This window comes from Actinoplanes italicus (assembly GCF_003001815.1).
GTDB classification, from domain to species: Bacteria; Actinomycetota; Actinomycetes; order Mycobacteriales; family Micromonosporaceae; genus Actinoplanes; species Actinoplanes italicus.
The window spans coordinates 1-54,563 of sequence record NZ_PVMZ01000035.1 but is presented as its reverse complement, the minus strand read 5'-3'; the positions used below and the strand labels follow the sequence as shown (position 1 = coordinate 54,563).

Below are 54,563 nucleotides of genomic sequence, written 5' to 3'. Positions count from 1 at the left end.
CGGAATGCCGTTGGTGAGCGCGTCGCGGGCCGTGTCGACGGTGAGACCGGTCGCGCCCGCCGCCAGGTGCATGGCGAGCGCCAGGTAGCCGCCGAGCAGCACGGCGGAGATCGGCGCCACCGACCACGACGGCAGCCGCCGCATCGCGACACCGGCACCCACCGACCCGATGGCGGCGCCCGCGACCAGCCGGAACAGCAGATCGTCGGCATAGATCCGGCCCAGCACGGCCCCGGCCAGCATCAGCATCCCGGCCAGCGCCACCGGCACCACGGCCCGCCGCAGCACGCTGGTCACCATCCGCGGACTCCGTCCCAGGCGGCGGCGAACTCGGCGCCGTCGACGGCCTCGATGATCAACAGGCGGTCGGTGGGCACGGCGGGTGACGAGTCGCGGTCGCCGAGGATCACGGCAAGGGCTATCGGGTACGCCACGCGCAGCCCACTGACGGCGCCCAGATCGTCACGCCCGCCGGGCCCGGTCAGGAAGATCAGTGTGTCGCCCAGCTTCTGCGCCCGCAGCTGCCGCAGCGTGGCCGCCAGGTCGCCGTCGCCGAGCGTAGCCTCGGTGAGCACGTCGAGGTGCGGCCCGCTGGTGCTGGCCGTGACCAGGTGCAGGCTGACCGGCAGGTCCTCGCGGACGGCCGCGACGGCGATCGAGGCCGCCGCTTCGCAGGCGTCCTCGAAACTGTCGCCGCGGTGGGCGGAGGCCCGGTCGTCGAGGAGCACCACGATCGTCGGCTCGGCGGTGTCGAGCTGCTCGCGGACCATCAACTCGCCGACCTTGGCGCTGCTGCGCCAGTGCACCCGCCGCAGTTCGTCGCCGGGCACGTACTCGCGCAGCGTGTCGAACGTGATGGTGCCCTGCGGAACCTTGTCGGCGTTGCCGTCGAGGCTGCGGGTCAGTCCGGCCGGTACCGCACGCAGCGGATGCACCTTGGGATAGACGCGGACGACGATCGACTCGCCGTAGGCCCGGGCCAGGGTGAGCAGGCCGAGCGGATCACGGCGGGTGACGTGCAGCGGCCCCACCGGCACGAGCCCGCGCCGGTGGGTCGGCACCGGGTAGCTCTCCACCGTGTCGTGGCCGGCTCGCAGGCGCAGCAGCGGCACCTGGACGGTCGCGGAGCCGCAGCGGTCGGTCGCGACGAGGGTGGCGGCGCGCAGTCTGCTGGTGTTGCTGATGGTGAGGGTGACGTTCGCGGGTTCGCCGCGGGCCACGCGGTCGGGGTCGGCGACGCGGGTGACGCCGAGGGTCGGCCGCCAGAAGGCGAACGCCACCGCCGCGAGCAGGGCAGTCATGGCGGCTCCGCCGAGCAGCGCCAGGTCGGGGTAGCCGTATCGGAACCCGACGCCGAGCAGCACCACGGCGGCGACGATCACCCCGATGCCCCGCCCGGTCATGCCACTGCGGGTGCCGCCACGCCTGGGGCGAGGAACCAGCGCCCCGGCCGCCGGGCTCGCGGACGATGACGCGGAGGGCGGGCCGCCGGATGCGGGACCGGGGCCGGTGTCCTGCGGACCGGTCACGCCGGGACGTGCTGGTCGGGCAGCGGGACGGGCACCGAACGCAACGCGTCGGCGAGCACCTCGGCAGCCGTCACACCGCGCAGCTGGGCGTCGGCGGAGAGCAGGACGCGGTGTGCGAACACCGGGCCGATCAGCTCCTTGAAGTCCTCGGGCAGCACGTACCCGCGGCCCAGGATGAGCGCGTACGCGGAGGCGGCGCGGGTCAGGGCGATGACGCCTCGGGGGCTGACGCCGACGCGGACCTGTGGGTGGTTGCGGGTGGCGGCGGCGAGGCGCACGGCGTACGCATAAAGGGGGTCGGCGATGTGGACCGCCGCGACCATTCTCGTCATCTCGCCGATCATGGCGGTGTCGGTGACTGGTTCCAGAGTGTCCGGTGACCGGACCGCGGCACCGCGCAGCACCTCGATCTCGACCTCTTCGGAGGGGTACCCGACGGAGAGTTTGACCAGGAAGCGGTCGAGCTGGGCCTCGGGCAGGCGGTAGGTGCCGTCCATCTCGACGGGGTTCTGGGTGGCGACCACGAGGAACGGTTGCGGGACCGGGTGCGGTACGCCGTCGACGGTGACCCGGCGTTCCTCCATGACTTCGAGCAGCGCCGACTGGGTCTTGGGCGAGGCGCGGTTGATCTCGTCGGCGATGACCAGGTTGGCGAAGACGGGGCCGGGGTGGAACTCGAAGCCGCGGTTGGCCTGGTTGAAGACGGTCACGCCGGACACGTCGGAGGGCAGCAGGTCGGGGGTGAACTGGATGCGCCGCCACTGGCCGCGGATCGACGCGGCCAGGGCCCGGGCCAGGGTGGTCTTGCCGACGCCAGGCACGTCCTCGAGCAGGACGTGGCCTTGCGCGAACATCGCGGTGAGGGTGAGCCGGACGACCTCGGGTTTGCCGAGCACGACGGTGCCGATCCGGTTGGCCAGTTCGGCGGCGACGTCGGCGAATCCCTGGATGTGGGCGGGTGTCAGCACGTCGGGAGGTCCGCCAGGTCGTCGCCGCCCTCGAGGTTCAGCCACGCCCACGGGATGTAGGTCTTGCCCTCGTAGTTCACCTGGATCCACCACGTGCTTCTCTTGTTCTTGTTGTAGACGTAGGCGTACACCTCTTCGCCGGATTTCTTGCAGTAGGTCTGCAGCCGGACACCGTTCTTGACCCAGCCGGCCTGCTGGTCGTCGTCCTGGCGGGTGACCTTGAAGATCTCGTTGCCGTTGCGGCCGCTGACGTCTCTGTCGCAGTAGGTGCGCTGGTCGCCGCTGTCGCCGTTGATGCAGGTGGCGATGCCGTAGAGGGCGTCGGTGGTCTTCGCCATCGTCCCGGCCTTGCTTCCGGCGGCGTTCTTGGCGGTGACCGTGAACGTGTAGGCGGTGCTCGGTTTGAGCCCGGTGGCGTTGAGTGAGCTGCAGCTGCCGGTGGAGCCCTTGCCGCCGGTGACGGTGAGCGTGCAGGTGGTGGTGCCGCCGCCGTTGTTGACGGAGAACGCCACCTTGGCCGTGTTGAACGTCGGGTCCACTCCGGTGACGGTCACGGTCGGCGCCGACACGGTCCGCGCGGTGGCGGTCGCGGCGGGCCCGGCGCCGGCCTCGTTGACGGCGGTGACCTCGGCCTGGACCGTGGCGCCGTTGCCGAGCCCGGTCAGCGTGACCGACGTCCCGGTCGCTTCGGTCTCCTTGCCACCGGCCTTGACGACGTACTTGGTGATCGCTCGCCCGTTGTCGGCCGGTGCCGTCCACGTGACGGTGACCGCGCCCGCTGTCCCGGCGACGGTGGCGGCCGCGGCGTTCTCCGGTTTGCCCGGCACCGTGAACGGCACCACGCTGTTGCTGACCGCCGATGCCTTGGACCCGGCGCCCAGCTCGTTGATGGCCACGACGGTGAACGCGTACTGCTTGCCGAACTCGACCTGGTTCGCCGGCACGGTCAGTGACGCGCTCGCCGACTCCCCGATCGGCGAGGTGACACCTTCGGTCACGGCGGTTACGGCGTACCGCACGATCTTGCGTCCCTGGCCGTTGGCCTCGGGCCAGGTGACCGCGATGGTTCCGTCGGGTTTGGCCTCGGCGACCGGCGGCGCGGCCGGCGGGTCCGGCACATCGGAGGTGGGGACCACGGCGTTGCTCGAGCGGGCGGGTCCGTCGCCCTTGCGGTTGACCGCGTGGACCTGGAACTTGTACGTCTCGCCGTTGGTCAGCCCGTCGACCAGCAGCGACCGCTGGTCGGCGCCGACCTGGAAGGTGCGGCCCGCGCCGGCCACCACGTACCGGGTGATGGCGGCGTTGTTGTCGGGCGCGGCCTGCCAGGAGACCCGGACCTCGGCGTTGCCGGCGGCGGCCCGCACACTGCGCGGCGCGCCCGGTTTCGCGGCGACCGGCTTCTTGGGCTTCTGCTGCTTCGGCGGCGCGGGCGGCGTCTTCACGGGCGGCGGGTCACCGCCGACGACCTGGTCGGTGTCCTTGTCGACGGACCGGACGGTGTGCTGGTCGTCGACCACGCGTGCGGTGGTCGAGCCCGGCGCGTTGATGAACAGGTGGTCCTCGCGGACGTCGAGCTCGAGGTCGCCGCCGGGTTGCGGGATGTCGATCGGGTCCTGGGGCTGCCCGTTCTGGTCGAAGACGTGCACGGTGCCGTCGTCCTCGGGCACGTACAGATAGCCCTCGTAGGGGATGGCGGGCTGGATCTCGCCGCCCGAAGCGGGCACCGCGACGTCATGCACGCCGGTCGCGTCGACGGTGTAGACCCGCCGGTCGTCCGGAACGGTCACCGCGATGACGTCGCCCTCGGTGCGCTCCGGCAGCTCGCCCGGCCCGCCCAGCGGCAGCGTCGTCGGCTGCCCGGCGCCCTTGTCGTCGACGCGGACCAGGGCGTTCGTCGTGCGGTCGAGCACCGCGATGCCCTCGGACATGGCCGTCACCGCGAGGTCGTGGCTGGGTGCGGCCACGGGGTCGGTGCGCAGTCGTGCAGGCCCGGACTCGCCCGGCTCGATCGCCGTGACGGTCCCCTCGCTCGGTGCCGCGACCCACAGCCGGCCGGCGCCGTCGAAGACACCGCCGTTGATACCCGGCGGGAACTGCAGCGCCTCACCGATCGGCTGGAGGGTGGCGGCGTCGACCTGCTGGACCTTGCCCTGCACCGCGTCGGTGATGAACGCCGAGTCGCGGTGCAGCGCCACGCTGACGCCGATGCCCGGCTGGGTCTGCTGGTTCCAGTAGAGCTGCAGGTCGGTGAGATCCATCGAGGCGACCGCGCCGGACTGGACGTCGCGCAGCAGCACGAACCGGTCGCTCTGGCTGACCTGCATCTGGTGGCCGCGGGACCGGGCGACGTCGGCGCGGGTGTCCACACGCGCGCTGGTGCCGTTGATGCGGGCGAGCTCGCCCTTGCCCTTGCTCCACACCCAGGACGCGGCGTCGAAGCTGGCCAGCGCCTCGTCGGCGGAGCCGAGCCCGCGCACGGTCAGGCCGAGGCCGGCAGCGAGCACGACGACGGTGGCCATGGTGACCAGTTGGCCCCGGCTGGGCATCCGGCGCCTACGCGTCGCCACCGTGGTGGCGTCATTGCTGGTCACTGCGGTCGTCCTCCCCGTCGAGCTGGTCTAACCGCCTCAAGGACGCAGGCCATCATAGGGAAAGCGAGGTGCTCGTCGATACCCGGCTCATCAGCCTGTGGATAACTTATGAACGCTCCGTGCACACCTGACTCGAGCTGGCGAACCGGTCCGTGCCATAGACGGCCACCACTGCGAAGCAGTATTCGAGCTTCGCATTCAGGCCCTCGACCAGGGCTTTCGTCTTTCCGAGGCCGACGTTCGACACCGGTTTGAGCTGCTGCCCCTCACGGGCCATGGACACCACGAACGGCACTTTGCCCTTGGTGGGATCACGCCACGTGAGCTCCACAACGGCACCTCGGTCGTCGAGGCGTACCGCTGACGGTGGATCCCCGGCCAGGACCGGCCCCGTCGAGGCGGTCGCCTGTGGACCGCTCGGTGACTGTTCCCGATCAACCAGCACAACCACGAGCGCACCCACGGCGGTGAGCGCCACGAGGGTCGCCGCGACGGTCAGACCAACGGCGAGACCACGACCTTTTTGCTGGTACGGGTGAGCAGGCGCGCCATTGTCGGCCTGATAGGGGTAGGTCTGCACCGCCGGGCCCGGAGCCCCGCCCTGCCACCCCGGTGCGGGTGACGCCTGCTGCGCCGGGATCGGTGCGCCCTGCCATGTTCCCTGCTGTGCCGGAGCGCCCTGCCAGCTCCCGTGCGGGGTCCCCTGCTGTGCCGGGTTCGCAGCGCCCTGCCAGCCCGTTCCTTGCTGCGCCGGGTTTACAGCGCCGTGCCAGCCCGTTCCTTGCTGCGCCGGGTTTACAGCCCCCTGCCAGCCCGTTCCCTGCTGCGCCGGGCTCGGTGAGCCCTGCCAGCTGGGCGGCGTGGTCGTGCCGTGTCCGTCGGGTTGCGAATAGCCGGGGTGGCCCGGTTGCCCGATCGGGTACGCGGGCGGCGCTGCCGCGTGCCCGGCCTGCCCGGTCGCGTATCCGGGTGTCTCCGTATAGCTGACGGGATAGCCGGGCTGCCCGCCGTAGCCTGCCTGGCCGGCCGGGTATCCGGTCTGTCCTGACGGGTGCTCGGGTTGTCCCGGCGGGTACCCGGCCTGCGCGGACGTGTGGTTCGGCTGTATCGGCGGGTGGCCGGTGTAGCCGGGCGGCATGTTGCTGTGGCCGGCCTGCGCAGCGCCGTAGCCCGGCGGCGGGGTGGCCTGGCCTTGCTGGCCGGTTACGTCTCCCGCCTGCGAGCGGCCGGCCTGGTGGTGATCGGCGGGAGGTGCTGGTTGCGGTTGCACGGGCGGCTGGGCCGTACCGGATGACTGAATCTGATCTGCAAGCCCCGCAGATTGCGCAGCGCCCGTCGCCGAGTGGGTGATTGGCAACACATCGGTCGGGCGGTTGATCGCCGCCCTCGGGTCCGCGTCCCCTTGAGCATGCTGCGACGCGTGCGTAACCGGCGGAACCCGGTCGACGGGTGCGGGCGAGACCGCCTGCGCCGACTCGATCGGCGCAGGCTGGACGCGCTGGACCGGCACGGGCTGGACGGGCTCAACGGGCGCAGGTGGGGCGGGCGTGACAGCCTGGACCGGTGCGGGCGGGGCGGGTTTGGCCGCTTGAACGGGCGTAGGCGGGGCGGCTCCGACCGGCTCGGCGGGTGCGGCGTCCGGCCGTACCGCCGATGGATCCTCGCCCAGGTAGGCGCGGGCCCGGGCGATGAACTGATGCCCTTCGCCGAGGACCGAAGGTCCGTTGGCGGCCACCCGGCCGAACGCCTTACGGGCCTCGTGCTTGTTGCCCAGTTCCTCGGCGACCACACCGAGGTCATGCGAAATGTGCAGCATGATCGGATCGCTGTCACCGAGCTTCCACTGCCCCGCCGCGTACGCGTCCTCGAGCATCCGCCGAGCCGCCATCGGATCGTCCGACAGGAGGAAGACGCCCGCGAGCTCACGCTGCGCGGTCAGGACGTCCGGCTCGTCCTCCCCCAGGTTCTCCCGCCCCAGCTCCACGGCACGTTCCAGCAGCACCTGGGCAGGTCCGAGGTCACCGGACGCGATCAGGGCACGGGCACGCTCGAGTGCGGGGGTGAGGGGGGACTTCGACACGCCCGCCATGCTGCCCGTTTCCCCCGCCCGGCGCCACACCCGGCCCCGACCCCCGGCCCCCGCTCCGGGCCGGGCAGGGGGCCGTATATAGTTCTGTCCGTGCGGCCGGCAGGGCAGCGAAACCCAGGTGAAAGCCAGGGTGGCGGTCCCGCTAAGGTTGTACACAGCAGGTCCGGGTGGCGGAATGGCAGACGCGCTAGCTTGAGGTGCTAGTGCCCTTTATCGGGCGTGGGGGTTCAAGTCCCCCCTCGGACACGTTAACCCACACCAAGGTCATTCACGTTTTTGATGATTCTGGTGTGGGTTGAATGCTTTCCGCCGCTGATGCGGAATGACCGACAGACCTGGAAGCGGCAACTGCCCAGACTGCGGTGACGTCTCCGGCTCGTCATCTGCTCTGGTGCGTGCTTCGCTTGGCTGGGGTGCCGGGACATCGGTACTCGCGCAAGCCGTGTCCTCGCCGATGTCGAGGGTGATACTGACCGGCGTGCACAGGAGCGTGTACCCCCGCCACCGCAACTGCCGACCCAACTCCCCACCGTCCAGGTCCCGCTGGTCAACGCCGGTGTGATGGGCCAGCTGACGGCAAGCCTCCGCCACCACCTGGTCCTCCCGCAGATAGAGGATCTTCGCGCGGTCTGGCCGCACATCGCGGCCGCTGGTGTAGCCGTGCCGGCACCGGTACCCGGCCCTGCCGTGCACCCACTGCGCTTCGAGGCGCCGCCCGCATACCCCGCAGATCAGCAGACCGGTCAGCTGGTAACGGTGTGGGTTCGCGTCGTCCGGGACGGCGAGTGCGCTGATCTGCTGGGCCCGCAGGAAGTCCTGCTCGCTGACCAGCGGCGGATGCACCACCGCAGTGGAGATCACCCACTGATCCCGGTCGTTCCAGTGATGCGACGGCTTCCGGCCTCCTGGGCGGCTGGTCTTGTCCCCCGGCCGCACCTCGTGATGATCGATGCCCTGCCGGTTCCACACCTGCCGGCCGGTGTACCGCGGGTTCTCCAGAATCGCCGCCACCGTCCGCACCGTCCACGACGTACCAGCACGGTGCGGGTTCCGGGCCCGGTCGTACGCCGACGGCGACAGGGTGCCGTTCGCATTCAACGTCCGCGCGATCCCCGCCACACTCCACCCCGCGAGGCGCTGGGCAAACATCCACCGCACCGTCGGCGCCGTCACCGGATCCGGATCCAACCGGTGCAGCCGCCTGCCCCACCGCGCGTGTGCCGCGTTCGGATGCGGGCCCGCGTCCACCAGCCGATACCCGTACGGCGGCCGGCCACCCAGATGCCGGCCCTGATCCCGCGCCTGCACTCGCATCGCCGCAGTGGTGCGGAACCGCGCCCGCAGGATCTCCCGCTGTGACTGCTGCCCCAGCATCAACATCATCGCCTGATGAACCGAATCCCCCGAATCGACCGGCCCACCCATCTCAGGCAACCACAACCCGACACCATGCTCGTCGAAGAACGGCAACAGACCCTCGAACTGCCGGGTGGAGAAGGCCCGCTCGAACTCCCCCACCACGATCGCATCAAACGGCCGCCCCGGATCAGCGACCGCGGCCAACAGCGCCGCCGCCTGCGGCCGCCGCGACCACGGCAGACTGCGCGAACAGCCAGCGTCGAAGTAGCTGGCGACGATCACCCCGTACCCGGCGATCAGGTGCAGGGCACTGTCGCGCTGCCAACCCCTCGACGACAGATCATCCTGATACTCCACGGTCGACATCCGCCCGTAGAACGCGAACCGCAACGCCCCCGCCGGCGCCTTCTGCGACTGGCCCCGCACTCGTGCAGAGGCGGGACGACTGGTCAACCAAGCGTCCATCAGATCAGCGGCAGGCGGCGTCATGACGTTCACCCCATCCGGTTCGGATGCAGGTGGGAGCAAGCCGGCCAGCGCCGATGACGCCGCATCGACAGCGATCACCTGATGGAGTGACCGCGGCAGTCATCGATCAACTGTCGATACGCCTGCTCATCGTTGATCCTGCGGGTCGGCAGTCGAGCTCGGTCGTTCAGGCCACAATCGCTTCAGGTCTTGGCCCGCCGGGCCCGGGGCAGCAGGTCTCCGAGCAGCGCCTTGCCTACTGGTGCGAAGGTGCTGCTGCTCAGCGACAGCGTCGCGTTGAAGGCGAACACCGCCACGACACCGTCGCTGAAGTACAAGCCGGTGAACGAGCCGATCACCCCGACCAGCGAGAACACCAGCAACCGACTACGTCCGAGGGTGTCCGACAATGAGCCGCCGACGAACCCGGCGAAGATCGAGAAGAACACCGACGATCCGATGACGAACCCGATCAGCCCTGGGGCCAAACCAAGATCGCGGTGCAGGAAGACGGCTAGGAACGGGATGGTGACGGAGTTCGCCAGACTCATGATCCCGGCGCCCGCGATCAGCACTCGGGCCAGCAACGGTATCGACGTGGTCGACGTTGAGGTCATCGCGTGTGAGGCCTCTCCCGGCTCGGTCCTGAAGGCGTTTGCTCTGCGGCACTGGGTCTGGGCTCGAGCTGACGCCAGCGCAGCAGCCCGGCGGCGGGTCAGTGGTCGGCCGTCGGGCGGCTGGGTGTCAGCAGGGCAGCGATGACGGCGCCCACGGCGGAGGCGATAGCGGCGACGAGGAATCCGTTGCGGAAGCCGGCGAGGCTGTCGCTGGCGAAGCTCGCAGCGGCGACGCTGGAGACGACGGCTGCGCCGACGGAGGCACCGAACTCGTGGAAGGTGCTCACGATGCCGGAGGCGACGCCGGCCTCCTGGGGTGCCACGTAGCCGAGTGCTGTGGCCGAGGCGACGACGAACAGGGCACCGGTTCCGGCGGCGGCGAGGGCGACACCGGCGGTGACCGCGAGCGGTTGGAGGGTGATGGCGGGGACTGTCATGCCGGCTGCGGCGGTCAGCAGGGCGGTGATGGCGAGGGGCCGCGCGCCGAGGCGGCCGATGAGGGTGCCGGTGAGGTGGGCGCCGAGCATGGTGATGATGGCGACGGGCAGGAACAGCAGGCCGGTGTGCAGAGCGCCGTAGCCGCGGGCGTGCTGGAAGTAGAAGGTGCCGAGGAAGAAGGCGGCGACCATGAGTGCGGTGGCCATGAGGATGAGGAACGCTCCGCCGGCGACGGGGCGGCGAGCGAGCATCGTGACGTCCATCAGCGGTGAGCGGGCCTTCTTCTGCCACGTGGTGAAGGCGGTGTAGCCGATCGCGGCAGCCAGCACGAGCCCGCCGGTGGCGAGGGTGAGCCAGCCGTGGTCACCGGCTCGGATGAGGGCGTAGATGAGGGTCGCGGTGGCGCCGGTGACGAGTAGCGCGCCGAGGATGTCGAGTCGCGGGCGCGGGTTCTGGCCGGTGGTGGCGGGCAGCACGACGGCGAGTGCGGCGATCACGGCCAGGCCGATCGGGACGTTGATGAAGAAGACCCAGGGCCAGCCGGGCCCGCTGGTGATGAGACCGCCGAGCAGAACACCGAGGGCCGCGCCGCCACCGCCGAGAGCGGACCAGACGCCAAGGGCCTTGTTGCGTTCGTCGCCGGCGAACAGGGTGACGACCAGTGAGAGCGCTGCGGGCGACAGCAAGGCGGCGCCGACGCCTTGGGCGATGCGCCCGCCGATCAGTACCTCGGCGGATCCGGCGAGTCCGGTGGCCAGGGATGCGGCGGTGAAGACGAGCAGGCCAGTAAGCACGACCCGCTTGGCACCGATGAGGTCGGCGATGCGGCCGCCGAGCAGCATGAGGCCGCCGAAAGTGAGGGTGTAGGCGCTGACAGTCCAGGTGATCGCGGCGCGGCTGAGCCCGAGGTCGGTCTCCATCTGCGGGAGGGCGATAGCGACCACGGTGACGTCGAGGATCAGCATCAGTTGGGCGACGCCCAGAAGAGCGAGGAGGCGCCATCGCAGCGGATGCCGGGTAGTGGTCTCTTGGATTTCGTGTGTGGTCATGACACCCTCCGCGATAACTCGTATGCCCGTGTACGACTTACAAGCGGAAGGTTAACTCGTACATTCCCGTACGGGATAGAGTGGTGGCATGGTTTCCGCCGACACCCGCCCGCGGCGGCGCGCCGACGCCGAGCGCAGCATTACGCGCATCGTGTCCGCTGCCCGGGAGTGCCTCAGCCGCGATCCGGACGCGACCATGGAGGACATCGCCAAGGCGGCCGGAGTCGGGCGGATGACGGTGTACGGACATTTCCGGACCCGCCCCGGGCTGGTCGAGGCCGCCCTCGCCGAGGCGCTGCGAGCCGGTGAGCTGACGCTCGGCAGCGTGGATCTGACCGGCGACGCGCGGCAGGCGATGAATCGGCTGCTGGCCTCCAGTTGGTCTCTGGTCGCGGAGTCGGCGGCGCTGCTGTCGGCGGCGCAGCGGGTGCTGCCCGAGGGGCGCCTGCGGGAACTGCACACCGGTGCCGCGGACCGGGTGGAGCAGTTGATCGGCCGCGGGCAGGGCGACGGCGTTTTCCGGACCGATATGCCGGTGACGTGGCTGGTCAACGCGGTGCAGTACATCCTGCACGGCGCCGCGGAGGAAATCCGTCTGGGCCGTCTCGATCCGGCAGAGGCGTCCGATGTCGTGACCGCCACCGTGCAGTCAATCCTGGCCGCTCCGGCACACACCGGCTCCTGAGATTTGTCTGCCGACGCAGCGGAAGGGACCGAGCCCGCCTCGCGGTGCGGCGAAGGCGGGCTCATGGCGCCGGGAATGGGCTATCGGTTCAGCCGTGGCAGTCGTACGGCGAGGGCCGTGGTGGCGGCGGCGAGGGCGAAGCCGGTCCACGGCTGGGCGGCCTGCAGGGCGAACCCGGTGACGGCGAAGGCCGGGAGCAGGACGGCGTAGGCGATGCCGTGCCAGCGCAGCCGACGGTCGGAGCGAGCGATCGCGGTGCCGAGGACGATCGCGGACACGATCAGGAAGGACGTGGCGGTCAAGGCGACGATGAAGAAGGCTGGACCGTAGGCGGTGTCGGCGTTGAGGGCGGGCATACCCGGCGTCCCGGCGAGGTGGGCGCGGCCGATGCCGGGCTGGACGAAGGTGGCGCTGCCGAAGGTCGAGGCTAGAAACACGTTGGTGATCGTGGTCAGGACCAGTCCGGTGATGGCGGTGCGGGCGGCGCGCCCGTTCGCCAGGAACACGGTGACCGCGAAGGCGCCGAGGACGGCCAGGGCTGCGCCGAAGATGCTGGCGCCGAGGTGGCTGATCAGGAAGACGTCGGTGGTGATGTAGCGGGCGTAGGCGTCGAAGTCGTCGATGCCGGGCTGGTGGGTCCAGGTGCTCAACCCGAGCAGGAGGCCGTAGGCAGGTAGTGCCCATAGTCCGGCGCGGGCGGCGCGTCGCGCTCTGCTGCTGGAAGCGGTGGCGTAGGCAGGGTGAGCGTTGGTGTCATTCAGGAGCGTGGGCATCTCGATCGTCTCTTTTCGTTGCGGGTGATGGGTGGGCCGGGGTGGGCCCAGCGCTCCGCCGGAGCCGGTCCGGTTCCGGCGGAGCGCTGGGACAGCACCCGGTGGTCATCGGGTGGCCGGCGTGTTCTCGGGTTGCGTGGCGGCGGGCTTGCCGTTGCGGCCGGTGAGGGTGATCGCGGCGAGGATGGCGGCCGCCAGGGCGATGCCGGCGGCGCCGAGCAGGGCGGCCGAGTAGCCGTCGGTGAGGGCGGCCGGGTCGCCGAGGGCGTCTGCGCCGTGGGCTGCGGCGACGGCGGTCATGGCGGCCAGGCCGAGGGCGGAGCCGATCTGGTAGCTGGTGTTGACGATGCCGGAGGCGAGACCGCCTTCCTCCGGGCGGGCGCTGGACAGGGCGGTTCCCAGCGACGGGATGAACGCCAGGGCCATGCCGAGGGCGGCGACCAGGGAGGCGGGCAGCACGTCGGTCAGGTAGCTGCCGGTCGGGCGGATCAGAGCGAGCCAGGCCAGGCCGGCGGCCAGCACCGCGAGACCGGCGACCAGGGTGGTCTTGGTGCCGAATCGTCCGATGACCCGTGGGGCGAGGACGATCATGCCGACCATGATGAGAACGGTCATCGGCAGCAGCGCCGCGCCGCTGGGGAACGCGCTGAAGCCGAGGACCTGCTGCAGGTACAGGTTGAGGAAGAACCACATCGGGATCCACGCCGCGCCGAGCAGTAACTGGGCGAGGTTCGCCGCCGTCAGGTTCCGGCTGGTGAAGATACCCAGCCGCATCAGCGGCTGACGGCGACGCGCTTGGATGATCAGGAACGCGGCAAGCAGGACCGCCGATCCGGCCAGCGTGAGCCAGGTCGAGGCGGAGTTCCAGCCGGCCTGCGGGGCGCGGACGATCGCGTAGACGGCGGCGGCCAGGCCGCCGGTGACGGTGAGAGCGCCGGCCAGGTCGAGGGAGCCGGGGCGGTTGCCGCCGGCGGGCATGAGCGCCGGGGTGGCGATCAAAGCGAGGACGGCGATCGGGATGTTGAGGTAGAACACCCACGGCCAGCTGACGTATTCGGTGATGACGCCGCCGAGGAACACTCCGGCGGTGCCGCCGGCCGGTGCGGCCGCCCCGTACAGGGCGAGGGCCTTGGTGAGTTCGGCGGGCCGGTTACCGAACAGCATCATCAGCAGGGTCAGTGCGGACGGGGCGATCAGTGCGGATCCTGCGCCCTGTACGGCGCGGGCGGCGAGCTCGAGTTCGACGGTGCCGGCCAGGCCGGCGGCGGCGGAGCCGGCGAGCAGGATCGCCCAGCCGGTGGCGAAGATGCGACGGGCGCCGTACAGGTCGGACAGGCGTCCGCCGAGCAGCAGCAGGCCGCCGAAGGCGACGACGTAGGCGTTGAAGACCCAGGACAGATTGCTCGGGGTGAAGCCGAGGTCGTTCTGCATCTTCGGCAGGGCGACGCCGATGATCGAGGTGTCCATGATGACCATGAACTGGGCGAGGGCGATGAGCGCGAGCGCCCACCACCGGTGCGGACTGCGGGACATGACCGAACCTCCTTGGTACCCCCAGGGGGTATCTGCTTTCCGGCGTCATTGTTACCCCCGGGGGGTATATGCGGTCAAGGGTGTGCGTCGATTGACTTCCGCGTCACAGCATTGGACGTGCCGCTTTACCAAGATACCCTAGGGGGGTACGGTAGCAACTGCTGGAGGGAGCCGGGTCATGGCTCACGGCTACATCACGGACAAGGACGACTATCTGAAGCGGCTGCGCCGGATCGAGGGTCAGGTCCGTGGCCTGCAGCGCATGGTCGACGACGAGACGTACTGCATCGACATCCTCACGCAGGTGTCCGCCGCGACCAAGGCTCTGCAGACCGTGGCACTCGGGCTGCTCGACGATCACCTCGCGCACTGCGTCGTCGGCGCGGCCCGCGACGGCGGACCGGACGCCGACGCGAAGCTGAAGGAAGCCTCCGACGCCATCGCCCGCCTGGTGCGGGCGTGACCTGCTCCCCCAGCTCAGTACCAGTCACACGACAGCAAGGAGAAGCCGATGTGCGGCAGCGACACCGCTTGCGCCTGCGCCACCACGACCCCGGCCACCGAGCCGGCGACGGCGCCGGACGACACCCGGACGGTGTACCAGGTCGCCGGGATGACCTGCGGCGGCTGCGCCGGCCGGGTCAGTAAGCAACTCACCGATGTTCCCGGCGTGCGTGACGTCAGCGTCGACGTCGCCACCGGCGCGGTCACGGTGACCAGCGCCGCGGCGCTCGACGATGACAGCGTGGCTGCGGCCGTCGCCGCAGCCGGCTATCAGCTGGTGCACTGACCGAAGGGAAGGCGTCAGTGCAGCTTTGGCGGGAGGGCACGCCGTCCGCTCTCCCGCCAAGGGACGTCCTCATTTCCGCTTGTCAGCGGCGTTGTACGAAGGCGACCAGTTCGGTACGCCACCCAGTGCCGCTTCACAGCAGTGTCCGCAGGTCGGTGATGAACCTGCGGGCGGCGGCGAGGGACGCGAATCTGCCCGGGACGTCGTAGACCTCCTGTCGCCACGTGTCGGCGGCTTGCGGATCCGTCTCGGGCTCGGACGGTGGCCGGCTGTGCACGGCGAGCCGGGTAGGGGTGACGCCGATCGTGGCGGTCGCCGGGCGGCGGTACCGCAGACCGGTCGCGTAGGCGGCCAGCAGGCGCGGGTCATGCGAGGTTTGCAGCAGGCCGCGGTATTGCTCGGGGATCTCGGTGAGCTGCAGGCCGCGCAGATAGGTGTCGACGTCGGCGCACAGGCCTGTGGCGGGGATCGGGTCGACGGCTACCACGGCGTGGGTGGCGTAGCGTGCCGCGAACAGGGCCGCCAGCGTCGCTGACGGGCCGTGCCCGACGATCACCGGTGCGCGCCGCAGTTGCAGGCTGTCGACGAGCATGGCCAGATCGTCGACGAGGTCGTCGGGTTCGTAACGGTCCCGGCCAGGCGAACCGCCATGTCCGGGCAGGTCGACGGCGACGACGGTGGCGTACGGGCGCAGGTCGGCTGCGGTCGGCCACCAGCACGTCCGGTCGAACAACACCGCGGGGATGAAGACGACTGGCCGGCCGGTCCCGTCCCACAGGTCGAAGCACCACCGTCCCCCGGCAGCATCGAACGGGTGGGTGGTGCGCAGCGGCGGCAGGGTCTCGGTCACGGCAGCGCCCCCGCGTCCGGCAGGTGGCGGCCGCCGGTCGAGCGATGCGGCTGGGACTGGCGCTGGCGCTGATGGGTGAGCAGGGCAGCGGGGAGGGCGTGAAGGTTCACGAAGGTTCGGCTTTCCGCGCAGGGAACAGGTGGACACCACCGCCGGGCGGGGCGTGACGGCCGGCTTTGCCGGGCCCCGGGCAGGCACGAGCGCACATCCGGCGATGCCGGGATGCGTATGCGTGCGCGGTGTCCTATATGCGGCTTACACCGAGTTGGGTCAGGGTGACGGCGGGTGCCCGGGATGCGATCGGTGGCACCGCCGTGTGGGGTGCGCTGGTGTCGGCGCAGGCGGTCATCGCCGGAAGCGCGACGGCGCCGGCTCGCACGGCGGGTTCGGCGACGGGGGCGCTGACCTCGCAGTGCCCGGCTGTGGTGTCTGCCGTCCGGGCTGCCGTAACGTGCTGCCCACTTGCCGCAACGCCGTGATCCGAAACGCCGTGGTGATGCCCTGCGGTAGCCGAATGCCCCGCATGGTGTGCGCCGGTCGGTCCGTCGGCGCAGTGTGCGCTTTGCACGAGCCCGACACCGGCCAGGGTGATCACGACCAGCAGCCAGCGCAGCAGCCACGGGGCTGCCGGCTGGTGGGATCGGGTCACCGGGCCAGGTTACGACATCGCGGGCTCGGTGACCGCAGGCCACTGCAGCGGGCACGGCGACTGCCGGGACGCGTCCGCAGCCGCACCGGCTGATACCGGTGCCGGGTATCTTGCACGGCATGAGTGAGGCAAAACCGGCCGGTCCGCACGGGTATTCGGCGGAGAAACAGGCGCTGATGGCCCGGCTGAAGCGGGTCGAGGGGCAGATCCGCGGATTGCAGCGGATGGTCGACGAGGACACCTACTGCATCGACATCCTGACCCAGATCTCAGCCGCCAAGAGCGCCCTGCACGCGGTAGCCGTCGGCCTGCTCGAGGATCATCTGAAGCACTGCGTGGTCCACGCCGCGGCGGAGGGCGACGTGGACGCAAAGATCAAGGAGGCGAGCGCGGCGATCGCCCGCCTCGTGAAGTCCTGAGCCGGCCGCCTGTTCTTACCGGCCGGGGTCGATCCATTCTCGCAGCTGCTGCGCGGTCTGCGCCGGGTCGACCGACTCGACCGCCCGTTGCTGTCGTCTGTCCTCGTCGAGTGCAGTAGCGATTGCCGCAGCCGGGATCGGAGTGCGCTGGAAGTGCAGTTGGGCACGGAGCAGCTCTCGCCGGTCGGCTGCCGCCGAGGCCTGGCGCCGTTGCTTGCGGACGGCCAGCAGCGCGGCACAGGTCAGCAGGATCAGAACCGCGGCGATGAGTGCCGTCCGTAGCGCGGCAGGGGATTCGGTGCCGGGCTGCGCGACGGCGTTGTCGGTGGGAGTCGCTGTAGCGGTGCGCATGGGCATGGCGGTGACCGTCACCCGGTCGTCGCGGCTGGCATCAATACCGGCGGCTACGGCGATGAGTTCACGGACCTGAGCCAGGTCGAGGTTCGCCGCGGCGGCTTCGTCGACGAGGACGGCGACGCTCAGTCTGATGATGTCGCCGGGGGCTTCACGGCGGGTCTCGTGCAGTTCGTCGAGGGCGTTGACGCGCGACGCGCTGCTACTGTCGTACCGGGTGCCGCCGTTGTCGCCGATGTAGGAGCGCTCGCTGATCCGTTCGGACAGGGCGCCGGCGGACGGATCCTGCTGGTAGGTGGTGCTGGAGGTCGCGACCTGGTCGAGGTCGAGTTCGACGTTGGTGGTGACCGTTGAGCGGCCGGGGCCGAGCACGGTGTCCAGCATGTGCTGCAAAGCGTCGTCCAAGCGGTCCTGGAAGGCCGCGGTGGTGGCATCAGCGGCGAGCACCGCCCGGGTGAAGCCGCCGGTGGCCGGCGAAACGGTGTAGCCACCCGCGGTCGCCTGTCGCTGCGCCATGGTGGCCGCGTATGCGGGCGCGGCGCCGAAACTCGCGCCTCCGGCCAGGGTCAGCGCCACGAGCGCGACGATCAGCCTCCCGGCACGCCCGCCGCGGGGCGACGTGCCCGTGCCCAGGGCAGACGGGACGGAGCGATTTCTCACAGCCTGCCTCTCACAGTTTTTGAACGCCGATCGACCGCCGTGATGGGTGAGACTTCGTGGTCGGGCGATGCGGTTGATGGGGTCTGCCTCATCGCTCGACGGCACGGCTGGTTGAAAGGTCCGGTGGTTGCGGCTCGGTTGCATCGGCGCACCGACCGTCTTGGGTGCGGTCGTCGCCGCAACGGACACCATCGGGCATTCACACCGTGACCCCTGCTTCAGGGATGGCCATCGGTTCGGGCGACGAGCGTCGGACGGTCGGCCACGATGAACCGACCGGCAGTCGCGTCGGACGCGACGAACCGGGGAACACTGCCGGTGCCACCCCCAGCTACCACGTACGAGATCGAGTGTTCCCTTTCACAGATCAAAACCACTCTCGGTTCACCATGCATGAGCAGCCCGTGTCGACAAACCTCGCACCGGTCTTCCAATCGGACACGTCTCGGCACGCCAGTCACTGAGTGTGATTACCTCCGGGAGCTGGGATCGGCGCCGACTGGGCTATCAAGGAGGGGCGGCGGGCACAGGCTCGCCGGTCGTGCCGACCTGGACCACGCCGAGCCCTGCCCCGGTCCGGCGGCACAACCCGCCTGACGAGTCATGAGGCATTCGGGGGCAGGGACGGGGGAACCACGAGCGGTCTTCGACCGGCACGCCGCACCGCGGCGGCCGGGACATGAGGACCTTGGGGTGAAGCCGCCAGCGTGCGGCCGGGCAACCTTCGCGCCCGAATCCGACAGCTAACCTCGCAGGCGTGCCGGAGGGATTCCTTCACCGTGCGCGTAAGCACCCTGAGCCGGCCCGCCCGTACCCTGGAAGTCGGCGCTCTCGCCCTGTCCGTGGGTCTCGGTCTTCTGACCGGCGGGCTCGGCACACCACAGTCCGCCTCCGCCGCGACTGTCGCCACCACACAGGTGTCCTCGCAGACCAGCGTGGCGTTCAGCCAGACCGGCATCACCGTCAAGGCGGCGGCGTCCCAGGCCGCCAAGTCCAAGGTGGCCGCGAACCGGGTCATGACCGAAGCGGCGAAGCACAAGGGCAAGAAGTACAAGTTCGGCGCGTCCGGCCCAAAGCGGTTCGACTGCTCCGGCTACACGATGTACGTCTACAAGAAGGCCGCGGGCAAGAAGCTGCCGCACAAGGCCCACCTGCAGCAGCGGTACGGTAAGGCCGTCGCGAAGTCCAAGGCCCGCGCGGGTGACCTGATCGTCATCCGTACGGGGACGAAGGGCACGCACGCCGGCATCTACGCCGGTGGCGGCAAGATGTGGGCCGCGCCGCGAACCGGCAAGACGGTCACCAAGCAGAAAATCTGGAGCAAAAACTACGTGGTCCGGCGCCTGGTCTGAGTCGGCTCCCCAACCGACCGCGCACTCCTCCGGGCATAACACAGTGCCGCCTGCACCCGTCCTTGGCGGAGGTGCAGGCGGCACTGTCGTACGCCCTACTTCGTGATGCTGGTGAAGCGGCGCAGCCGCAGGCTGTTGGCGACGACGAACACCGAGCTGAACGCCATCGCCGCGCCGGCGATCATCGGGTTGAGCAGCCCGGCCGCGGCCAGGGGCAGGGCGGCGACGTTGTAGGCGAAGGCCCAGAACAGGTTGCTCTTGATGATGCGCAGGGTGCGCCGGGACAGGCGGATCGCGTCGGCGGCGGCCATCAGGTCGCCGCGGACCAGGGTCAGGTCGGAGGCCTCGATCGCGGCGTCGGTGCCGGTGCCCATGGCCAGCCCGAGGTCGGCCTGGGCCAGGGCGGCGGCGTCGTTGACGCCGTCACCGACCATCGCCACGACCTTGCCCTGTTCCTGCAGCCGCTTGACGACGTCGACCTTGCCGGCCGGCAGGACTTCGGCGATCACCTCGTCGATGCCGACCTGTCCGGCCACGGCCCGGGCGACGGTCTCGTTGTCGCCGGTGAGCAGCACCGGCGACAGACCCAGCGCCCGCAGCTGGGCGACAGCGGCCCGGCTGGTCGCCTTGACGGTGTCGGCGACGGCCAGCACACCGCGGGCCTGACCGTCCCAGCCCGCGACCACGGCGGTCTGCCCCGCCGCGTGAGCGGCATCGACGGCCTGCTCGACGTCGGCGGGCACCATCAGACCGGCCTGGCGCAGCAGTACCGGGCGGCCGACGTGCACGGTGTGGCCGTCGACGGTGCCGGTGACACCGAGGCCTTCGGTGTTGGCGAATCCGGTCACCTGCGGCAGCGGCGCGCTGTCAGCTGCTGCGGCGGCGATTGCCTGGGCGATCGGGTGCTCGGAGGCGGCCTCGACCGCCCCGGCCAGGCGCAGCAGCCGCTCGCGGTCGACGCCGTCGGCGGGAACGACGTCGACCAGGCTCATCCGGCCGGTGGTGACGGTGCCGGTCTTGTCCAGCACGACGGTGTCCACGGTCCGGGTCGACTCGAGGACTTCGGGGCCTTTGATCAGGATGCCGAGCTGCGCGCCGCGCCCGGTGCCGACCAGCAGTGCCGTTGGGGTGGCCAGGCCGAGCGCGCAGGGGCAGGCGATGATCAGTACGGCGACGGCGGCGGTGAACGCGGCTGTCCAGCCGGAGCCGGTGCCCACCCACCAGCCGAGCGTGGCGACGGCGAGGCCGATCACGATCGGCACGAACACGCCGGAGATCCGGTCGGCGAGCCGCTGGACGGCGGCCTTGCCGGTCTGGGCCTGCTCGACCAGTTTCGCCATCTGCGCGAGCTGCGTGTCGGCACCGATCCGGGTAGCACGCACGACCAGCCGGCCGCCGGCGTTGACGGTCGCGCCGACCACCGGATCGCCGGGGCCGACCTCGACCGGTACGGACTCGCCGGTCAGCATGCTCGCGTCCACGGCCGAGGTGCCGTCCTCGATGACACCGTCGGTGGCGATCTTCTCGCCCGGCCGCACCACGAACCGGTCCCCCACCGCCAGGTCGGTGACCGGAATGCGCCGTTCGATGCCGTCGCGTAGCACCGCGACGTCCTTGGCGCCGAGTTCCAGCAGGGCTCGCATGGCGGCGCCGGCACGGCGCTTGGAGCGGGCCTCGAAGTAGCGGCCGGCGAGGATGAAGGTGGTGACGCCGGCGGCGGCTTCCAGGTAGATGGCGCCCGCGCCGTCGGTGGTGCCGATGTCGAGGCTGAACGGGTGCGTCATGCCGGGGACTCCGGCGGTGCCGAAGAACAGCGCCCACAGCGACCAGCCGAACGCCGCGATCGTGCCCATGGAGATGAGCGTGTCCATGGTGGCGGCGCCGTGACGCAGGTTGGTCCAGGCCGCCCTGTGGAACGGCCACCCGCCCCAGACGACGACCGGCGCGGCCAGCGTCAGCGACAGCCACTGCCAGTAGGTGAACTGCCAGGCCGGCACCATCGCCAGCAGCAGCACCGGCACGCTGAGCGCGATCGCCGTGAACAGCCGGGTCCGCAACGCGCGCAGTTCGTCGACCGGCTGCGCATGTTCGGCCGGGTCGTCACCGGGCTGTTGCGGTGGCGACGGAAGCTTCGCGGTGTAGCCGGTCTTCTCGACGGTGGCGATCAGATCCTCGGCGGTCACGCTGTCGGGGTAGGCGACGCTGGCCTTCTCGGTGGCGTAGTTGACGGTGGCGACCACGCCGTCCATGCGGTTGAGTTTCTTCTCGATCCGCGCGGCGCAGGAGGCGCAGGTCATGCCGCCGATCGCCAGCTCGATCTGGTTCGGGGCCACGGGCAGCGGCCCGGCGACGGTTGCCATGACGCTCTCCTCCTAGTCGTGGGTGTGGCCGTCGGCGCCGTGCCCGGACGGGCTCGGCGTGGCAGACACAGCGGCCGTGGCCGGCGCGGAGCTCGGCGCGCCCGGGACAGTTCCGGCGACGGCGGTGAACTCGGCGGTGCGGACCTTCCCGTCGTGCTGGAAGTCCAGGTACAGCCGGTAGGCGCCGGGGGACGGAACCTCAGCGTGGAAGGCGACGTCGGGGCCGGCCGCGGTGCGGCCGTCGCCGGGTTCACCGTCGGGGTGCACGTGCAGGTAGGCCAGGTCACCGTCGCGCAGCGCGACCAGGTGGCCGTACGCGCCGAGGTAGGGCTGCAGGTCGGTGACCGGCGTGCCGTCCTTGCTGACCGACAGGGTCACCTTGGATGAGGCGCCGGGCGTGAGGTCGCCGGTCAGGGTGACCGTGTAGCCGTCGACCGTCGTGGTCCGAGCGGCCGCGGGAAGCGGGGTGGGTTGGTAGTCGCCGGAGGCGGGAACGTCGGCGCCGAGGGTGAGGCCGTCGTGGCCGGCGGGCTGGAAGTCGGCGAAGACCCGGTACTGCCCGGCGGCGGGTACCGCGAGCGGGATGGACCAAATGCCGTCGCTGCCGAGCTCGGGATGTACGTGCTGGAACCCGGACAGGTCACGGCGGACCACGATCAGGTGCAGGTCCTTGTCGTGGCTGGTCGTGTAGGCGGTGACCGGCCGGTTGTCCGGGCCGGTGATCTGGAACCGGAACGGCTGCGGCGTACCGACCGGCAGGTTGGCGCTGAGTGGGGTGAGCCGGTAGCCGTCCTGGCTGATCTGCAGCCCGGCCGGCAGCACTGCTGCCGGGGTGTTCTGCTCGGGTGGTGTGCCGGTGTGGCCGCCGTGCGCGGCCGGGGTGGCGGGTGCGGCTGCCGGGAAGAGGCTGCCGAGGCCGAGGGCGGCCGTGAACACGGCCGCCAGCCCGATCCCGAAGCCGCCCAGCTTGATGGCGGTGTTCATGACTACCTCGCGAGTTCGTAGCCGGCCTCGTCGACGGCCGCGGCGACCGCGGTCTCGTCGACGGGCTGGTCACTGGTGATGGTGACCGTGCCGGAGGCGAGGTCGACCTGGACGTCGGTGACTCCGGGGACCTTGCCGACTTCGGCGCTGACGGAGTTGACGCAGTGCGAGCAGGTCATGCCGGTCACGGTGTAGGTCTGGGTAGCCATCACGATCTCCTTGCCGTTGGGCGTGAGCGGCGGGACGTCGCCGCACACAAACCAACCATACCCATACCCCCCTAGGGTATCAAGGGGCCTGCCTGGTGATGCGCTGCACGCCTTCCGCGCGATTGCCGTCACGTTCACCGGTTATGGCGATTCCCGCCTGCAGGGTGGCTGACCGGTGCGGTGCGCCGATCCGCTCCATCACTGTTGGCGCGGTGTACGGCCGTGCCCGCGTTGTCAGCCTTCACGGCCGTTGAGCGACAGGTTGTTGTCGCTGAAGCCGGCGGGGTTTCTGTCATTGGTCGGACGCGCTGAGGCACTTGGCGCCGACGGCGGGCGCTAGTGGTAGCGGCTGTCCCAACCGGACGAAGTTGGCACCGTGCGGCTGTAGTTGGCACCAAGCTGGCACCGCCTGGGTGAAGCTGTCGCTTTCTGCGGGACCAGCGCTTGGGTACGTGACCCGACCCTAGGCGCAGATTTACTGAATAGTCACCACTGGAGCCGCCGCGAGTCGCTGGACACTGTCCCGATAGGCCGCTGCGGCCGCGGCCGCAGTCATCCGGCCGGCGGCGACCTCCTGGCCGGCGGCGTGGCCCAGACTGATCGTGGCCGCCAGCAGCCAGCCCTCCGGCTGCCCGGTGGTGAACTCGCCGGTCCGGCGGCCATGCGCCAGGATCTCCGCCAGCTTTTCCATGATCGGCAGGTGCCGGTCGCGCTCGTCGGCCGGATCGCCGGCCGGCAGCGAAACGGTCAGCAGCAGCGGGTATCGCTCGATCACGCCCCAGCTCACGGTCAGCCACCGGGTCAGGGCCGAGGCCGCCGTCCCGGTCGCCGGGTCGATCGTGTCCAGCGCGGCGACCGTCTCCCCGGTGATCCGGTCGACGACCCCGACGAGCAGTGCATCCCGGGACGGGTAGTGGGCGTACACCGTCTGGCGTGCGACGCCCGCGGCGGCCGCGATCTCCTCCATGCTCGCGTCGGCGCGGCGGCCCAGCAGGATGATCGCCGCGTCGATGATGGCGGTCCGGCTGCGCTCGGCGTCCGCCCGCAGCCGACGGCGCCGAGGACTCGGTAGTTCTGACACGTTGTCAAGGCTAACCTGCCCACGTATGTTGGACAGGCTGTCAGAGTTCTACCGATCGACCGGAGGAACCGATGCTCAGCTTCACCGACTACCTCGCCCGATACCCCCAGGAGGCGGCCTTCGGAGACGAGGAACCGGCTGTGGTCTTCGACCGATACCACGCCCCGGGGTTCACCCTCCACAACGACGGTCTGACGCTCGACCGGGACCGGATCGTCGCGCACATCCGGCCGGTGCGCCGCAACGCCGTCGCCGCCGACGTCGACATCCATCAGGCGCTCACGCGGGGCGACCAGGTGGCCGCCCGCTACACGCTCACCGCACGGATGCGTAGCGGCGCGGTGGTGGCCACCGACATCCACGTGATCGGCCGGGTCGCCGACGACGGCCGGATGCTGCGGCTCGACCAGCTCACCCGGACCGTTGAGGGTGACGGGTGATGCGGGCCCGGCTCGCCGGTGGGGTCGCGCTGCTCTGCTCCGGGCTCTTGGCCGGGGCGTTCGGCTACGCCCGGGTCTGCGTGGTGCCGACCTTCAACGCCGTGCCGATCGACGTGCACATGACTTACCGGGTCGCGCTGATGGACATGAACGGCATCTTCATGCAGGCAGCCATGGGCCTGACCATCGTGTCCTCGACCGTCTGTGCGGTGGCGCTGCGCGGCAGGGCCCGCTGGGGTGCCGCCGGGGCCGGACTGCTCGCGCTGACCGCACTGGTGGTCACCCGGTTCGGCAATGTGCCGATCAATGGTGAGATCCGCACCTGGGCGGCGACCGGCCTGCCGGCCGGTTACGCGGACCGGCTCGCCCGCTGGGAGGCCTTGCACGACGTTCGGACCGTCGCGGCGCTCGCCGCCTTCGTGGTGCTGCTGGTGGTTACCCAAGGGCTGACCACGGGGGCACGGCAGCGGGCCGCGATCGGGTGAGGCCGCATGTGGATCACCGTCCTGCCGGCCGTCACGATCACGACCACCTCCGGCGGCGTCAGCACGCCCGGCCGGGAATCGACACCCGCGGCCCCGTCCACCGGACCGCGGCTACCTCGTCGGGCTCGGCTCGGTCGCCGCGATCGGGCGGTACGAATTCGTGAGCCCGGCATCGATCGCGGACCTCCCGGCCTGGCTGTTCGAGCTGCGCGAGCGCCGTTAGGTTAGGTGTTCGGGTCGGCGGCGCAGTTCCGCTCCAGAAGCACGCCAGAGCACCAAGATCATAATTGTCGTAACTCTTCCGAGCATTGGTCCCGAGCGCCCAACCCGAGCCCGCACACCAGCCGCACATGCTCGGGCGTCAACGTCCCCGCGACCCGCAACGCCGTCAGCCGGGCGACAGCGGCACGCCGCGCGGACCGACCCAGATGGCGCTGATGTCCGGACGGCGGCCATCCTCGCCGGCGACGAGCACACCGGCGAGGGAGGATCAGCGGGGCGGACGCGGCCCAAGGCAGAGCGCGGGCCGCGTGGTGGTCAGACCAGTCGTAGCGTGGTCAGGCAGGTCGGGGCGTCTGCGCCGGTGCTGATCTTCGACTCGGCGGTCTTGCCGTCGGAGGTGATCCGCAGGGTGCCGGTGATGTTGCGCGGCAGCCAGAATCCGACGAAGCCGTTGGCGAAGGTGGTGCGCGACTCGTCGACCAGGACCGTGCCGTTGGCATCGTTAAGGATCTTGACCTGCACCTGTTTGCCGGCCAGTTCGCCTTTGCAGCCGGTGGGCGCGTGGAAGAAGCAGTCGTGGGTCTGCTGCAGGTACGGGCCGGCCGACAGGTAGAACCGGTCGGCGGGGATGGGCAGGCTGAACTCCTGCCCGCCGTCGGAAATCAGCAGCTCACCGGCCCGCACGGACGCCTTCAGCCCGGCTGGGCGCTGCTGAAGGTCCAACCGGTCGAGCTGGTCGATGACCTCCACCGTGCTTTTGCCCGCCAATCCATAGCGAGCCAGCAGCGGCTGCGCCTCAGCCGACGGCGACGCCGCCACAGTCGCGCTGGTCGGCCCGGCGATGGGGGCAGAACCGTCGGTGCCGGTGCACCCGGCCATCGTCAGCAACGACACCGCACCCACGAGAAAGAGCCGTTTCATGCTCACGATTCTCCATCGGTAGTCAGTCACACGGTTGACCGGGCGCGCAGGTTAGGACTGGGACAGGCCGACATGCCGCCCCATGACGGCTATCCGGCAGCAGCCCAATGGGCAACTGGCCCTTGCCGTGCCGGCGGTGCGCCGACCGCTGACGCAGGGTCACCCTGGGAGGGTCACGGAGCCGGGTTGCTGCTGCGCTTGCGCCAGAGCAGCAGGCCACCGGCACCGGCGATCACCGCTACGGCCAGGGCGATCCACCAGGCGACGCGCGAGCCGCCGGAGCCGGTGCTGCTGGCGGTCTGCTCGGCCGCCGTATTGCTGGCCCGGGTGGCCGCCGGGGCGGTGGCTGAGACGGCGGTGCTCGGGTTGCTGCTGGGCGTGGTGCCCGCAGTGACCTCGGCTTGGTTGGCGGCGGGCTTGAGCGTGATGGTGGGTGCCGGGCTCTCGGGTTCGGGCTGGCCCTCTTCGGGCAGGTCGATCCAGCGGGAAACCTTGCCGTCGCTGTAGGTCTCCACGGTCTTGAACGACAGCGTGGTCGCATCGGTGGGCAGCTGCGTCACCGTGACGGCGAACTCGGCGTCCTGGCCGACCTTCAGCGCCGGGCCGGCGATCGTGAACCCGTCGGCGCTGCTGGTGAACGTCCAGCCCCTGGGCGCCTTCACCAAGGTCACGTCCGCTGGTTTGATGCCTTGCGGCAGCACCACCCGCTCCGACACGATGCCGGCGCTCTGCGACTCAGCCTCACCGTGGAAGGTCAGTGTGACGTTGGCGGCGCCGGCCTGCGCCTTGTCGGCCTCCACCTCTACGTGGGCGAAGGCCGGAGCTGCGAGTAGCGCGGCGGCCGCCACCCCTGCCGCCAGGGCTCCGACCATACGCGTACGTAACGCCATCGCGCCCGGACCTCCATCTCAACCATCAAGGACAAGCAGACCGTACGGGCTCACCCGTCGGCATCGGTAAGTCGTCACCCGGCTCGGGAAAGTTCCACACCCATTTCCGAAAAGCCGGCCCGCACTGCTGTCATCGTCGCCCGAGACCGCGGCGATCGAAGGGTTATGTCTTCGCGGTACTGCGCCGGTCGCCGGCCGCCGCACCGGGCGTGGTCGTCAAGTGACCGGCACGTGACAGGTAGCCGACCGCCGCGGTGCCCAGTACCCCGGTGACGGTCAGCAGCAGCCACGGAAGCGCAGGCCACCCGAGCGTGACGGCGGTGTCGAGGGCGGCGCCGGTCAGCAGGTTCCCGGCGGCGATGCCGACACCGGCGAGGGTGTTGTAGAGGCCGTAGTAGGTGCCGACCAGGCGTTGGCCGGCGAACTCGACGATGGTGGCCATCTCGAACGGGTACACGATCATCGTCGCGACCGTCAGCAGCACCGTGCTCATCAACACCGGAGTCAGCGCCAGCGCGGTGCGCCACGGGCCCGCGCCGGTCGCGGGGCTGATGGCGGCGGTGGCGGCGAGCGGCAGGAACGCGACAGCCATCAACGCCAGACCGCGGACGATGGCCTGCGGTGGGCTCCACCGATGTTTGGCCCAGGCGGTGACCCGGACCTGCCCGGCCACGGTGAGCAGCCCGGAGACGGCGAACAGGATCGCCACCGGAGTCTCCGATCCGGTCACCCGGCGGACCTCGATGGGCAGGCCGAGGTAGACCTGGAAATTCAGTACGTAGGAACCGATCATCGCGGCCGAGAACAGCAGGAAGCCGCGATGGCGCAGCACCTGCCGCCAATCCGCCGTAGGACTGCGATCGTCGGGGCCGGCCGGGGCGTGCCGGGCGGGCAGGGCGCGGGCCTGAGCGATCAGCAGCAGCAGGAACAGCAGCGCGGCGACCGTGCACACCCATCGGAAGGATGCGGTCAGCAGGGCGAGGCCGATCAGCGGCCCGGCGAGGATGCCGGCCTGGTAGAAGACGTTGAACACGGCGAACGCCTCGGTCTTGCGCTCGCCTGATTCGGCGGCCAGATATGCGCGGACCGCCGGGTTGAACAACGCTCCGGCAAGCCCGGTCAGCACCGACGCGACGATCAGGGCGGGCAGGTTCGTAGCGATACCGAGCAGCCCGAACCCGGCCACGCGCAGGCCGAGCCCGGTCAGGATCAGCGGTTTGTAGCCGTACCGGTCGGCGAGGGTGCCGCCGAGCAGGAACATGCCCTGCTGGCTCAGGTTGCGCACACCCAGGATCAGGCCGACCGCCCAGGCCGCCATCGCCAGGTCGCCGGTGAGGTAGCCGGCCAGATACGGCATGAGCATGTAGAAGCCGATATTGATGGTCAGCTGGTTGACCAGCAGCAACTGCACCGGCCGGTTGAACGACCGGATCTGGGCCAGGGTTCCGGTCACGGGGCGTCCCCGGTGGTGGGGTCGATGACGTGGGTGCAGCGCGTCCAGCGCCGCACTTCCCGCTCGCGGGGGTGACGGATCTCGTCCGGGTCGGTGGCCGGCGCGGATCCGAGCAGGTCGTGGGTGCGGCAGTAGTCGTCGCTGTAGACGGTGTCGGCGTAGCGGTGCGGCCCGTCGGGGAAGATCGCAGCGATGCGGGTGTCGTCGGGCAGGGTCCGGGACAGCCAGGAGGCGACCAGGGCTACCGCGCCGACGCTCCAGCCGCCGCTGATGTAGTGGCCGGCGGCCAGGCTGCGGCAGGCCCACACCGATTCCGGGGCGGCGACCCAGTGCACCTCGTCGAAGGCCGGGTAGTCCACGTTGCGGGGGTGGATGCTGCTGCCGAGCCCGCGCATGAGCCGGGTCTGGGCCGGCTGGCCGAAGATGGTGGAGCCGCACGCGTCGACGCCGACCAGCCGCAGGTCGGGGAAGAACTCGCGCAGCACCCGGGCGGTGCCGGCGCTGTGCCCGCCGGTGCCGACGCTGCACACCAGCACGTCGACTCGGCCGAGCTGCGCGGCCAGCTCCAGGGCGAGGCTCTGGTAGGCGTCGACGTTGTCGGGGTTGTTGTACTGGTCTGGGCAGAACCCGCCCCGGTCGGCGAGGAGCTGGTTGACGCGGTCGCGGCGGGCCTGCTGCCAGCCGCCGGTCGGGTGCGGCGTGTCGACCAGGTCGATGCGGGCGCCGTAGGCGGTCAGCAGGTTCCGCAGCGGCGGTTCCATGCCGGGGTCGGTAACGAGGGTGACCGGGTGGCCATGGATCAGCCCGGCGAGGGCCAGGCCGAGGCCGAGGGTGCCGGAGGTGGACTCCACGATCGGGGCGCCGTCGGCGAGGTCACCACGTTCACGGGCGCGCTGGATCAGGTGCAGGCCGGGCCGGTCCTTGATGCCGCCGGGGTTGTGGCCTTCGAGTTTGGCCCAGAACCCGCCGTCGCTGGTGGCGGTGATGTCGCGGGTCCACAGGACGGGGGTGTTGCCGACGAGCTGGTCGAGGTGGTGGCAGGTGGAGCTGGAGACGAGCTGGGCGGGAAGGGGCCGGCGCTGGAGCCGGGGAAACGTCACGTCGATCATGTGCGTAGCCGCTTTCGCAGACGTGGTCCGCCGCCCGGCGTCCACGGCGAGCAGACGTCAGGTGCGGAGGTGAGCAGAGGTCACGGAGGCACGTCGCCGCTACCGGCCCGATCAGCCAACAGGCGCGTTTCGAGGCGGCGGCGTGCGGGACCTGTCAGCTTCGATACACGCTCGTCAGTGCCAGCACGGTGTGATGGTGTCTACCGGGCGGGTGGGCCGCGTCAGCCGCAGCGGCGGCAGCGGTGAGGGCGTCGTCGGTAGGGGGCGGGGCCGGGACCAGCGGCAGATCGACATCGTCGATCTGCGGCTGCGGCAGCAGCGCTACCGGAGTGCAGGGATGCGCGAGATGTGCTTGGTCGGCTGCTGCTGCCGTGCAGGCATCACCGGATGGCGGGGTCGCCGTCTGCGGGCCCGCTGCGACGGTGGGATGGCCATGGTGCGCGTGCTGGGGGACGTGATGGGCCAGGGCGCCGCAGATCAGTAGCAGCGCCATGGTGGTCATCCGCACGATCAGCTGGAGCATGGCCCTTCCCGCTCGGCGTTCCAACGAAGCCAAGCGGCAAAAGTACCAAAGACCCGATTAGTTCCGCCGGGTTTCGCGGAGTTGCCACACCGCCTCCCGCACACCCTGTGCGACACCTGAACGCATACGGGCAGGGCGGGCCGGGGCGGCCAGGCGCGTCACGCCTGGCCGCCCGCGGATCGACGGGATCAGAGGCGTTCGAGGATGGTCTTCATCGTGGTGATCTCGGCCTGCTGATCGGTGATGATCTTCTGCGCGAGAGTCTTGGCCTCGGGGTTGGAGCCCTGCGCCACCTCGGTCTGGGCCATCTCGATGGCGCCCTCGTGGTGAGCGATCATCATGGTCAGGAACTGCTTGTCGAACGCGGCGCCCTTGGCGTCCATGAGCTTGGCCATGTCGGCGTCGGTCATCATGCCGGGCATCGAGCCGTGGCCCGTGCCGGAGCCCATGCTCATGTGCGGCTCCGGGGCGGGCTTGCCCCAGGCGGTCAGCCAGCCGGTCATCGTGTCGATCTCCGGCTGCTGCGCGGCCTGGATCTTGCCGGCAAGTTGCTTGACCTCGGCGTCGGCGGCCCGGCCGTCGGCCATGTCGGCCATCTGCACCGCCTGCTGGTGGTGCGGAATCATCGCCTGGGCGAAGGTCACATCGGCGTCGTTGAACGTGCCGACCGCCGACGCGGCCGGCGACGCGGCCGTGGTCGCGCCGTGGTTCATGCCGGTGCCGGACGACGAGTGGTCGCTGCCACCGCAGGCCGACAGCACGAGGGTGGCGGTGACGGCGGCACCGGCGAGCAGGCCGCGGCGCAGCACGGTGGTGGGCAGCTGGGAAGTACGCATCATTGCGGGTCGTAACCTTTCGGCAGATTTTCGGGTACGCGCGAACGCCTCGACACGACCGCAGACGGGTCGACGTCGAGGTGGCGTTGCTATATGCGCAGTACCGCTGCCGATGCGAGCGTGAGTCCGGTGGCGCGATCCGGCGGCGCTCGCGGGGACAGCGCCCGCAGGACCGCGGGCACCGGAAGCAGACGGCGACCCTGGACCAGGGTCAGCAGCCAGTACAGCATCACCACGACGGCAAGGCCGGTCAGGATCGCCAGGCAGGCGCTCCAGGCGCCGGAACCGTGCCCCCCGTGGCCGTCGCAATGCCCGTCCGGGCACGGCTGCGCCGCGGTGACCACCGCCGTCAGCATCCCTGCAGGGCCCACCGCGGTCGTGTCCATGCCGGTCGCCGCCGGGTGGAGGTCGGCGCGGACGCCGGTGTGGCCGAGGGTGTGCATGAGCGCCAGCCCGAGAGCGGTCGCCAGCAGCAGCGCGAGGCGGGCCGCACGGCCCACCGTCATCGCTGCTGTCCTCGTCACGGCGTCCACGGTAGCGCGTGCCCGTGACCGCCTTCGACGACGACCGCACCAAGCCCCTTCAGCCGGTCGCGGCAGGACGACGACGGCGGTGTCCGATCGGGGTGAGCCCGCGGGGCTTGTACACCGACAGCGCCAACGCGACCAGTAGCAGGATCGCCGCCCCGGCGGCGTGCACCAGCGGCGACGCGGTGGCGGTAACCGGGGGCCCACCGTGCGCCGCAGCGGTCGCCGCAGCGGCGAGGGCGCCGAGCGTGCTGGTGTACAACAGCAACACCGCGACGGCGAGCGCGGTGAGCACGAGTTTGATGACCACCCAGTAGTGCCGGACGAGACCCCAGACGGTGATCAGCGACTGCGTCACCCCGGTGACCAGGCTCGCAATCCCGAACGGGACCAGCACGTACCAGCCGAGCGGATCCAGGAGCAGGTAGACGGCGTTGGCCATACGCGGGTCGTCGGCGGTGACGGCCAGGCCGGCCATCGCGAGCGAGGCGGCGACGGCACCGAGCCATCCGACGGACGCGGCGATGTGCAGGACCAGGCCTGCCCGGCGCAGCCCTGCGGGCAGCGTCACCCGTGGCCGCCGCTGACAGCGGCCGGGACCGCCCCGTGGCCCAGGTGACGTCCGGGCCCGTGACCGGTCAGCACCGCGACCACGATCAGCGCCAGCAGCAGTGCTCCGCCGGCGAGGAAGATCTTCACCCAGCGCGGCATGCCTTCCTCGGGTACCGGCTCTCGACGTGTCATCGCCACACCTTCCAGTTTTACGATACAGAGTGTATTGAGCATAGGCAGAGTGACGTACCGCAGGCAATGCGTACGATGCAGGGGTGCCGAAGTTGTGGAACGCGACCGTCGAACAGCACCGCCACACCGTGCACGCGGCCATCCTGGACGCCACCGCCGCGCTCATCGCCGACCACGGCCTGGCGGTCACCATGTCGCAGATCGCCGCGCACGTCGGTATCGGCCGAGCCACGCTGTACAAATACTTCCCCGACGTGCAGACCATCGTGTCCGCCTGGCACGAGCGTCAGGTCACCGACCACCTCGACCAGCTCACCGCCGTCGCCGCGGAGTGCGGCGATCCCGGCGAACGCCTGCGCATGGTGCTGGACAGCTATCTGCGGCTGTCCAGCACCGCAGCGGCTGCCGGGCACGGTGGCCACGGCGGCGCGGCGGCCGCGCAGGTCGCGATGACGCTGCACCGCGCCTCGCACATGCCGGCAGCCCATCAACGGCTGCACGAACTCGTCACCGCCGTCATCGCCGGTGCCGCCGACGCGGGTGCCGTCCGTACCGATGTGCCGCCGGCCGAACTGGCCGCCTTCTGCCTGCACGCGCTGGCCGCCGCAGCGGCGCTGCCGCAAGCTGACAGCCGCGAGCGCCTGCTCGATGTCACCTGGGCCGGGCTACTGCCGCTCCGGTGAGCATGGCCGGGCAGGCCGGTCCCAGGGTGGGCACCCTCAGGTGCCGGGCCGGCGTCCGAAGGCGTGCACGCGAGCACCCATCTGCAGTTGGTCCCACATGGTCACGGCGTCGCGGTGCAGCAGGTTGACGCAACCGTGCGAGCCGCGGGCGGCGTCGTGCAGGTACGTGGTCGTCTCGTGGAAGCCGATCCCGCCGACGAACCGCTGCCAGTACGGCAGCCACACCTCGTACGAGTCCGACCACTCCTTCTCGGCACGCTTGTTGATCCGGAAGACCCCGGCCGGGGTGGCGTGACCGGCGAAACCGGTCCGCACGACCGTCGGCCCGGCCACGACGGCGCCGTCACGCATCACCCACGCCGTCTGCAAGGTGAGATCGACACAGGCGGTCACCCCTGGCCCGGCGTCACAACGCCGCACCTTCTCCGGCGCGGAGCTCGCGGTGATCCGGCGAGCGACATCCGCGGTCGTCGCATCGGCCTGCCCAGCGGCGGGCTCGATACCGAACCGCTGCTGGAAGCCGCGGATGGCCGCGCAGTCGGCCGGCGACTGCCGGCCGTCGACGCTCACCGCGCCGAACGTTCCGAGCCGGGCGAGGTTCTCCTCGATGGCGTGCTGCCACCGCCCGCTCGTACACGGTGCCGCGGCGGTTGTGCGCAACCTGTCAGAGTTCGCGGGTGCGGCGCCGTCCTGTTCGCCGGTTGAGGCGGGCCTGGCATCGTGGCGGATCACGGTGACGAACGACTTCCCGGCCGGTGGCGTCGGCCGCGCGGCCGTCGTCGCCGAGGCGGGCGGTACCACTGACTCGAGCATGCTGGCGACATCGGCTGGGCCGGCTGCGACCGCCAGGCCGAGCACCGCAGCCGCGCTCAGCAGGTACACCGCCGCTGGAGAACCCGACACCCTGACAACCCACCTTCCGACCAAGCCGACGGTCGCCAGATCGGCATCCATGCCCGCCGGGCTTCGCGGTCGCTGGGAGCAGTCGCGGTGCGAAGTCCTCCAGGTTGCCGCGCGGGAGGGTAGGCAAAGGGTGCCCCGGCAGTATCGCTGCCGGGGCCACCCACGCCGGCACGGTGCGGCCGGGCCGGTGGTCACTGCTGTTGCGGGGCCAGGTTCACCCGGCGCAGCAGTTGGGCGTTCACCGCGACGACGATCGTCGAGGCGCTCATCAGCACCGCGCCGATCGCCGGGCTCAACGTGATCCCGGCCCAGGCCAGCACCCCGGCGGCCAGCGGGATGGCGACGATGTTGTAGCCAGCCGCCCACGCCAGGTTCTGGACCATCTTGCGGTACGAGGCCTTCGACAGCCGGATCACGCCGGTCACCGCCCGCGGGTCGGAGGAGGCCAGCACGACGCCCGCGGACTCGATCGCCACGTCCGTACCCGCTCCGATCGCCAGGCCGACGTCGGCACGTGCCAGCGCCGGGGCGTCGTTGACGCCGTCACCGACCATCGCCACCCGCAGGCCGCGGGCCTGCAGTTCGGCGACCGTGCGGTCCTTGTCGGCCGGCAGCACCTCGGCGAACACCTCGTCGACGCCGGCCCGGAAGCCGAGGTCGGCGGCGACGGCTTCGGCCACCGGCCGGGCGTCCCCGGTGATCATCACGATCTTGCCGATGCCGGCGCGGCGCAGCTGCTCGATGGCCTGCCGGGCCTCCGGGCGTACCTCGTCCTCCAACGCGAACGCGCCGATCACCTCCGGTGTGCCGCTGTCGCTCAGGCGCAGCAGGTGCAGCACCGCCGCGCCGCGCGCCGACCACTGCCCGGCCGTCTCGTGCAGGCCGGCGGGCACGGTGGCGCCGAGTTCGCGCAGCAGGGCCGGTCCGCCGACGGCGTAGGTGTGCGCGTCGACGACCGCCTGGACGCCGCGGCCGGTCAGCGACCGGAACCCGGTCGCGTCGGTGTGCAGGCCTCGTTCGTGGGCGACCGCGGTCAGTGCCCGGGCGAGCGGGTGTTCGCTGTCGGCCTCGACCGCGCCGGCGATACGCAGCACCTCGTCGTCGGTGAACCCGTCGGTGGCGGCGATGCCGGTGACGGTGTGCACGCCCTTGGTCAGGGTGCCGGTCTTGTCGAACAGCACCGTGTCGACGGTGCGCATCCGCTCCAGGGCCAGCCGGTCCTTGACCAGGATGCCGGCCTTGGCCGACAACGCCGTCGACAGTGCGATGACCAGCGGGATCGCCAGGCCGAGCGCGTGCGGGCACGCGATCACCAGCACCGTCACCGTCCGGACCACTGCCTGGTCCAGATCGCCGAGCAGCCACCACGCCAGGAAGGTCACCACCGCGGCCGCGGAGGCGATGTAGAACAGCATCGCCGCGAACCGGTCGGCCAGCACCTGCGCCCGGCCACCGGCGGCCTGGGCCTGCGCGACCAGCCGGCCGATACCCGCCAGAGCGGTGTTCTCCCCCACTGCCTCGACCTCGACGCGGATCGCCGAGTCGGTCGCGACCGTCCCGGCGACCACCCGGTCGCCTGCGCCGCGCGGCACCGGCCTCGACTCTCCGGTGATCATCGACTCGTCGAGTTCGGCCGCGCCGTCGACGATCCGGCCGTCCGCCGGCACCCGGGCGCCGGAACGCACCAGCACGGTGTCCCCGACGGTCAGGTCGGCGACCGGTACCCGCTCGACACCGCCGGTGCTTATGAGGCGTTCGGCGTCGTCGGGCAGCAACGCGGCCAGCGCCGCCAGCGCGCCTTGGGCTTGGCCGATCGCTTTCATCTCCTGCCAGTGCCCGAGCAGCATGATGGTCACCAGCGCCGCCAGTTCCCACCAGAAGTCCAGGTCGAACAGGCCGAGGCTGGTGGCCAGCGACGCCGTGTACGCGACCGTGATCGCCATCGAGATCAGCAGCATCATGCCGGGCGCCCGGTCCCGGATCTCGCTGACCGCGCCGGCCAGGAACGGCCAGCCGCCGTAGAGGAACACCGCGGTGCCGAGGACGGGGCCGATCCAGGACATGCCGGGGAAGTCGAGGGTGTAGCCGAACCAGTCCATGATCATGTGGCTGGTCACGACGATCGGGACCGTCAGTGCGAGGCTGAGCCAGAACTTGCGGCGGAAGACCTCCGGGTCGTGGCCGGCGTGCTTGTCGTGGCCTTCGTGCTCATGGCCGTCATGAGGTCCGGCGCTGGGTCCGCGGGCGTGGTGGTCGTGGCCGGCGGTGGCCTGATGGACGTTGTCGTGTGAGCCGGCGTGGTCGGGGGCGACGGCGACCGGGTGGCGCTCGTGGCCGTGAGGATGGGTGTTGTCGTACTCGTCGTGGGTCGGCATGTCGACCACCTCCAATACCCGAAAAGTATACCCCTAGGGGGTATATGGCAAGGGTGGTGATGGCCGCCGATGTCACACCGCCGGAACGTCTTCACCGACGCCCTGGCCTGTCCCCGGCCGGCCGCATCCGGTCATCGTCGCCGGCTGCCGGGGATGTCACTGGCCGGGTATGTTCGGCGGCCACCGCGCGGGGCCGTTCGCATGCGGCATCACAAGGGGCGACGGATTGGAACGTCGGAGAATCGTCACGGCCAGCCGAGGCGTTCGTTGACGGGGAGCTGCGACGGTGGGCAGGTCTGCCGTCGCCCGCGTTGAGTGTTGTGCGGCTGACGCCGTACCGAAACGCGAGCCTCCGGCCTCATTCACCCACCCGAGAGTCCCGGCGGATCACCGCGACTCCCCCGACCTTCGGCATCCGCAGCATCGCCGCGGCTCCCTCCAGACCAGCCGATACTCCCACCGCCCGGCCAAGGAATGCCGAGCCGTCGACAGGCCTGATTGAGGATGGATCTCACCATGGCGGATCAAGACCTGCTCAGGAAACTTCCCGGGGCGCATACATGATCACGGCGACGCCGATGAGGCAGATCGCGGCGCCGATGAGGTCCCACCGGTCGGGGCGGAACTTGTCGACCACCATGCCCCAAGCCAGAGATCCGGCGACGAAGATCCCACCGTAGGCGGCGAGGATCCGGCCGAAGTTCGCGTCGGGTTGCAGGGTGGCGACGAACCCGTAGGCGCCCAGGGCGATGACACCGGCGGCAATCCACCACAGGCCACGATTCTCGCGCCAGCCCTGCCAGATCAGCCACGCGCCGCCGATCTCCGCGAACGCGGCGAGCAGGAACAGCAGCAGCGAACGGACGATCATGCCCGGCAACCTACCGGCCGGTGCTCTACAGGTGTGGTTACCGAGGTCACCGGGTGCCGCAGGCGCAGTCGGCGCCGGCGCATCCGGTGCGATGCCGGCGTCGCGACATCCACCACCAGGTGCCGGCTGCGGTCGCCGCCAGCACGACGGTGATTCCGGGCATCCAGGAACCGGCGGCGACCCAGCCGACACCGGACAACACCCCGGCGCCGAGCAGCAGCGGGATGATGCAGCACGCAGCGCAGGCGATGCCGGCCAGGCTGGTCAGCCCCGACGGCAGCAGGCGGCGAACACGGTCAGCGAGGATCGGCATCGGGTGCTCCTACCGCGATGGTGGCGAACGGGATGGGACAGCATTGCTGGCCGGCGCAGGTGACCAGGTCATCGCAGCCGGCGGCCACGGCGGCGCGCAACGTCGAGGCGATCACCTGCAGGTCGGCGATCTTCGCCTCCACCTCGATGAGCTTGGTCTTCGCCCGCTCCTGCAGGCCGGCGTCGGGACGTCCGTGCCGGTGTCCGCCGGTGGCGAGCAGGTCGGCGACCTCGTCGAGGGTGAACCCGAGCCGCTGCGCCGCTTTGATCACTTTCAGCACGGTGACCGCCTCGGCCGGGTAGAGCCGGTGACCGCCGAGGCTGCGATCGGGTTCAGCCAGCAGGCCCCGGCGTTCGTAGTAGCGCAGGGTCTGCAGATTGACGCCGGCCGCGGCGGCGACCTGGCTGCTGCGCAGCCCGGTCACGACGGCATCCGTTCGGCTGCCCGCCGCTGCAACGCGTCCAAGACCTCGACATGCGCGTGCGGCACCTCGACGTCGAGGTGCAACGCGGTGTCTGTCGGCTCGAAGACGAAGGTGAAGAACGAACAGCAGGTGCTCTCCCGCGCGGTCAGGTCTCGCACTGTCGCCTCACATACCGGATCGAGATTCCAGCGCAGCTTGGTGGCCGACAGTCGCTGCTGGCGGCGCAACGCAGTGGCGAACAGTCGGTCGAACTCGGCCAGCCGCAGCGGCCGTTCGACGGTGGGCAGGGTGCACGCCTCGGGCACCCACGCTTGCTCGTGCGCGGTGGTCATGACACGACGGTAAGCCTGTACCCACGTACCGGATGCAACCCCGAGACGCTGCGCCGATCCACGAACGCCGGCGGGCCCGCAGGCCAGTCGCGGCGAGCGGTGCCTCTTCCTCTGACGGGCACCACGGGCGGCCCGAGCAGGCGCTGTCGAAGCCGCCGGTGTGGCCCGATTCCGGCCCTCGCACATATTTCCAGGGATGATCTCCGCAGGCTGAGCATGCGCCGAACGGCGCGCTGGGCGCTGGGCGCTGGGCGAGCTGTCAGCTGTGGTGCCCGGTGTGTTCCCCGGCGGGGGTCGAGTGGGAGGGGCCGGGCTGCGGCGTGTCGTTCACGGCGCCGCGCAGTGCGGGACCGATCACCAGGGCCGACCCGGCGAACATGGCGGCGAACAGCAGCACCGCGATACCGGGCGCCCACCAGGTGCCGAACCGGCGGCGCAGTCGCAGCAGCATCGGTGTCATCATGGCCAGCCCGAGGACGGCGAACAGCACGGTGCCACCGAGCCCCGCCAGCAGTGCCGTGCCGGCGAACAGTCCGATGTGGTGCAGCAGGTGCGGGGCGAGGCCCATCGCCGCACCGAGGACCGCACCGACGCTCCACCGGCCGGTGCGACGGCGCGGCGTGTTCTGCGTGGCGCCGGGCGACGAGGCGGTCACCGCGACCCCGCCTCAGGGCGGGGCCGGTAGTGCCACACCAGACGGGGCTCCGGCACACCGCGAGGGTTGCGGTACGTGTCGTAGCGCACCGGTCCGTCGCGGTACAGCCCGGCGACAGCGTCTATCCGGTCCAGGTTCGCCTGCGACCAGGCGAAGAAGGTCAGGCCGGGGCCGGTGGGCAGGCCCGGGTTGGCACGCATGACGAGGCGCCCCTGCGGTGTGAGCCAGGACGCGACGTGTCGCAACTGCTGCTCGATGACCTCCTGACCGCCGAAGTTGATACAGCCCAGAGCGAGGACCACGTCGACCGACCCGGAACGGATGGGCGCGTCGAGCAGGTCGCAGACCAGGTCGGCGGGCGGGTTGACCAGGTCGAGCCCGATCAGGTTGCCGATCTTGCCCTTGAACGGGTTGGTGCCGCATCCCACGTCGACCACGAACCGCGGCTGCCAGGATCGGACCTGTTCGACCAGGGCGTATCCGCTGTGCTCGAAGCCGGACATGGGGCTGTGCCACCGCGACGGATCGAAGAATGCAGCCACCTCGCGACGCAGCCGCGCCGCACCATCGGCAGACACTGCGTGAGCCTCAGTCACGTGCCGCTGCGCGCACCTCGGCCGTGGGCGGCTGCCCATCGGCGGCGTCGACCAGGGTTGTCAACGCCTCGATGACCGCCGGGCGTTGCTCGGCGGGAATGTTGCGCAGCAGGTCGGCGAACCTCGCCGCACGAGCAACCGCCAGCTCGCCGGCAGCGCGGCGGCCTTCCGGGGTCAGCTCCAGCCACACCAGCCGCCCGTCACCATCACGGTTGGCCCGGCAGACCCAGCCCCGGCTGGTCAGCTGGGAGACGATGCGGCTGACCGTGCTCTTCTCCAACCGCAACCGCTCACCCAGCGCGGTCTGCGTCAATGGGCCGTCCCGATCCAGTTCGCCCACCGCGTGCGCTTCGGAGCTCGGCACCGGCGTCCCGCACGGGGTGCGGTCCGGCTGATGCAACCCGAAGGCCCGCACGAACGCGGTGATCCGCCCCTGCAGGGCAACAGCCTGATCGAGCTCATCATCCAACATGGTTCGACGATACAACTAACAAGTTCGACGATACAACCATCTGTGGTGGTGCGAAGCGAGCCGGGCAGCGGTTACCCACCCGCGCTGGGATCCGCGGGCCCTGCGCTGCTCCCCCGGCGCGGCGGTGACGGCCAGGAGCGTGCAGCATCGGCCAGACCCGTGGCGTCAGCCCGAAGCCGCCGTCGAAGGCGCACGCGGCCGGGTGGCCGGTGAGCGCGATGCCGCGCGTCTCGGTGGACAGCGTCACCCGGCAACGCGGTGTACGGGCTGATCGCCGTGCCGGCCGCAGCCGGCGCGCGGGTGGAAGAAGCCGGTGGCGAGCAGAATGAACACGGCGGTGTTCGTGTCAGTCGCCGTGCCCGTATGGCGGTGCCGTCGCGCTGAGCACCTGCAGGTCCCGGGTGTACTGCTCTTCGTCGATGTCGCCGCGGGCGAACCGTGCGGCGAGCGTCTGCTGCGGTGTCGGTCCGTGCATGACGGGCTGATTGCGCTGCGCGTCGCGTCCGGTGTAGCGGACCACGGCGACGACGCCGGCGATCGCCGCCGCCCAGAACAGCACACTGCTCACGGTCATGAGGATCATGCCCCAGCCGCCCATGCCGTAGCCGTTGTACATCATCGCGATCTCCTCTGGTCCTGCACGGGCGGGCTGCCGCCGGTGACGCTGTCGGGGGCGTGAGCGTCTGCCTGGTCAAGGGCATGGGCGTTCTGGCCGGTACCGTGCCCGCCGCGCATCCCGTCCATCATGAAGATCATCATCAGCGGGCAGGTCAGCAGGAACGCTGCGAACAGCAGCGTGTTCGCCGGCACTCCGAACGCGATCAGGCCGACCAGAAGGATCGCCGTGGCGATCGCGTACAGGCCCCAGGGTTGCCGTCTCATGACATCCCCCTTCATGGTTGGAATACCCTGCACCTCTCACCGTCCTCCCGCATACGGGGCCGGGTACCTGCCGAACGGCACCTCATGTGGGCCGAAAGTCCGTACCCCGGCGGACAGAGCAGGGGTGGTGGCGGGCCGTCGGGAAGCCAGAGCCGAAGGCCTGGGCGGCGTTTGCGCTACCCAGGCCTGGGTGCAATCCGCGCTCGGAGGCCGCGAACGTATTTGTCTGGCCTGCCGGCTGTCTCCCGGTCACGGCGGACAGGACGACGACTCCGCGGATAGGGCTTGCTGCAGGATCATGGCGTTGAGGGCCATGTTCGCAGCGAACTGGCCGTTGACCACCTCGTGGCGTTCCAGCCGCTGCTGTACGGCCGGGTCGTAGCGGCCCAGTTTGACCAGGCCGTCGGAGAACCAGCCGTTGTCGCTGCCGCTGCCGTCGACGAATGCGGCATAGCGGCGTTCGCCCGGCCAGATGACCTTCGTCAGCAGGTTGCCGAACCGTGCCATGTCCGCGGCGGTCCAGAAGTCGCCCTGGCCTTCGGCTTCCACGACGTACGACATGACGCCGTTGGCATGGCTGACGTCCTGCCCCGGGCGCCGGGTGCTGCCCCACTCGTCGTTCCAGAAGTACGCCGACGCGTCCACCGGATGCGGTTGCAGCTGACCGCGCAGGCCGGTGGGGTAGTTCGGCAGCTTGCGGTCGATGTCGTCGACGACCGTGCGGTAGCGGTCCCGGCGGGCCGGGTCCTCGGTGATCGCAGCCAGGTTGAAAGCGATGGTCGCCCAGTGCGACGCCATGTGCGTACGGCTGCGGTAGATGGTGTCGTTGGCTCCCCGGCGGTGCCACTTGTCGAAGACGTGCACCTCGGCGAAGGCCAGCAACTTCTCGTACTGGGCACGGTAGCCGGGATCGTCGTAGACGGCCGGGGTCTGCCGCATGATCCGCAGCGTCGTGGTGGCATGCCGCCAGAAGTAGCTCTCGTACAGGGGCACCTCGACCCCGGTCGGCTGCAGATCCTTCCGGTTCGACACCCAGCCCCGGTAGTCGTCGCGGTACTGGCTGGTCGGCAGGGACTTCGACGCCCGGGCGGTGTCCACGACACCGTTCAGGTACTCCAGCGCCCGGTCCAGGTACCGGGTGCGTCCGGTGGCGCGGAAGGCCGCCGTGTTGGCGTCCACGGCGTAGGAGAGCGCGTAATGCTCCCAACTGTCGGCGCTGCGGCTCGCCGGCAGGGCCTCGGTGCGTTCGAAGTCCCACGTCTGCAGGTACCGGTTCTCCCAGTGCGACACCGGCAGCACCGTCACGGACCCGGCCGGACTCCTCCCGGCCGAGCACAGGGGGGTTGCGGCTGCGGAGACCGGCGGTCTCCTGTCCTGCAGAGCGAACAGCCCGGCACCCACCACGACCACAGCTCCCAGTGCCAGAAGCACCCAGCGGCGGTGACGGAGACCCGGTTTGCCGGGTGGAGACGTGACCGTCTTCATGGACGTCCCTTTCCTCGTCGGCCCGGTACTTCGTGCAGGGTTTGCAGCAGGCCCGCGAAACCTGCCGGGTCGCGCAGATGCGGCAGGCACCCTTCACTGCCGGCGTGGGCCGCCGTCCCGACGGGGATGGGGGCGGGCGTGATCGCGCGCCGGGCTGACGGGCCGGTGTGCCAGCTCTGGTAGGCCTGATGCAGAGCCGGGTCTGTTCGTCGTATCGCGAACGGCCGGTACCACTCGGGTACCCCCGCCAGGTCCGGTTCGTCAGTTCCGGTCGGGACCTCGTCGACGGCGAGCACCGCGTGGGTCGCGCACCGCTCGGCGAACGCCTCGGCGAGCAGCGCCGCCTCGGCGTGGCCGACCACAATCGGTGCCCGGCGTAGGTTGAGCCCGCCGATCAGCATGATCAGGTCGTGGACCAGCGATGGCAGGCCGCAGTCGTGGCGGGCCGCGGAGTGGCCGTGACCGGGCAGGTCAATGGCGACGGCGGCGACGTCGCCACCGAGGTCGGCGGCGGCCGGCCACCACATCGTGCGGTCGTAGCCGAGGCCGTGCAGGAACACGACGGGACGGCCGTAGCGGCCCCAGCGGTCGTAGACGAGCAGGTTCTTCGGTGTTCCGTACGCATGGGTCGTACGGCGAGGCGGGTGCGGAGGCACGGTGAATCGTCTTCCTGATCTGCGGATACGCGGGCGCGCACCATCGGCGTCACGCCGCGGGCGCGATGACGTGCTCGAGAAGATGCAAAGAGAAGACGTAGTCCTATATGCGCAGGACACCCAGGAGGCTGAGATCAGGATCCGAGGCAACCACCGTCCCGGCCGTGACGACGTCACGATCGGATGGCGGCGCAGCGACCGCGAGCACGGCGACGGCCACGACATCCGCGGCCACCCGTAGACGCTTGACGGGATGCGGCGTCCACTCGTTGCCGTGCTGGTGCCCATGCGCGGTTTCATCGTGGTGCGCCGCGACGGGTGCGACCGCCGTACGCCCTGCGTGCACATGATCGCCGGCGTGGTGGGCGCTCGCGGCGGAGAACAGCGCGGTCGCGGCGACAAGCACCACGATCATGACCACGGCGACGAGCCCGCCCGGCCGGGAGCGGCCGGGCCGGGCGATCCCGTACGAGCGCGCGGTCATACCTTCCAGTTAACCAGCGACAGCGGTGAACCGGCCCCGCCGTTCGTGTGACAAACCGCCCGGCCGGGACATCCGATAGCCGACGGCAGGAGTCGGAGATCCCGAATGCCGGTCGCCACCCGTGGATCCTGCTGCCGGTGCGTCGTCACCACAGGGTCTGCCAGTAGCCCCAGAACTGCACGCCGGTTTCCTGTGAAGGCTCCAGTCGTAGGCGGATCACCGTGACAGCAGGACCGCGGCCAGCGCTCCCCAGCCACCGATCATCACCACGGCCAGGATGCTCCACACGGTTCGCGGTGAGGTGTCGTCGTCAGCGTTGCGGTCACCGCCGCAGCATTCCCCGCTCATCGCTCACCGCCGGCGGGGGCGGTCACGGCTCCTCTCCGGAGCAGCAGGAGCAGCCGGGCCCGCATCCGCACGCATCCCCCTCACCGTGCGGGGCGGCAGCCGGTTGCGCTGCGGTCCCGGTAAGCGGGACGGCGCAGCAGGCGTCACCGCGCCACGCCTCGCGGCCTTCCTTCACCGCGACCGCGGCGATCACCAGGGCGGCGATCGGGTCGGCCCAGGACCAGCCGAACAGGCTGTTAACCGCGAGGCCCACCAGCAGCACCGCCGAGAGGTACGTGCACAGCAGGGTCTGCTTCGAGTCGGCGACCGCCGACCGCGACCCGAGTTCCCGCCCGGCACGTCGCTGGGCGTAGGACAGGCCGGGCATGATCGCCAGCGACAGCGCGGCCAGGACCAGGCCGACGCTGGAGTGCTCGGCTTGCGCGCCGCTGATCAGGGCGCGCACCGACTCGATGGTGACGTAGGCGGCCAGGGCGAAGAACGAGACCGCGATGATCCGCAGTGCGGTCTTCTCACGCCGTTCGGGATCCTTACCTGCGAACTGCCACGCCACCGCGGCCGCCGAGGACACCTCGATGACCGAGTCGAGGCCGAAGCCGATCAGCGCGGTCGACGAGGCGATCGTGCCGGCGGTGATCGCGACGATCGCCTCGATCACGTTGTAGGTCATCGTCGCGGCCACCAGCAGCCGGATCCGGCGGCTGAGCACGCTGCGGCGCTGCGGTGCCGGCCCCACCGGGGTGATCTGGATCAGCGGGCCGGCCATCAGCAGCAACCCTTCTCGGCCGAGTCCGGGCACGCCTCCGGGTCCACAGCCAGCATCACCCCGAGCAGATCACCGAGCGCGTGCGCCAGCCGCTGGTCGGCCAGCTCGTAGCGGACCCTGCGGCCCTCCGGCACGGCCACCACCAGGCCGCAGCCGCGCAGGCAGGTCAGATGGTTCGACAGCTTCTGTCGGGTGCAGCCCATCAGGTCAGCCAGTTCGGCCGGGTAGCCCGGCCCCTCGCGCAGAGCGAGCAGCAACCGGGCCCGGGTCGGGTCCGACAGGGCATGCCCGAAGCGGGCCAGCACCGAGCCGTGAGTCAGGATCTCCACTTCCTGACAGTACATCGAATGCTGTACTGTCGCCAGCCGAAGCCGTCCCAAGGGAGTTCGTCATGGCCTGGCTCGCGTTCACCCTCTACCTGACCGGCATCCTCACCGCCTTCGTCCTACGCACCTGGCTGCACAAACGCCGCACCGGCGACAGCGGCCACCGGCACAGCCACCCGCCCACCGGCAGCGCTGCATGGTGGGCACAGGCGCTACTCGGCATCGGAACGCTGGGCGGATTCATCGCCCCGCTACTGGACGCAACCGGAGTCCTCGACCCGCTGCCGGCCCTGCACCACCCGCCCGTCCAGGTGATCGGCACCGTCGTTGCCCTCATCGGATTCTTCGGTGTCTACGCCGCTCAACAAGCGATGGGAAACTCGTGGCGCATCGGCGTCGACGCCGAAGAGCGAACCACCCTGGTCACTACCGGTGTCTTCGGCCTGGTCCGCAACCCGGTCTTCACCGCCATCATCACCGCCATGGCCGGCATCACCGCCATGACGCCGACTTGGGCGCAACTGCTGGCCCTGGCCGCCGTGATCGCCGGGATCGAACTGCAGGTCCGCGTCGTCGAGGAGCCTTACCTGCGGGCCACGCACGGCACCGCATACACCGACTACACCCGCCGTACCGGCCGGTTCCTGCCCGGGTTCGGCCGAACCACGAGCACCACCTGACAACGGCGGTCCGGGTGATCAAGCGGCGGATTTGACCGCATGCAGGCGTTCCACCACGTCTGCTACTTGCCCGCTTCCAGATGCTGTTTCAATCTCGCCAGGTTGCCGGGCATCTCTTTGCGGGCCTCAGGGCGTACCACCAGCGGGACGAGTATTTTGCCGATGCCGTGGCCGGCGAAGTCGACGGTGATGGTCAGCCGGGATCGGTGGGTGTCCAGGGGTTCGACGGTGACGTCGACGATGGCGCGGATGGGGCCGTCGATGCCGCGGACGCCCCAGGTCGCTGGCGGGTTGATGTGGGTGAGTTCGGAGGTGCTGGTCCGGTTGGCGCCGCCGATGCGGCGGGTGGTGCGGCAGAGGGCGCCCGGCTTGGGGTTTTCCGGCGAGTCCAGGTGTCCGTCGACGACGCCGCTCTGCCATTCGTGGAAGCGGGTCGGGTCGGTGGCGTAGGCGAAGACCTCCGGTGCGGAGCGGCCGATATCGGTGCTGACCGTGATCGGTGCCATGATTCAGCTGTCCTGTGTGAACAGGGCGGCGTAGCGGTCCAGATAGAGAGGCCACCCTTCGTCGTGGGCGACGCCGTCGCGGACGGATTCCCAGCCGGGGCCGTGCCGGTCGAGGTGGCGGTGTTCGAGTTCTACGCGGGTAAGGTCGGGAGCTTCGGCGGTGAAGCGGACCTCGACCTCGCTGGTGTTGTCCGGGTTGGTCTCGACCTGCCATCGCGGGCTGATGTCCCAGCTGAACACGAGCCGGTCCGGCGGCTCGTAGGCCAGGACACGAGCCCAGCGGCATTCGGTGCCGTCGGTGGCGCGGTCGTAGATGTGGCCGCCGACCTTCGGCTCGAACACGGTCTCGGCAATCGGTGCGCCGAGGAGGTTGTGTTCCGGCGGTTTGAAGTCTCCGAACCGCTCCGTGAACACCGTGAAGGCGCGTTCGATCGGTGCCGGGATGATGATCTGCCGTCGCACCACGACGGCCGTTGCCTCTGTCATGACGTCTCCTCGCCTGCTGTGCTGTCGGGATCCGGTTGTGCGGCGATCTCCTGGTAGCCGCGGAGCGCGCGGTTCCAGAAGGTGTCCAGTTGGTCGCGTAGCGCCGCGACGCCTGCGGGGTTGAGCCGGTAGACGCGGCGGGTGCCGGCGGCTTCGTCGGTGACCAGGCCGGCGTCTTTGAGCACCTTTAGATGCTGCGACACCGCGGGTCGGCTGATCGGCAGTTCGTCGGCGAGCTCACCCACGGCCCGTGGTCGTTCAGCCAGGCACGTGACGATGGATCGCCTGGTCGGGTCTGCTAGGACTTCCCAGCCGTCGCCCGCTTGGTAAGTTGCCACGAACCGTAAGCTATGACTTACCCAAGCCTGGGGTCAAGTGCACTCGGCGGACCTACGAAGCTGTCGCCGCTGGAAGCGTGGCCGACGAGGCGAGCATCTCTTGTGATAACCCTGGCATCCGGGCGTCACCTCGGTGAACGTGTCGCGTGCCCTACTGGCCGGTGGCGAGGCTTTGCACCCGTGCGGCGCGCGGATTGATCAGCCATCGGCCCGCGACGTGCACGGTGGGCACGGTTTCGTTGCCGTCGGCCACGGCCCGGACTGCGGCGGCAGCGTCGGGGTGCTGCCAGATGTCGATCTCGGTGAAGGCGACGCCGCGGCAGCGGAGTCCGCGGCGCAGCAGGTAGCAGTAGGGACAGCCGGGCCGGCTGTAGACGATGACGTCGGCCTGGCTCACCGGCGCCGCTCCGGTCCGGGGCGGGTGGCCGTGCCGCGAATGTGCGGTGAGGCGGGGCTGGTCGGGCCGCCGGGCGGGAACCGGAAGCGCTGGACTTCGTTGATGGCGAAGCCGGCGGCAGTGATCGCACCGGCGGTGTCGCGGCCGGTTCGGCAGCCGCCGAGCAGCACAGGCCAGAGGGTGGCGTCGGCGAACTGCTGGGCGCGGCGCAGCGCGGGCCCTTCGGCGCGGACGTGTTCGAGAAACCGCAGCTGACCGCCGGGCCGCAGGACGCGGCGGATCTCGGCGAGCGCGGCCTGCTGGTCGGGCACAGTGCACAGAACGAGAGCAGTGACGGCGGCATCGAACTCGCCGTCACCGGCAGGCAGCGCGTCGGCGAGGCCGTCAACAACACGGATCGGCACCGCCGCGGACCGGGCGGCAGCCTGGGCGGTGGCGCGCAGCCGGGGCTCCGGTTCGACGGCGAGGACCTCGGTCGCCGTGGCCGGGTAGTGGGCGAACATAAGACCGTTTCCGGCGCCGATTTCGATCACCCGGCCGCGCAGGCCCGCTGCCAGGGCGTGGCGGTGCTCGGCGGCTCCGGCACGGTCCATCTGCACGCTGAGCTTCTCGTAGACGCGGGCGAAGATCGGATGTCGCATCGGCTCGTCTCCAGCGGTTCGGGGTCGGTACCCTTCCAGCGGAGGCTATACATAGTGAATGACATACACAATGCGCGGACGGATTGTCCTGCGTTCCCGGCCGTGCTGGAACGGGTGTTCGCGTTCGCCGCGTCGGTGCAGCAGTACATGGAGGCAGGGCTCGCGGCGTACGGGTTGAGCCGGGCCCGGGCCACAGTGGTGTGGCTGGTGCACCGGGGCGGCCCGCAGACGCAGCGGGATCTCGCGCGGGCGATCGGGGTGACAGCACGCAATGTCACCGCCCTGGTCGACGGGCTGGAGGAGTCCGGGTTCGTACGACGGGCCGCGCATCCGGAGGATCGGCGGGCGCTGCTGGTACAGCTGACCGAGCAGGGCAGCGCGGTGACCGCCGGGCTGGCCGCCGAGTACGAGCGTCACTCGGCCTACCTGTTCGCCGGACTCCCGGACGAGCAGGTGCGGCAGTTCGTAACCACCATGGACACCGTCATGAGCCGGCTGGCGCAGGTCGCCACGGCAACCTCCGATCGGTGAGCACCGCCGCGCCGGCCACCCGCACCGCATAGGTCGGGCACTCGCCTGGCATGGGTCCGAGGCAGGTGTGGCCGGTCAGGTGACACCAGGCCGGCAGCTCCAGCGGCGCGGCCGGATCAGTGGCGATCAGGTGGATGACCGTGCCTGCGGGCACGGTGGTGATCAGCCGGCGCTATACCAGCAGGATCAGGACGCAGCGGCGGTCGCCGCCATCGATGACGACCGGGGTCACACGGCGATCGGCAGCTGATCGCGGCGCCATTCGAGCATCCCGTCGGCAAGCCGGACCGCCCGGTGGCCGTGGTCGGTGAGCAGCCGGACCGCCTCGTGCGAGAGCACGCAGTAGGCACCCCGGCAGTAGGCGACGACCTCGACGTCGGCGGGCAGTTCGGTGATCCGCTCGGCGAGCTGGTCCAGGGGGATGGAGACGGCGCCGGGGATGTGCCCGGCGCCGTACTCCTCGGCCGGGCGCACGTCGACCGCGATCACGTCACCGGCGGCAAGGCGGCGGCGCAATTCGTCGCGGTCGACGGCCTCGGTGTCGGCCGGGCCGAGGTAGGCGTCGCGGGCAGCGGCCGCTGCGGTGCTGCGGGCGCCGGCGACGTCACGCAGCAGGGCGTACAGGGCCGCGACGTCAGGCCCGGCCAGCCGGTAGTGGATCTTCGTGCCGTCGCGGCGGGTCGCAACGAGCCCGGCCTGGCGCAGCGTCTGCAGGTGCGCCGAACAGGTGCTCAGGCCCAGGCCAGCCGCAGTGGCGAGGTGCTCGACACTGCGTTCGCCCTGCGCCAGCAGATCCAGCAGTTCCAGGCGCTTGCCGCTACCCAGGGTCTTACCGACGCGGGCGAGGGAGTCGAACAGTTCGGCTTTGACAACCGGATCACCCATGACCATCCTCCAATGTTCCGTGGAATAGTGTAGTAGCTAGGGGCGGGATCTACCGCCCGGGTCGGAGGGTGTGGTGCAGATGCAGCAGGAGCGGTTGATCCCGCTGGTGGACGAGGGGTTGGGTAACAGTGCCTACCTGCTCGACACCGGCGACGGCCGGGCCCTGGCCGTCGACGCGCCGCGGGATCTGCGGGCGTTGCGGGCCGCTGCCGCCCGGCGGGGCCTGACGGTGGCGTGGGCGGCCGACACCCACCTGCACGCCGACTTCCTCTCCGGCGCCGTGCAACTCGCAGCGAGCGACGGGGCGCAGATCCTGGCCTCGGCGGCCGGGATGCGCGCGTTCGACCATCACGGCCTGGCCGACGGCGACGAAGTCGACCTCGGCGGGCTCACCCTGCGGGCCCTCGCCACTCCCGGACACACCGACGAGCACGTGTCGTTCCTGCTGCTCGACGGCCCGGCGCCGGTGGGGGTGTTCACCGGCGGGTCGTTGATCGTCGGTTCCGCCGCCCGCACCGACCTGCTCGGTGACGACCGCACCGCCGAGCTGGCCCGGGCGCAGTACGCGTCGGTGCACCGCCTCGCGGCGCTGCCGGACGCCACGCACGTGTGGCCCACCCACGGTGCCGGCTCGTTCTGCTCCGCCCCGCCCGGCACCGCCCGCACCAGCACCATCGGTGTGGAGAAGGCCGGCAACCCGCTGCTGGCCGCAGCGGACGCCAACGCGTTCGTCGCCCAACTCGTCGGCTCCCTGAGCTCGTACCCGGCGTACTTCCGGTGGCTGGGCGAGATCAACCGGCGCGGCCCCGCCGTCATCGACACCACCCCGGCTCTGCCGCAGCTGTCCGCGGGTGAGGTGCGCCGACTGCTCGCCGACGGCGCGGTGATCGTGGACGTGCGGCCGGTGGCCGACGTCGCCGCCGGGCACATCCCCGGCGCGATCGCGATCCCGCTGCGGGCGCAGTTCGCCACCTGGCTCGGCTGGCTCGTCAGCCCCGAGATCCCGGTGGTGATCGTGCGCAACCCCGACCAGGACCCGGCCGACATCCTGTGGCCGGCACTGAACATCGGCTTCGACCGCCTGGCCGGTGAACTCGCCGGCGGCATGACCGCGTGGACCGGGGAGGTCACCACCACCCGCCTGGTCCGCCCCGATCAGGTCGACGCGCCAGTGTTCGACATCCGCCAGGCCGCCGAATACGAGGCCGGGCACCTGCCCGGCGCCGTCCATCTCGAACTCGGCGACCTGCCCGCCGCCGGCGACGCGGTGCCGGCCGGGCCTGCGGTGGTGATGTGCGGGCACGGCGAACGGGCCATGACCGCCGCCACCCTGCTCGAACGGGCTGGCCGCCGCGATCTGGCCGTGCTGGCCGGTGGGCCCGCCGACTGGGCCGCCGCAACCGGCCACCAACTGCAGGAGAGCTCATGACCACCGCCGGCATCGCGCCCCGGTTGGGTCTGGCGGCCAACGCCGCCCAGTTCACCCTGCTGATCGTGGTCAACGCCCTCGTCGGCGGTGTCCTCGGCTCCGAACGCACCGTGCTACCGCTACTCGCCGACCGCGAGTTCGCGCTGGCCGCTTACACCGCGGGGCTGACCTACATCCTCGCGTTCGGCCTCAGCAAGGCCACCACCAACTTCTTCGCCGGTACCCTGTCGGACCGCTACGGGCGTAAGCCGGTCCTGCTCGCCGGCTGGGCGGTCGCGATCCCGATCCCGGCCATGCTGATCTGGGCGCCGAGCTGGGGCTGGATCGTCGCGGCGAACGTGCTGCTCGGCATCAACCAGGGACTGGCCTGGTCCACCACCGTCATCATGAAGATCGACCTCGCCGGACCGCACCGCCGTGGCCTGGCGATGGGGTTGAACGAGGCCGCCGGGTACATCGCCGTCGCCGTCACCGCGATGGCCACCAGCGCCCTGGCTGCTCAGTACGGGCTGCGGCCGGCGCCGTTCTTGCTCACCGCGGCCTACATCGTTCTCGGTTTGGGCCTGTCGCTGGTGTTCGTGCGGGAGACCCGCGGCCACGCCCGCCACGAAGCCGCCACCCACACCACCGGGCCACACGGCGGGGAACTGTCGACCGGGCAGGTGTTCGCCCTGGCCAGCTGGCGCGAACCGGCCCTGTCCTCGGCCAGCCAGGCGGGGATGGTCAACAACCTCAACGACGGCCTGGCCTGGGGGCTGTTCCCGATCCTGTTCGTCACCGCCGGGCTGTCGCTGACCCAGATCGGCGCGCTGGCAGCCCTGTACCCGGCCGTGTGGGGCCTCGGGCAACTAGCCACCGGCCCGGCCTCCGACCGCTACGGCCGCAAACCGTTCATCGTCGCCGGCATGCTGCTGCAAGCCGCCGCCCTCGCGCTGATCGCGCTCGCCGACGGCTTCGCCGCCTGGGCCGGCGCCGCGGCGTTGCTCGGCGCCGGCACCGCCGCGGTGTATCCGACGCTGCTGGCCTCGATCTCGGATGTCGCCCACCCCGCCTGGCGGGCCCGGGCCGTCGGCGTCTACCGGCTGTGGCGTGACGGCGGTTTCGCCGCCGGCGCCCTGCTCGCCGGGATCGTCGCCGACCTCGCCGGTATCCGCGCCGCCATCTGGGTCGTCGCCGCCCTCACCGCCGCCTCCGGCCTGCTGGTCTGGGCGCGCATGTACGAAACCCACCCCCGCAGCAGCAAGGACCCGGGCACCTCATGACCTTCACCCCCACCACCGACGCCGCGCCGTCCCGGCAGGCGGTGCAGCAGCGCACCCTGACCGTCGTCATGACCTCCCAGGTATTCAGCGGCGCCGGCCTCGCCGCCGGCGCCACCGTCGGCGCCCTACTCGCCGCCGACATGCTCGGCACCACCAGCCTCTCCGGCCTGCCCACCGCGCTGTTCACCGCCGGATCCGCGGCCACCGCCCTGATCGTCGGACGCCTGTCCCAGCGGCACGGCCGCCGCGCCGGCCTCGCCGCCGGATACGCCGCCGGAACTCTCGGCGGCAGCGGCGTGGTCCTGGCCACCACCCTGGACAACGTCCTGCTGCTGCTCGCATCCTTGCTCGTCTACGGCGCCGGCACCGCCACCAACCTGCAGGCCCGCTACGCCGGCACCGACCTGGCCCACCCCACCCGCCGCGGCCGCGCCGTCAGCACGATCCTGGTCGCCACCACCATCGGCGCCGTCGCCGGTCCCAACCTCGTCGGACCCGCCGGCACCCTCGCCGAACACTGGGGCATCCCCGCGCTGGCCGGACTGTTCGCCCTGGCCGCGATCGCCTACGCCATCGCCGGCACCATCCTGCTCCTGCTGCTACGCCCCGACCCGCTGCTGTTCTCCCGCACCACACCGCCACTAACCGCCGCTACCGCGGGCACCGGACAGGACCACGGCCGCCGCTTCGCCGGCAGCATCACCGCGGGCGCGGTCACCATGGTCCTCACCCAACTGGTGATGGTCGCCGTGATGACCATGACCCCGGTCCACATGCACACCCACGGCCACGACCTGCACGCCACCGGCCTGGTCATCGCCGTACACATCGGCGCCATGTACCTGCCCTCACCGATCACCGGCATCCTCGTCGACCGCATCGGACGCATCCCCGTCGCCATCGCCGCCGGCCTCACCCTGCTCGCCTCCGGCATCGTGGCAGCCACCGCACCCGAGGACTCCGTCATCCTGCTGACCCTGGCACTGGCCCTGCTCGGACTCGGCTGGAACCTCGGCCTCGTCTCCGGGGCCTCGTCTCCGGCACCGCCATGATCACCGACAGCGCCCCCACCCACACCCGCGCCAAAACCCAGGGCACCGTCGACGTGTGCGTCGCCCTCGCCGGCGCCGGAGGCGGCATCGCCAGCGGCATGATCATGGCCGCTACCAGCTACGCCACCCTCTCCATCATCGGCGGACTACTGGCACTCGCCGTGATCCCCTTCGTAGCCGCGAGCACCATGCGGACCGCCACGGTCTGAGCCCGGCCAATTGGCCCGCAGTTGCACGAAGGCGCAGCGGTTGTCGAGGCCAGGGTGGCTGTTCGCCGGACGCAGGTGGAAGATCGCCGGTTCGGCAGCACGCCGGTCAGTCTGCACCCACGACTGCACCGTCGTACGACTACGAGCCACCGTCCCGAGGCCCTGCCCAGTGCGGCGCCCGTAACGAACACCCGACGCCCATCGCTTCCACCAAGCGGCGACAGTTATGTCCGCCGCATCCGGCGTGCGCCTTTACCCAGCAAGACCATGCACGGTGCGCGCCGACGCAACCCGGTCGTCGTAGGCGCCGATTTCGACCAACAGCGCCGGGTGAACCCCGGCCGTCGATGCCGACGACGACAGGTCACCGCCGATCTCTTACATCCGATCAGACGGTGACCTCCGTTGAATGACTGGATATCCTGCCGCGAGTGATGAGGTCGGCATGGATCAAATGGGCTCGGGCCGTCGAACACCAACGAGTTCTGGCACGCCAGTCCCGTGAGTTCGTCGAGGTCGACTCGCACGAGTACGTGCGGTTCGACAATGCCAGCGATGACAGCGATCCGCTGCTACGAATTCAATGGCGCCTCAAGGTCAAGCAGCCCTATCCCGAGCAGTGGAGCCTGCTGATCGGCGACATCCTCACCAACATGCGAGCAGCCCTCGATCACGCACTGTGGGCAGCAGTCATCGCCCACTCCGGCCCACCAGCACGACCCCAGGCAGTCCAGTTCCCCATCGCGACCACCACCAACAAGCTTCGCCAGCCCCGGTCAGATCTGGCCGGACTCGTCACACCAGAGATCTGGCAAGCCGTGGAGTCGCTGCAACCGCTCCGAGCACAGTCCGAACCGCATCTGCATCCACTCGAAATCCTGCGATGGCTCTGCAACGTCGACAAACACCGCTTCGTACACGTCGTCGGCCTAACCAGCATCGATCTCACACCCGTACACATCACCTCCCCGACGCCGCTGCAGATAATCGACGAATGGCGACACGAAGGCCCCGTCGCTGACGGCGCCGCCGTCGCCAGCCTGAAGATCAAACGCCCCTCGGGCGGCCGTACCCGGCTCGACCTACAACCCACGTTCTCACTCCTGGCAACTCTTCAGGTCAGCGACGACCCAGTCGAGCATCGAAGCCTGCAAGCCGTCATGGACGGCATCAGAGACGCAGTCCTGTGGGTTCTCGTAACGCTCACCAAGGAGTCCGGCCAGCCCGTTCCCGACGCCGACGGTCTCGAACTCGGCGACCTTCACGAGACAGTCGCCGCCCAGTACGCAGGACACCTCGGGATCATCCGTCACTCCGACGGCACACTCACGCCTATCCCCTCCCCGCCCGACGACAACACGCCCAAATAGCTGCTACCGCGACAGAGTCCCGAAGATCCCCATCGCGGTAACACCTCGATCAGCTAGCCCAACTCGTCTTCGCTCAGGGCCAGCGGATGAGCCTCTCCAGTCAGAGCAGCCAAGGCGGTGGCGACTTCCTCGAGGCTGGCTTTGACGTAGCGGGGGTCGCGTCCACCGAAGTGGTGTATGACCGGGACTTTCCGGGATGAAAGAGGCGGCCACCGCAGATCCTTCGGATTGCCTAGATCAGAAGGAGAG

At 70.4% G+C, this 54,563-nt stretch carries 63 protein-coding genes, 1 tRNA gene, 1 pseudogene and 1 riboswitch (1 of these 66 running past the window's edge); of the genes and pseudogenes, 16 read left to right on the top strand and 49 right to left on the bottom strand.

Annotation, left to right across the window (positions count from 1 at the left end; all coding sequences use genetic code 11):
* From CLV67_RS47165 to CLV67_RS47145, 5 genes are all read right to left on the bottom strand, one after another.
* Positions 1–300 carry the 5' portion of a transglutaminase TgpA family protein gene (locus CLV67_RS47165; RefSeq protein ID WP_106330507.1) on the bottom strand. Its footprint begins 1,983 nt before the window's first position, so the window shows 300 of its 2,283 coding nt (coding positions 1–300); its start codon is at positions 298–300; the stop codon falls past the left edge of the window.
* Positions 294–1,403 carry a DUF58 domain-containing protein gene (locus tag CLV67_RS47160; RefSeq protein WP_106330506.1) on the bottom strand — a complete coding sequence of 370 codons (1,110 nt, stop codon included), beginning with the start codon at positions 1,401–1,403 and terminating at the stop codon, positions 294–296. The genes CLV67_RS47165 and CLV67_RS47160 overlap by 7 nt, the downstream gene beginning before the upstream one ends.
* A gap of 122 nt (positions 1,404–1,525) precedes the next feature.
* Positions 1,526–2,497, bottom strand: coding sequence for an AAA family ATPase (locus CLV67_RS47155; RefSeq protein WP_106330505.1), 972 nt, complete (start codon positions 2,495–2,497; stop codon positions 1,526–1,528).
* Positions 2,491–5,043 carry a fibronectin type III domain-containing protein gene (locus tag CLV67_RS47150; protein WP_239166916.1) on the bottom strand — a complete coding sequence of 851 codons (2,553 nt, stop codon included), beginning with the start codon at positions 5,041–5,043 and terminating at the stop codon, positions 2,491–2,493. Before CLV67_RS47150 ends, CLV67_RS47155 begins: the two co-directional genes overlap by 7 nt.
* A gap of 151 nt (positions 5,044–5,194) precedes the next feature.
* Complete coding sequence (locus CLV67_RS47145; protein WP_146169598.1) at positions 5,195–7,177, bottom strand: tetratricopeptide repeat protein; 1,983 nt, start codon at positions 7,175–7,177, stop codon at positions 5,195–5,197.
* Between the two features lie 161 nt (positions 7,178–7,338).
* Here CLV67_RS47145 and CLV67_RS47140 point away from each other — a divergent pair.
* A tRNA-Leu gene (locus CLV67_RS47140) sits at positions 7,339–7,423 on the top strand.
* Between the two features lie 18 nt (positions 7,424–7,441).
* On the opposite strand, the gene CLV67_RS47135 is transcribed toward CLV67_RS47140, so the two are convergent.
* The 3 genes from CLV67_RS47135 to CLV67_RS47125 form a co-directional block, all read right to left on the bottom strand.
* Positions 7,442–9,103, bottom strand: coding sequence for a recombinase family protein (locus CLV67_RS47135; RefSeq protein WP_239166910.1), 1,662 nt, complete (start codon positions 9,101–9,103; stop codon positions 7,442–7,444).
* A 104-nt stretch (positions 9,104–9,207) separates the two neighbouring features.
* Complete coding sequence (locus tag CLV67_RS47130) at positions 9,208–9,621, bottom strand: MFS transporter (protein ID WP_203737806.1); 414 nt, start codon at positions 9,619–9,621, stop codon at positions 9,208–9,210.
* Between the two features lie 98 nt (positions 9,622–9,719).
* On the bottom strand, positions 9,720–11,108 hold the full coding sequence (locus CLV67_RS47125) for an MFS transporter (RefSeq protein ID WP_106330502.1): 1,389 nt from the start codon (positions 11,106–11,108) through the stop codon (positions 9,720–9,722).
* Positions 11,109–11,196: 88 nt separating this feature from the next.
* Between CLV67_RS47125 and CLV67_RS47120 the strand changes: the two genes are divergently transcribed.
* Positions 11,197–11,793, top strand: a complete 597-nt coding sequence (locus CLV67_RS47120; protein WP_106330501.1) for a TetR/AcrR family transcriptional regulator — start codon at positions 11,197–11,199, stop codon at positions 11,791–11,793.
* An 80-nt stretch (positions 11,794–11,873) separates the two neighbouring features.
* On the opposite strand, the gene CLV67_RS47115 is transcribed toward CLV67_RS47120, so the two are convergent.
* Positions 11,874–12,566 (bottom strand): hypothetical protein, encoded by a 693-nt coding sequence (locus tag CLV67_RS47115; RefSeq protein WP_146169597.1) that lies wholly within the window; start codon positions 12,564–12,566, stop codon positions 11,874–11,876.
* 105 nt (positions 12,567–12,671) lie between these two features.
* Positions 12,672–14,099 carry an MFS transporter gene (locus tag CLV67_RS47110; protein WP_106330499.1) on the bottom strand — a complete coding sequence of 476 codons (1,428 nt, stop codon included), beginning with the start codon at positions 14,097–14,099 and terminating at the stop codon, positions 12,672–12,674.
* Positions 14,100–14,277: 178 nt separating this feature from the next.
* Between CLV67_RS47110 and CLV67_RS47105 the strand changes: the two genes are divergently transcribed.
* Positions 14,278–14,562, top strand: coding sequence for a metal-sensitive transcriptional regulator (locus CLV67_RS47105; RefSeq protein WP_106330498.1), 285 nt, complete (start codon positions 14,278–14,280; stop codon positions 14,560–14,562).
* Between the two features lie 48 nt (positions 14,563–14,610).
* On the top strand, positions 14,611–14,889 hold the full coding sequence (locus CLV67_RS54050) for a heavy-metal-associated domain-containing protein (RefSeq protein WP_106330497.1): 279 nt from the start codon (positions 14,611–14,613) through the stop codon (positions 14,887–14,889).
* A gap of 133 nt (positions 14,890–15,022) precedes the next feature.
* On the opposite strand, the gene CLV67_RS47095 is transcribed toward CLV67_RS54050, so the two are convergent.
* On the bottom strand, positions 15,023–15,739 hold the full coding sequence (locus CLV67_RS47095) for an alpha/beta fold hydrolase (RefSeq protein WP_170154271.1): 717 nt from the start codon (positions 15,737–15,739) through the stop codon (positions 15,023–15,025).
* A gap of 768 nt (positions 15,740–16,507) precedes the next feature.
* Between CLV67_RS47095 and CLV67_RS47090 the strand changes: the two genes are divergently transcribed.
* The gene (locus CLV67_RS47090) at positions 16,508–16,807 is read left to right on the top strand and encodes a metal-sensitive transcriptional regulator (protein WP_106330541.1); all 300 of its coding nucleotides are present in this window, start codon (positions 16,508–16,510) and stop codon (positions 16,805–16,807) included.
* A 15-nt stretch (positions 16,808–16,822) separates the two neighbouring features.
* Here CLV67_RS47090 and CLV67_RS47085 read toward each other — a convergent pair whose 3' ends face one another.
* Complete coding sequence (locus CLV67_RS47085) at positions 16,823–17,821, bottom strand: flagellar M-ring protein FliF C-terminal domain-containing protein (RefSeq protein WP_170154270.1); 999 nt, start codon at positions 17,819–17,821, stop codon at positions 16,823–16,825.
* 646 nt (positions 17,822–18,467) lie between these two features.
* Positions 18,468–18,594, top strand: a riboswitch (cyclic di-AMP (ydaO/yuaA leader).
* A gap of 6 nt (positions 18,595–18,600) precedes the next feature.
* Here CLV67_RS47085 and CLV67_RS47080 point away from each other — a divergent pair.
* A complete protein-coding gene (locus CLV67_RS47080) occupies positions 18,601–19,173 on the top strand; it encodes a C40 family peptidase (RefSeq protein WP_106330494.1) in 573 nt (190 codons plus the stop codon).
* 95 nt (positions 19,174–19,268) lie between these two features.
* On the opposite strand, the gene CLV67_RS47075 is transcribed toward CLV67_RS47080, so the two are convergent.
* From CLV67_RS47075 to CLV67_RS47060, 4 genes are all read right to left on the bottom strand, one after another.
* Positions 19,269–21,533: a heavy metal translocating P-type ATPase gene (locus CLV67_RS47075; RefSeq protein ID WP_106330493.1), complete on the bottom strand. Its 2,265-nt coding sequence runs from the start codon at positions 21,531–21,533 to the stop codon at positions 19,269–19,271.
* A 12-nt stretch (positions 21,534–21,545) separates the two neighbouring features.
* A complete protein-coding gene (locus CLV67_RS47070; RefSeq protein WP_106330492.1) occupies positions 21,546–22,517 on the bottom strand; it encodes a hypothetical protein in 972 nt (323 codons plus the stop codon).
* A gap of 2 nt (positions 22,518–22,519) precedes the next feature.
* Positions 22,520–22,726: a heavy-metal-associated domain-containing protein gene (locus tag CLV67_RS47065; RefSeq protein WP_106330540.1), complete on the bottom strand. Its 207-nt coding sequence runs from the start codon at positions 22,724–22,726 to the stop codon at positions 22,520–22,522.
* A gap of 475 nt (positions 22,727–23,201) precedes the next feature.
* On the bottom strand, positions 23,202–23,807 hold the full coding sequence (locus CLV67_RS47060; protein ID WP_203737807.1) for a TetR/AcrR family transcriptional regulator: 606 nt from the start codon (positions 23,805–23,807) through the stop codon (positions 23,202–23,204).
* 71 nt (positions 23,808–23,878) lie between these two features.
* Here CLV67_RS47060 and CLV67_RS47055 point away from each other — a divergent pair, with 71 nt between their 5' ends.
* Together CLV67_RS47055 and CLV67_RS47050 are read left to right on the top strand one after the other, a co-directional pair.
* Positions 23,879–24,247 (top strand): nuclear transport factor 2 family protein, encoded by a 369-nt coding sequence (locus CLV67_RS47055; protein WP_106330490.1) that lies wholly within the window; start codon positions 23,879–23,881, stop codon positions 24,245–24,247.
* On the top strand, positions 24,247–24,732 hold the full coding sequence (locus tag CLV67_RS47050; RefSeq protein ID WP_106330489.1) for an anthrone oxygenase family protein: 486 nt from the start codon (positions 24,247–24,249) through the stop codon (positions 24,730–24,732). Before CLV67_RS47055 ends, CLV67_RS47050 begins: the two co-directional genes overlap by 1 nt.
* Before the next feature lie 537 nt (positions 24,733–25,269).
* Here CLV67_RS47050 and CLV67_RS47045 read toward each other — a convergent pair.
* From CLV67_RS47045 to CLV67_RS52465, 9 genes are all read right to left on the bottom strand, one after another.
* The gene (locus tag CLV67_RS47045) at positions 25,270–25,875 is read right to left on the bottom strand and encodes a CueP family metal-binding protein (protein ID WP_203737808.1); all 606 of its coding nucleotides are present in this window, start codon (positions 25,873–25,875) and stop codon (positions 25,270–25,272) included.
* Between the two features lie 173 nt (positions 25,876–26,048).
* Positions 26,049–26,747, bottom strand: a complete 699-nt coding sequence (locus CLV67_RS47040) for a DUF1775 domain-containing protein (protein WP_239166911.1) — start codon at positions 26,745–26,747, stop codon at positions 26,049–26,051.
* Positions 26,748–26,928: 181 nt separating this feature from the next.
* Positions 26,929–28,218: an MDR family MFS transporter gene (locus CLV67_RS47035; RefSeq protein WP_106330487.1), complete on the bottom strand. Its 1,290-nt coding sequence runs from the start codon at positions 28,216–28,218 to the stop codon at positions 26,929–26,931.
* Positions 28,215–29,327 (bottom strand): PLP-dependent cysteine synthase family protein, encoded by a 1,113-nt coding sequence (locus tag CLV67_RS47030; protein ID WP_106330486.1) that lies wholly within the window; start codon positions 29,325–29,327, stop codon positions 28,215–28,217. Before CLV67_RS47030 ends, CLV67_RS47035 begins: the two co-directional genes overlap by 4 nt.
* Positions 29,328–29,481: 154 nt before the next feature.
* The gene (locus tag CLV67_RS51530) at positions 29,482–29,850 is read right to left on the bottom strand and encodes a hypothetical protein (protein WP_146169596.1); all 369 of its coding nucleotides are present in this window, start codon (positions 29,848–29,850) and stop codon (positions 29,482–29,484) included.
* A 188-nt stretch (positions 29,851–30,038) separates the two neighbouring features.
* Positions 30,039–30,689 (bottom strand): DUF305 domain-containing protein, encoded by a 651-nt coding sequence (locus CLV67_RS47020; RefSeq protein ID WP_106330484.1) that lies wholly within the window; start codon positions 30,687–30,689, stop codon positions 30,039–30,041.
* Between the two features lie 86 nt (positions 30,690–30,775).
* Positions 30,776–31,210: a DUF6153 family protein gene (locus CLV67_RS47015; protein WP_146169595.1), complete on the bottom strand. Its 435-nt coding sequence runs from the start codon at positions 31,208–31,210 to the stop codon at positions 30,776–30,778.
* A gap of 58 nt (positions 31,211–31,268) precedes the next feature.
* Positions 31,269–31,784, bottom strand: coding sequence for a DUF2269 domain-containing protein (locus tag CLV67_RS47010; RefSeq protein ID WP_106330482.1), 516 nt, complete (start codon positions 31,782–31,784; stop codon positions 31,269–31,271).
* Positions 31,781–31,957: a hypothetical protein gene (locus CLV67_RS52465; RefSeq protein WP_170154269.1), complete on the bottom strand. Its 177-nt coding sequence runs from the start codon at positions 31,955–31,957 to the stop codon at positions 31,781–31,783. Before CLV67_RS52465 ends, CLV67_RS47010 begins: the two co-directional genes overlap by 4 nt.
* A gap of 83 nt (positions 31,958–32,040) precedes the next feature.
* On the opposite strand from CLV67_RS52465, the gene CLV67_RS47005 reads away from it, so the two are divergent.
* A complete protein-coding gene (locus CLV67_RS47005; RefSeq protein ID WP_106330481.1) occupies positions 32,041–32,640 on the top strand; it encodes a TetR/AcrR family transcriptional regulator in 600 nt (199 codons plus the stop codon).
* 36 nt (positions 32,641–32,676) lie between these two features.
* On the opposite strand, the gene CLV67_RS47000 is transcribed toward CLV67_RS47005, so the two are convergent.
* The 17 genes from CLV67_RS47000 to CLV67_RS46930 all read right to left on the bottom strand — a co-directional run bounded on the left by CLV67_RS47000 (position 32,677) and on the right by CLV67_RS46930 (position 44,546).
* Positions 32,677–33,543, bottom strand: coding sequence for a L,D-transpeptidase family protein (locus CLV67_RS47000; RefSeq protein ID WP_239166912.1), 867 nt, complete (start codon positions 33,541–33,543; stop codon positions 32,677–32,679).
* A gap of 191 nt (positions 33,544–33,734) precedes the next feature.
* Entirely contained in the window at positions 33,735–35,918 is a 2,184-nt protein-coding gene (locus CLV67_RS46995) for a heavy metal translocating P-type ATPase (RefSeq protein ID WP_203737809.1), read from the bottom strand.
* A gap of 535 nt (positions 35,919–36,453) precedes the next feature.
* Complete coding sequence (locus tag CLV67_RS46990; protein WP_106330479.1) at positions 36,454–36,789, bottom strand: YnfA family protein; 336 nt, start codon at positions 36,787–36,789, stop codon at positions 36,454–36,456.
* Between the two features lie 46 nt (positions 36,790–36,835).
* Positions 36,836–37,102, bottom strand: coding sequence for a hypothetical protein (locus CLV67_RS46985; protein WP_106330478.1), 267 nt, complete (start codon positions 37,100–37,102; stop codon positions 36,836–36,838).
* Positions 37,086–37,526, bottom strand: a complete 441-nt coding sequence (locus tag CLV67_RS46980) for a MerR family transcriptional regulator (protein WP_106330477.1) — start codon at positions 37,524–37,526, stop codon at positions 37,086–37,088. Before CLV67_RS46980 ends, CLV67_RS46985 begins: the two co-directional genes overlap by 17 nt.
* Positions 37,523–37,858, bottom strand: coding sequence for a hypothetical protein (locus tag CLV67_RS46975; protein WP_106330476.1), 336 nt, complete (start codon positions 37,856–37,858; stop codon positions 37,523–37,525). The genes CLV67_RS46980 and CLV67_RS46975 overlap by 4 nt, the downstream gene beginning before the upstream one ends.
* A 259-nt stretch (positions 37,859–38,117) precedes the next feature.
* Positions 38,118–38,513, bottom strand: coding sequence for a hypothetical protein (locus tag CLV67_RS46970; protein ID WP_203737810.1), 396 nt, complete (start codon positions 38,511–38,513; stop codon positions 38,118–38,120).
* On the bottom strand, positions 38,510–39,091 hold the full coding sequence (locus CLV67_RS46965) for a class I SAM-dependent methyltransferase (protein ID WP_146169594.1): 582 nt from the start codon (positions 39,089–39,091) through the stop codon (positions 38,510–38,512). Before CLV67_RS46965 ends, CLV67_RS46970 begins: the two co-directional genes overlap by 4 nt.
* 10 nt (positions 39,092–39,101) lie before the next feature.
* Entirely contained in the window at positions 39,102–39,581 is a 480-nt protein-coding gene (locus CLV67_RS46960) for a MarR family winged helix-turn-helix transcriptional regulator (RefSeq protein ID WP_106330474.1), read from the bottom strand.
* Positions 39,582–39,927: 346 nt separating this feature from the next.
* Positions 39,928–40,200 carry an SHOCT domain-containing protein gene (locus CLV67_RS46955; protein ID WP_106330473.1) on the bottom strand — a complete coding sequence of 91 codons (273 nt, stop codon included), beginning with the start codon at positions 40,198–40,200 and terminating at the stop codon, positions 39,928–39,930.
* Positions 40,197–40,463: a DUF2933 domain-containing protein gene (locus CLV67_RS46950; protein WP_106330472.1), complete on the bottom strand. Its 267-nt coding sequence runs from the start codon at positions 40,461–40,463 to the stop codon at positions 40,197–40,199. Before CLV67_RS46950 ends, CLV67_RS46955 begins: the two co-directional genes overlap by 4 nt.
* Positions 40,464–40,712: 249 nt before the next feature.
* Positions 40,713–41,768: a hypothetical protein gene (locus CLV67_RS46945; RefSeq protein ID WP_239166913.1), complete on the bottom strand. Its 1,056-nt coding sequence runs from the start codon at positions 41,766–41,768 to the stop codon at positions 40,713–40,715.
* Between the two features lie 176 nt (positions 41,769–41,944).
* Positions 41,945–42,604, bottom strand: coding sequence for an alpha/beta hydrolase (locus tag CLV67_RS46940; RefSeq protein ID WP_170154268.1), 660 nt, complete (start codon positions 42,602–42,604; stop codon positions 41,945–41,947).
* Positions 42,605–42,707: 103 nt separating this feature from the next.
* A complete protein-coding gene (locus CLV67_RS52460; protein WP_170154267.1) occupies positions 42,708–43,088 on the bottom strand; it encodes a hypothetical protein in 381 nt (126 codons plus the stop codon).
* A 216-nt stretch (positions 43,089–43,304) separates the two neighbouring features.
* A complete protein-coding gene (locus tag CLV67_RS54490; protein WP_275414982.1) occupies positions 43,305–43,436 on the bottom strand; it encodes a hypothetical protein in 132 nt (43 codons plus the stop codon).
* Positions 43,437–43,458: 22 nt separating this feature from the next.
* The gene (locus tag CLV67_RS46935) at positions 43,459–44,202 is read right to left on the bottom strand and encodes a cation efflux transmembrane domain-containing protein (RefSeq protein WP_106330536.1); all 744 of its coding nucleotides are present in this window, start codon (positions 44,200–44,202) and stop codon (positions 43,459–43,461) included.
* Positions 44,202–44,546, bottom strand: a complete 345-nt coding sequence (locus tag CLV67_RS46930) for an ArsR/SmtB family transcription factor (protein WP_106330469.1) — start codon at positions 44,544–44,546, stop codon at positions 44,202–44,204. The genes CLV67_RS46935 and CLV67_RS46930 overlap by 1 nt, the downstream gene beginning before the upstream one ends.
* Positions 44,547–44,593: 47 nt before the next feature.
* Here CLV67_RS46930 and CLV67_RS46925 point away from each other — a divergent pair, with 47 nt between their 5' ends.
* Positions 44,594–45,208, top strand: a complete 615-nt coding sequence (locus CLV67_RS46925; RefSeq protein WP_106330468.1) for a methyltransferase family protein — start codon at positions 44,594–44,596, stop codon at positions 45,206–45,208.
* Between the two features lie 62 nt (positions 45,209–45,270).
* On the opposite strand, the gene CLV67_RS46920 is transcribed toward CLV67_RS46925, so the two are convergent.
* The 5 genes from CLV67_RS46920 to CLV67_RS46900 form a co-directional block, all read right to left on the bottom strand.
* Entirely contained in the window at positions 45,271–45,714 is a 444-nt protein-coding gene (locus CLV67_RS46920; RefSeq protein ID WP_106330467.1) for an SRPBCC family protein, read from the bottom strand.
* Between the two features lie 3 nt (positions 45,715–45,717).
* A complete protein-coding gene (locus tag CLV67_RS46915; protein WP_106330466.1) occupies positions 45,718–46,200 on the bottom strand; it encodes an SRPBCC family protein in 483 nt (160 codons plus the stop codon).
* Positions 46,197–46,538, bottom strand: a complete 342-nt coding sequence (locus CLV67_RS46910; RefSeq protein WP_106330465.1) for an ArsR/SmtB family transcription factor — start codon at positions 46,536–46,538, stop codon at positions 46,197–46,199. The genes CLV67_RS46915 and CLV67_RS46910 overlap by 4 nt, the downstream gene beginning before the upstream one ends.
* A 151-nt stretch (positions 46,539–46,689) precedes the next feature.
* Positions 46,690–46,935 (bottom strand): glutaredoxin domain-containing protein, encoded by a 246-nt coding sequence (locus CLV67_RS46905; protein ID WP_106330464.1) that lies wholly within the window; start codon positions 46,933–46,935, stop codon positions 46,690–46,692.
* Positions 46,932–47,576: a class I SAM-dependent methyltransferase gene (locus CLV67_RS46900; protein ID WP_106330463.1), complete on the bottom strand. Its 645-nt coding sequence runs from the start codon at positions 47,574–47,576 to the stop codon at positions 46,932–46,934. Before CLV67_RS46900 ends, CLV67_RS46905 begins: the two co-directional genes overlap by 4 nt.
* A gap of 102 nt (positions 47,577–47,678) precedes the next feature.
* Between CLV67_RS46900 and CLV67_RS46895 the strand changes: the two genes are divergently transcribed.
* Complete coding sequence (locus CLV67_RS46895) at positions 47,679–48,107, top strand: MarR family winged helix-turn-helix transcriptional regulator (protein WP_203737811.1); 429 nt, start codon at positions 47,679–47,681, stop codon at positions 48,105–48,107.
* A gap of 228 nt (positions 48,108–48,335) precedes the next feature.
* Here the strand turns inward: CLV67_RS46895 and CLV67_RS46885 are convergent, their stop codons facing one another.
* Positions 48,336–48,992, bottom strand: coding sequence for an ArsR/SmtB family transcription factor (locus tag CLV67_RS46885; protein WP_106330534.1), 657 nt, complete (start codon positions 48,990–48,992; stop codon positions 48,336–48,338).
* 79 nt (positions 48,993–49,071) lie between these two features.
* On the opposite strand from CLV67_RS46885, the gene CLV67_RS46880 reads away from it, so the two are divergent.
* The 5 genes from CLV67_RS46880 to CLV67_RS46865 all read left to right on the top strand — a co-directional run bounded on the left by CLV67_RS46880 (position 49,072) and on the right by CLV67_RS46865 (position 54,314).
* Positions 49,072–50,421, top strand: a complete 1,350-nt coding sequence (locus tag CLV67_RS46880) for an MBL fold metallo-hydrolase (protein WP_106330533.1) — start codon at positions 49,072–49,074, stop codon at positions 50,419–50,421.
* A complete protein-coding gene (locus tag CLV67_RS46875) occupies positions 50,418–51,683 on the top strand; it encodes an MFS transporter (protein WP_106330462.1) in 1,266 nt (421 codons plus the stop codon). Before CLV67_RS46880 ends, CLV67_RS46875 begins: the two co-directional genes overlap by 4 nt.
* A complete protein-coding gene (locus tag CLV67_RS46870) occupies positions 51,680–52,735 on the top strand; it encodes an MFS transporter (protein ID WP_239166914.1) in 1,056 nt (351 codons plus the stop codon). The genes CLV67_RS46875 and CLV67_RS46870 overlap by 4 nt, the downstream gene beginning before the upstream one ends.
* Complete coding sequence (locus CLV67_RS54045) at positions 52,732–52,944, top strand: hypothetical protein (protein ID WP_239166915.1); 213 nt, start codon at positions 52,732–52,734, stop codon at positions 52,942–52,944. The genes CLV67_RS46870 and CLV67_RS54045 overlap by 4 nt, the downstream gene beginning before the upstream one ends.
* 434 nt (positions 52,945–53,378) lie before the next feature.
* The gene (locus CLV67_RS46865; RefSeq protein ID WP_106330461.1) at positions 53,379–54,314 is read left to right on the top strand and encodes a hypothetical protein; all 936 of its coding nucleotides are present in this window, start codon (positions 53,379–53,381) and stop codon (positions 54,312–54,314) included.
* A gap of 53 nt (positions 54,315–54,367) precedes the next feature.
* Here the strand turns inward: CLV67_RS46865 and CLV67_RS53020 are convergent.
* A pseudogene (locus tag CLV67_RS53020) lies at positions 54,368–54,563 on the bottom strand (hypothetical protein); the annotation flags it as partial.

Bases quoted from the DNA above. Each gene is read 5' to 3' on its own strand.
- CLV67_RS47160 (WP_106330506.1), bottom strand. From the start codon at position 1,403: ATGACCGGGCGGGGCATCGGGGTGATCGTCGCCGCCGTGGTGCTGCTC.
- CLV67_RS47150 (WP_239166916.1), bottom strand. From the start codon at position 5,043: ATGCCCAGCCGGGGCCAACTGGTCACCATGGCCACCGTCGTCGTGCTC.
- CLV67_RS47145 (WP_146169598.1), bottom strand. From the start codon at position 7,177: ATGGCGGGCGTGTCGAAGTCCCCCCTCACCCCCGCACTCGAGCGTGCC.
- CLV67_RS47130 (WP_203737806.1), bottom strand. From the start codon at position 9,621: ATGACCTCAACGTCGACCACGTCGATACCGTTGCTGGCCCGAGTGCTG.
- CLV67_RS47125 (WP_106330502.1), bottom strand. From the start codon at position 11,108: ATGACCACACACGAAATCCAAGAGACCACTACCCGGCATCCGCTGCGA.
- CLV67_RS47120 (WP_106330501.1), top strand. From the start codon at position 11,197: ATGGTTTCCGCCGACACCCGCCCGCGGCGGCGCGCCGACGCCGAGCGC.
- CLV67_RS47115 (WP_146169597.1), bottom strand. From the start codon at position 12,566: ATGCCCACGCTCCTGAATGACACCAACGCTCACCCTGCCTACGCCACC.
- CLV67_RS47110 (WP_106330499.1), bottom strand. From the start codon at position 14,099: ATGTCCCGCAGTCCGCACCGGTGGTGGGCGCTCGCGCTCATCGCCCTC.
- CLV67_RS47105 (WP_106330498.1), top strand. From the start codon at position 14,278: ATGGCTCACGGCTACATCACGGACAAGGACGACTATCTGAAGCGGCTG.
- CLV67_RS54050 (WP_106330497.1), top strand. From the start codon at position 14,611: ATGTGCGGCAGCGACACCGCTTGCGCCTGCGCCACCACGACCCCGGCC.
- CLV67_RS47090 (WP_106330541.1), top strand. From the start codon at position 16,508: ATGAGTGAGGCAAAACCGGCCGGTCCGCACGGGTATTCGGCGGAGAAA.
- CLV67_RS47075 (WP_106330493.1), bottom strand. From the start codon at position 21,533: ATGGCAACCGTCGCCGGGCCGCTGCCCGTGGCCCCGAACCAGATCGAG.
- CLV67_RS47070 (WP_106330492.1), bottom strand. From the start codon at position 22,517: ATGAACACCGCCATCAAGCTGGGCGGCTTCGGGATCGGGCTGGCGGCC.
- CLV67_RS47065 (WP_106330540.1), bottom strand. From the start codon at position 22,726: ATGGCTACCCAGACCTACACCGTGACCGGCATGACCTGCTCGCACTGC.
- CLV67_RS47055 (WP_106330490.1), top strand. From the start codon at position 23,879: ATGCTCAGCTTCACCGACTACCTCGCCCGATACCCCCAGGAGGCGGCC.
- CLV67_RS47050 (WP_106330489.1), top strand. From the start codon at position 24,247: ATGCGGGCCCGGCTCGCCGGTGGGGTCGCGCTGCTCTGCTCCGGGCTC.
- CLV67_RS47045 (WP_203737808.1), bottom strand. From the start codon at position 25,875: ATGAAACGGCTCTTTCTCGTGGGTGCGGTGTCGTTGCTGACGATGGCC.
- CLV67_RS47040 (WP_239166911.1), bottom strand. From the start codon at position 26,747: ATGGTCGGAGCCCTGGCGGCAGGGGTGGCGGCCGCCGCGCTACTCGCA.
- CLV67_RS47030 (WP_106330486.1), bottom strand. From the start codon at position 29,327: ATGATCGACGTGACGTTTCCCCGGCTCCAGCGCCGGCCCCTTCCCGCC.
- CLV67_RS51530 (WP_146169596.1), bottom strand. From the start codon at position 29,850: ATGCTCCAGCTGATCGTGCGGATGACCACCATGGCGCTGCTACTGATC.
- CLV67_RS47020 (WP_106330484.1), bottom strand. From the start codon at position 30,689: ATGATGCGTACTTCCCAGCTGCCCACCACCGTGCTGCGCCGCGGCCTG.
- CLV67_RS52465 (WP_170154269.1), bottom strand. From the start codon at position 31,957: ATGACACGTCGAGAGCCGGTACCCGAGGAAGGCATGCCGCGCTGGGTG.
- CLV67_RS46995 (WP_203737809.1), bottom strand. From the start codon at position 35,918: ATGCCGACCCACGACGAGTACGACAACACCCATCCTCACGGCCACGAG.
- CLV67_RS46990 (WP_106330479.1), bottom strand. From the start codon at position 36,789: ATGATCGTCCGTTCGCTGCTGCTGTTCCTGCTCGCCGCGTTCGCGGAG.
- CLV67_RS46985 (WP_106330478.1), bottom strand. From the start codon at position 37,102: ATGCCGATCCTCGCTGACCGTGTTCGCCGCCTGCTGCCGTCGGGGCTG.
- CLV67_RS46975 (WP_106330476.1), bottom strand. From the start codon at position 37,858: ATGACCACCGCGCACGAGCAAGCGTGGGTGCCCGAGGCGTGCACCCTG.
- CLV67_RS46960 (WP_106330474.1), bottom strand. From the start codon at position 39,581: ATGTTGGATGATGAGCTCGATCAGGCTGTTGCCCTGCAGGGGCGGATC.
- CLV67_RS46955 (WP_106330473.1), bottom strand. From the start codon at position 40,200: ATGATGTACAACGGCTACGGCATGGGCGGCTGGGGCATGATCCTCATG.
- CLV67_RS46950 (WP_106330472.1), bottom strand. From the start codon at position 40,463: ATGAGACGGCAACCCTGGGGCCTGTACGCGATCGCCACGGCGATCCTT.
- CLV67_RS52460 (WP_170154267.1), bottom strand. From the start codon at position 43,088: ATGACCGCGCGCTCGTACGGGATCGCCCGGCCCGGCCGCTCCCGGCCG.
- CLV67_RS54490 (WP_275414982.1), bottom strand. From the start codon at position 43,436: ATGAGCGGGGAATGCTGCGGCGGTGACCGCAACGCTGACGACGACACC.
- CLV67_RS46935 (WP_106330536.1), bottom strand. From the start codon at position 44,202: ATGGCCGGCCCGCTGATCCAGATCACCCCGGTGGGGCCGGCACCGCAG.
- CLV67_RS46930 (WP_106330469.1), bottom strand. From the start codon at position 44,546: ATGTACTGTCAGGAAGTGGAGATCCTGACTCACGGCTCGGTGCTGGCC.
- CLV67_RS46925 (WP_106330468.1), top strand. From the start codon at position 44,594: ATGGCCTGGCTCGCGTTCACCCTCTACCTGACCGGCATCCTCACCGCC.
- CLV67_RS46920 (WP_106330467.1), bottom strand. From the start codon at position 45,714: ATGGCACCGATCACGGTCAGCACCGATATCGGCCGCTCCGCACCGGAG.
- CLV67_RS46915 (WP_106330466.1), bottom strand. From the start codon at position 46,200: ATGACAGAGGCAACGGCCGTCGTGGTGCGACGGCAGATCATCATCCCG.
- CLV67_RS46900 (WP_106330463.1), bottom strand. From the start codon at position 47,576: ATGCGACATCCGATCTTCGCCCGCGTCTACGAGAAGCTCAGCGTGCAG.
- CLV67_RS46885 (WP_106330534.1), bottom strand. From the start codon at position 48,992: ATGGGTGATCCGGTTGTCAAAGCCGAACTGTTCGACTCCCTCGCCCGC.
- CLV67_RS46880 (WP_106330533.1), top strand. From the start codon at position 49,072: ATGCAGCAGGAGCGGTTGATCCCGCTGGTGGACGAGGGGTTGGGTAAC.
- CLV67_RS46875 (WP_106330462.1), top strand. From the start codon at position 50,418: ATGACCACCGCCGGCATCGCGCCCCGGTTGGGTCTGGCGGCCAACGCC.
- CLV67_RS46870 (WP_239166914.1), top strand. From the start codon at position 51,680: ATGACCTTCACCCCCACCACCGACGCCGCGCCGTCCCGGCAGGCGGTG.
- CLV67_RS54045 (WP_239166915.1), top strand. From the start codon at position 52,732: ATGATCACCGACAGCGCCCCCACCCACACCCGCGCCAAAACCCAGGGC.
- CLV67_RS46865 (WP_106330461.1), top strand. From the start codon at position 53,379: ATGAGGTCGGCATGGATCAAATGGGCTCGGGCCGTCGAACACCAACGA.